Here is a 57,671-nt window from a genome sequence, read left to right as displayed (position 1 = left end):
CGTGGCGCATGGGAGCCTCTGGGAGGACGGGACGAGGTGCGGGACACGGACGAGACTCTAGTGCGCCAGCCTTGTGAGGAGGAGAGCGGCATCGAGTGACGATGACGGGCGCTACTTCACCGACACGTCATCCACCCGGAAGACGGTGATGAGGGAGCCGCTCTGGGTGGTGCTGAAGCGCAGCGTCACCGTCCGTCCCGCATACGAGGCCAGGCTGTAGGAGTACTGCACGTAGCCGCTTCCCTTGTGGAGGTTGGAGAAGCTCTTCAGCGTCGTAATCACCGCGCCCGAGCTGTCCACGAGCTGCACGTTGAGTCGGTCATTGTGGAGGACGGTCGTGGTCTCGATGCTGGTGATGTACAGCCAGAAGGACAGCGTGGCCGCGCTTCCGGCCGGGAGGAAGATGGACTGATCGGCGGAGCCATACAGCATGGCGACACGTCCCAGCTCCAGGTTGCCGGTGCCGCCGTGCGGCGTGGAGCCGCTGGTCATCCAGAAGGCCTGGCCGGTCAGCCTCCACGGGCTGGAGAAGCCCTCGAAGCCGCCGTTGACGATGAGGTCGGGAGGGGCATTGGCCACCGTCACGGTGATGCCCGCGGAGGTGGTGGCATTGCCCGAGGTATCGAAGGCCTTGCTCGTCAGCGTGTAGCTCCCGTTGGCGACGGTGGTGGTGTCCCACGTCACGCTGTACGGCGCGGTGTCGTCCGAGCCCAGCAGCGTGGTGCCCCGGTAGAGCTCCACTCTGGCCACCGCCACGTTGTCGGACGCGCTCGCGGACACGGTGACGCTGCCGCTCAGCGTGGCTCCCGCCGAGGGTGCGGTGATGCTGGTGGTGGGCGGCGTGACGTCGTTGTTCACCGAGACGTTGACGGCCGCGGAGGTGGTGGTGTTGCGGGCCGCGTCGTAGGCCTTCGCGGTGAGCGCGTACGCGCCATTGGCCACGGTGCGCGTGTCCCACGTCACGCTGTAAGGCGCGGAGACGTCCGTCGCGATGAGGGTGCTGCCCCGGTAGAGCTCCACGCGGGTGACGCCCACGTTGTCCGTGGCATCCGCCGTCAGGGTGATCGCCTGCTCGGCCTATACCTCCGCGGCCCGGCGAGCGACCTCGGCGGCCTGCTGCGCGGCGCCCTCCGCCGCCTCTCGCGCGCGGCGCTGGATTTCTGTGGCGGCGGTGGACGCGTTCGGATTGACGGAGGCATGGCGAGTCCTCGGGGGCGTGCAAAGCAATGACGTCGGGGGGGCTCCACGTATGAGGAGCCAGCGCCCATGTCGCCGTCCCAGAAATTTCCGCCCCCCCCAGCCACCTCCGCCACGCAACCGTCGGGCGGGGCCCTCCGGGAATCCTGGTACGCTTGCCACGGTATGACGGAGTGCCCGGCCGAGACGACGTTGAGCGACCTGCTGGCGGGGTTGCTGCCACCCGAGCAGCGGACTGGAGTCCTGTCGCACCTCGAGGGCTGCACCGACTGCCAGCGGGCGCTGGCGGCGGCGGGGGACGACCCCGTCTTCTCCAAGGCGGACCCGGACGTGTCCATGGCACCGCTGGAGCGTGGCGCCACGTTGTCGCGCTACGTGGTGCTGGAGCGCATCGGCGCCGGGGCCATGGGCGTGGTGTACGCGGCCTATGACCCGGAGCTGGACCGCCAGGTGGCCCTCAAGGTGCTGCGCCCCGAGGGGCGTCAGGTGGAGGAATTGCGGCTGCGGCTGGTGCTGGAGGCCCAGGCGCTGGCCCGCCTCTCCCACGCCAACGTCGTCTCCGTCTTCGACGTGGGCACCCATGGCGACTGCGTCTTCCTGGCCATGGAGCTGGTGGACGGCGTCACGCTGGCGGAGTGGCTGAAGCAGCCGCGCTCCTGGAAGGAGGTGCTGCGCACCTTCAGCGAGGCCGGACGCGGGCTGGCGGCGGCGCACGCGGCGGGCCTGGTGCACCGCGACTTCAAGCCCGCCAACGTCCTCGTCGGGCGGGACGGCCGGGTGCGGGTGACGGACTTCGGCATGGCGCGTCCCCTCAACCGGGGGCAGGGCGCCACACCCGGGTCGGAGCCCGGCCCGGCCGCGTCCACGGCCAGCCCGCTCACGCGGACGGGCGTGCTGCTGGGCACGCCCGCGTACATGGCCCCGGAGCTGCTCGGCGGGCGGCGGGCGGACGCGCTGTCGGACCAGTTCAGCTTCTGCGTGGCCTTGCATGAGGCCCTCTACGGCGTGCGCCCCTTCGAGGGCGGCAGCCTGGAAGAGGTGGCCCGCGCCGCGCTGGAGGGCCGCGTGCGCCCGGCGAGCCCTGGCACGAAGGTGCCCGCCTGGGTGCGGCGCGCGGTGCTGCGCGGACTGCTTCCGCGTCCCGAGGAGCGCCACCCGTCCATGGAGCCGCTGCTGGCGGCCCTCACGCCGCCGCCCCGGCGCGTGTGGGCCCGGGTGGCGGCGCTGGCCGGCGCGGCCTGCCTGCTGGGCGCTGGCGTGGCGTACTCGGTGGGGCACCGGACCGAGGCGCGCTGTGCGCAGGAAACGGAGAAGCTCGAGGGCGCGTGGGGGAGCGCGCGGCGGGAGCAGGTGCGCGCGGCCTTCCTCGCCACGGGCGCGCCGGTCGCGGCCGAAGTCTGGGAGAAGGTGGCCGGGTTGCTGGACGCGCACGCCTCGCAGTGGCGCACGCTGCGCACCGAGGCCTGCGTCATGTCGCATGAGCAGCCCACGAGCAACGCGTGGCAGACGGCTGCCTGTCTCGATGCCCGGCTGTGGCAGCTCGCCGCCGTCACGGCCGTGCTGGAGAAGGCGGACGCGCAGACGGTGCGCAACGCGGGGCAGCTCACCGCGTCGCTCGAGGGGCTGGGGGGGTGCCGGGATGCTCCGGAGCTGTCCACCCGCCCGCAGCCGCCGGACGCGCTCCGCCCTCGCGTGGACGCAATCCGGCGCAGGCTGGCGGACGTCGAGGCCTTGCGCGTCGCGGGGCGGTACGGCGAGGGGCTCGGGCTCACGTCCACCCTCCTCGGGGACATCCAGGGCCTGGACTACAAGCCGCTCGAAGCGGAGGTGCTGCTCGCCCATGGCGAACTTCAAGCGGCGGACGGCAAGCCGAAGGAGGCGGAGGGCACTCTCTACAAGGCCGTCTTTGCCGCCGAGGCCGGGCGCGACGACGAGACGGCGGCGCGCGCGTGGGACGTGCTCGTCTATGTGGTGGGCGTGGATCTCGCGCGCGCCGCGGACGTGGAGCGCGTCGTCCAGCACGCCCAGGCCGCCGTGGACCGACTGGGGCGCGAGCGCTTCCCGGGCAACGCCGCGAGCCTGCACCAGCGGCTGACGCTGGTGCTGGTGGCGCAGGGGAAGTACGTCGAGGCGGAGGCGGAAATCACGCGAGGGGTGGAGCTGGCGCGCAGGGCCTACGCCCCGGACAGCCTGCGGATGGCCGGGTTCCTCTCCGCGCTCGGCAAGGCCCGCCACCGCGTGGGGAAGTACCCGGAGGCGATGGAGCTGCAGCTTCAGGCGCTCGCGCTGTACGAGCACCACCTGGGGAAGGTCCACCCGGTGCTCACCTCCAGCCTCAACAGCCTCTCCAGCGCCTATGAGGCCATGGGCAAGGCGGACGAGTCCATCGCCACCCAGCGGCGTGCCATCGCCGTCCACGAGGCCTCCGGGGCGCCGGAGCACACACGCTCGCCCCTGCTCGCCAACCTGGCCCAGCGGCTGCGGCTCCTGGGCCAGATTGAAGAGGCGACGGCGCTCCAGCGGCAGGCGCTCGACCTCGTCAAGCAGAAGTATGGCCTCGACCACCCCCAGGCGGCCCTGGCGCTGGCGAACCTGGGGCGGCTCGTCAGCGACGCGGACCACATCGAGGAGGCCCTCGGGCTCTACCGCGAGTCCCTGGACCACTTCGAGCGCGCCCTGGGGCCGGACTCGCCGCGCATCGTGACGGTGCTGTTCCACCGCTCCAAGACCTACCTCCGGGTGGGGCGCTTCGAGGACGCGCGGCGCGACCTCCTCCGGTTACAGGCCCTCGTGGAGAAGACCCAGGGCGCCGACATCGACCTGGCGGGTTCGGTGATCTGGCAGCTCGGGACGGTGGACCTGCGCACGGGCGCGCCAAGGCAGGCGCTCGCGCGCTGCCAGCGCGCCCTGGAGATGCACGCGCGCGTCGAGGGCGTGGGCTCCATGGCCGCCGCCAGGGACGAGGGCTGCATGGCCGAGGCCTGGCTCCTCCTGGGCGAGCCCGAGAAGGCCCTGCCGCTCGTCGAGCGCGCCCGCGCGCGCCTGGGCACAAACTCCTTCGAGGGCATGGAAACGGCCTGGCACACCTTCGTCCTGGCCAGGACGCTGCGGGCGCTGAATCCTCCGGACCGCGCCCGCGTGGCCGCCCTGGCCGAGGAGGCCCGGAGCCGCTTCAAGGCCCTGGGCCTCATGGCCCGTCCGGAGCTGGAGAGGGTCGTGGCCTGGCAGCGACATGAGGGATTGCAATGAGTGACACCCCGGAACCCGACTCCCTCGCCGAGCTGCTGCGCGCGTATGTCCCGCTGGAGCGCCGCGAGCAGGTGGCGGCGGTGGACGGCCTGGACGCCCTGCTGGTCGAGCACCTCGCGGCGGCCCGGGCCGCGTGGCCCACGGTGACGCTCCCGGTGGAGTCCTTCCTGCGCCACGTGGCCCGGCACCTGCCGGCCGAGGCGACGGCGGACGTGCTGCGCCAGTTGCACGGCGCGGACCTGTACCTCGCGTGCGCCTGCGCGGAGGGCAACCCGCAGGCCCTGCGCGCCTTCGACCAGCACGTCCTCCAGAAGGTGCCGCCGAAGCTGGGCGGGCTGCCGCACGCCACCGTGGACGAGGTGCTCCAGGTCCTTCGTGCGCGGCTGCTGATGGGCCGGGGCGACGCGCCTCCGAAAGTCGCGGACTACTCCGGCCGGGGCCCGCTCGTGGCCTGGGTGCGCATCACCGGCGTGCGCATCGCCGGCGAGCTGTCGCACCGGGACGGGCGCCAGGAGCTCTTCGACGAGCCCCCTGAAGCCTTCGCGCGGATGCTGTCCACCGGGGACCCGGAGCACGAGCTGGTGCGCAAGGACTCGCGCGAGCTGCTCGTCGAGGTGCTGCGCAAGGTGCTCGCATCCCTCCCCGAGCGCGAGCGCGCGCTCCTGCGGCTGCACCACCTCCACGGCTTCACCATGGACCGGCTCTCCGCGCTGTACGGCGAGTCGCGCTCCGGCATGCAGCGCCAGGTGGCGCACGCCCGTGAGCGGCTCCTGAAGCTCACCCGCGCGGAGCTGGCCGCGCGGATGCGGATGGAGGGCTCGGAGCTGGAGAGCCTGCTGGGCCTCGTGCGCAGCCGGCTGGACTTGAGTCTCAACCGCCTGCTGGACTGACGGCCGGCCGCGCTACTTCCGGGGCCAGGCGTCCTTCATGGCCGGCCGCCCGAGTGATGCTCCCGTCCTGTGGACAGGCCGCTTGAGCCCCCTTGGGGTACACGCCTGCCCAGACCGCGCTCCCATCAGGTGCGTAGCAGGGGCCTGGGCCTCTTGAGCCTCAACACCCCGCGGCCTGGGGTGGCCCTCGTGCCGGGGCCAACCTCGCACATGCCGTGGGCAAGCCCCGGTGCTCCAGAATTGCCCGCACCCGGGGGCCCCCTTCACGTACGCGAAGACCCGCCGCCTCTACATTCAGAAGACCAGCAAGCTCACCGGGTTGCTGGGCTTTTTCTTTGCCCTCGGTGCCTCATGAGCGGGACGGAGCAAGCAGGGTTGGCTTGCCCCGACACCGTGGCTCTTCCGCGCTTCGCGAGCTACTTCATGCGCACCGTCACGGCGCCGGTGGTGGTGTTGAGGGTGATGAAGCCCTTCTGGAATTCGCTCTCACGGCCACCGGTGACGGCGTACTCATCCCGCACCGGGTACCCCAGCGCTCCCGTCTCCCAGCCCAGGGACTCCCACTTGGCCCGGATGGGGCCGCGCACCTCGTGCGCTCCCGTCGCCGCCGTCCAGTAGATGCTGCCATTCTGGAAGTGGTTGAAGCGGCCCACCCCATCCGGAGTCTTCGTCTCGTCCGTCAGCGGGTAGCCCAGCAGCCCCGCCTCACGGCCCAGCGCCACCCACCTGACATTGATCTCACCATTGACCTCGTGCGCTCCCGTCGCCGGCGTGAAGTAGATGCTGCCCCGCTGGAAGTGGCTGTAGCGGCCCACCCCGTCTGCCGCCCCCTGCTCATCCGTCAGCGGGTAGCCCAGGTTGCTCTTCTCCCACCCCAGCTCCGCCCACTTCCCATGGATGAGTCCGCGCACCTCGTGCGCTCCCGTCGCCGACGTCCAGTAGATGCTCCCGTTCTCGAAGTGGTTGAAGCGGCCCGTCTTGTCCGGCGTCTCCTGCTCCCCCGTCTTCGGGTAACCCAGCACGCTGCGCTCCCAGCCCAGCTGCTCCCACTTGTTACGAATCTCTCCGTGGACTTCCCAGGCCCCAAGCTCCGGCGTCCAGTAGATGCTTCCCCGCTCGAAGTGGTTGAAGCGGCCACGGCCGTCCGGCGCCGTCCACTCGTCGATGATGGGATAGCCCAGCGGGCCGCGCTCCCAGTTCAGCTGCTCCCACCGGCCACGGATGCTGCCCATCACCACGTGCGCGCCCAGCGTTGGCGTCCAGTAGATGCTGCCGCGCTCGAAGTGGTTGAAGCGGCCCACCCCATCCGGCGTGGCCAGCTCGCCGACCTGGCACTTGCCCAGCAGCGCCGGACCGTTCATCGCATCGTACTTCGCCTTGATGTCCCCCTTGATCACGCAACTGGAGCAGTTGTTGCTGGTGTGGCTCCTGGAGCCGTAGCTGCCGGGATAGGGCGCGAGCGACACGCCGTTGAGGACGATGTCCTGGCCCACGCCGTTGAGCAGCTGCTCGTAGTGGACGTGCGCTCCGCTGCTCGCGCCGGTGCTCCCCGTCAAGCCGATCTGCTGGCCCTGCGCCACCTGGGTGCCGTTCGGCACGGAGTAGGCGGACAGGTGAAAGTAGTACGTCACCCACCCACCGCCGTGGTCGATCTTGATGTAGTTGCCCGCGCCGCCGGCCTCGTAGTGGCGCGTGGCGTAACCCGCCGCCGAGGCGAGCTGGGGCTGGCCGTTGGTGCCACCACCATTATTCACGAAGTCGAGCGCGCGCCGCACCTCGGCGCTGTGATGGCTGTACGTCCAGGACTGCCCGCAGGGGAAGGGAGCCTGGAAGTTGGGCCGCGCCAACGCCGTGACGAGAGGCGCCTCCTGCGTGGGTGCCTCCTGCGTGCCTACAATCGGATCCTCAGAACCGCAGCCGGTGCCGCTCAGCAGCAGCGCCAGTGACAGGCCTGACAGCCACGTACGGGGATTCAGCCAGCCTTCGAATTTCATGGGGATTTTCATCCTGCGTTGGGGGGAGCTGTTCGGGGGGCGGCAGCCATTGCCCTTCCATGAGGGCCCGAGCGCTCCGTCATCCCAAAAAAAACATAAAATATGATTAGCCATGTTTTCCTGGATGCAGGAACCCTTCTGAATCCGCCGCGTTGGGCCGAGGTCTCCAGCCTGGCGCGAGCTGTGCGCCAGGCCGGTGGAGAGGCCGTGCAGCCGGAAGTCCCGCCCGAGGAGGAAGTCGTCCCCCTCGGTCGCTAGAGTGAGCGCCGGCTAGGGCAGGATCTCGACGTACCCTTCCGTTCCATGCACGCGGATGCGTTGCCCATCCTGGATCAGCCGGGTCGCATGCTCCACGCCGACGACGGCCGGCAAGCCGTACTCCCGGGCGATCACCGCGCCATGGGTCATCAGTCCCCCCACCTCGGTCACCAGGCCCTTGATGGACACGAACAGGGGCGTCCAGCTCGGGTCCGTGAAGGGGGTGACCAGGATGTCTCCCACTGCCAGATCGGCGTCGGCCATGTCCAAGAGGATGCGGGCTCGTCCCTCCACCACGCCCGAGGAGACCGGTAGACCGACGATGGCTCCGGCGGGGAGACCGGCTCGTTTGTACGCACCTGCGACGATTTCACCGTCGGACGTGATGACTCGCGGTGGCGTCAGCTTCCGGTGGCGTTCGTGCTCGTCCTTTCGCCGGCTGACGAGCTGGCCATCCAGCTGGTTCGTGCGCACGACTTCGCGAAGCTCCTGGAGGGTGAGGTAGTAGATGTCTTCCTTCTCATGGAGCACGTGGGCCTGCACGAGCTGCTCGGCTTCCTTCAGCAAGGCCTGCTTGCAGAGGAAGGAGTGATTGACGATGAAGTATTTCGGGTACTCACGGTAGCCGATGAAGTTCCGGAGCCGGCGGATCATCCGTTGCGTTTCTCCGGCTTTTTGCTCCCCATCCGGCAATTGCTTCAATCGCGCCAGGAGATCCTGTTCCTTCTTCGTGGCCTCCTGCCGCCCCTGCTCGAACTTCCGGCTGCCGGCCCCGGGCTCGAAGGTCTTGATGTTGCTGAGGATCAAGGGGACGAGAGTCGTGGGTCTTTCGCGCCAACGCGTCCTCGTCACATCGATTTCCCCGACACATCGCATGCCAAATTTTTCGAGATAAGCGGAGATGGCACCGTGGGCTGCCTGTCCACCCTCCAACCGGGTCAGGCCCTCCAAGAAGCCCTCATCCCTGGCATTTTGCAGGTATTCGACCACCTCCGGATGAGGCCGGATCGCGTCCGCGACGTCCAGCAGCGCCAGCCCCATTTCCGAGGTGATGTTGTTCGGCACGGATTGAGAGAGGGTGTCCGCGGCGCTCTTCTCGCCCAACCACGCCATCATCTTCTCGTTGATCCAAGACGCAGCGTTCATGCCGGCCATGATCACGCTGAAGCTCCGCGGTTCGAACAGGCTCTTCCTCAAGTGCTGAATGTCTTCCAGGATGAAATCCAGTAATTCCGTTCCGGACTTCGTTTGGATGTTCCGCTTCAGCGCTTCGAGCGACGTCTGGCTGCGCGCGATCATCTCGGCGACGATCGCCGGATCGTCGTCGACAGGCGGGTGGGAACCCGCGGGCGACATACTTGGCTTGCCTTGAGCGGGACCCGGTGCTGGTGGAGCCGCGGGCGACGGTTCGATGAAATCGCCCCGCTCGATGAGGGTCATGAGGGCATCCTTGATGAGCGGCTCGGATCCGCCCAGGCCATTCAACAGGACGCCCCGGCTGGCCGGTGAAGCCAGCTCCTTCGTGAGATCGACGAACAACCTCCCACCCGCCGCATACATGGGACGAGCGGCGGTCAACTGCCACAAGGACAGCCCCAAGGGCTTCATGGGGTCGGTCATCATCTGTTGATGGCCGACGGATACGAAGACGTGGTTGCCTCGATCACCCACATCCGGGATGGGGTACAGGGTCGTGATGGGCCGGCTCTGGACGATGTAGAACGCGTCGTCGACCAGGCACCATTCGATGTCCTGGGGATGACCGAAGTGCGCTTCGATCCGCCTGCCCAGTCGCTCGAGCCGCACGATCTGCTCATCCGTCAGCACGGGGCTGTTCTGCCGCTCGGGCTCGAGCGCCCGTTCCTGCGTACCGCCATCCGACAAGGCCCAGGTCGCCAGCTTCTTGGTGGCGACCGTCTTCTCGGTGACCTGGCCGTTCCGCACCTTGTAGCCGTCGGCGTTCACCAGGCCGGAGACCAAGGCCTCACCGAGGCCGAAGCCAGCCTCGATGGAGGACACCTTCCGGTTCGAGGTCACGGGCTCGGCCGTGAACAAGGTTCCGGCCGCCTGCGGGAAGACCATCTTCTGCACCACCACCGCCATGTGGACCTTGCGGTGGTCGAAGCCTTGCCGAAGGCGGTAGGTGACCGCCCGCTCGGTGAAGAGCGACGCCCAGCACCGGCTGACGTGCGCCAGGATCGCCGGCTTCCCGATGACGTTCAGATACGTGTCCTGCTGGCCCGCGAAGGAAGCCTCCGGCAAATCCTCCGCCGTCGCGCTGGACCGGACGGCATAGGCAGCGTGCTCGCCAAGCCTCGAAAGGAAGTGGGTGATCGCTTCCTGAACGTCTTCAGGGATGGCCATCCCTTCGATGAGCGTGCGGAGCTCCGCGCTGAGCTCCCGGATTCCATCCCGGTCTTCCGCCTTCAGACGCGACAACCGATCGAGCCATTCGCCCAGCGTCGGCGCTTCTCCCAGGATTCGCTTGAAGGCTTCGGTCGAAATGCAAAAGCCATCCGGCACGCGGATGCCTTCCAGCCTGGAAAGCTCCCCCAGGCTCGCGCCTTTCCCCCCGACAACCATGATTCGGGTTCGGTCGGCCTCGTGGAAACCGAGCACGTAAGCAGGCATTCCTTCACCTCCCTCATCGAAGGGCGCCACTATAGGCCTGAGGGGGCTCGCGCGCCGAGGCCAGCCTCGCACCTGCCGTGGGCAGGCCTGGGTCAGTCTCCCGGGCGTAGGTTGCTCCCGCGGGTGCGCTGCGACTAGACACCGGGTTGGATGGAACCGTCCATCCATTGCCTGCCCGGAGTGACCTCCATGCGCAACACGCTCCTCTCCGCCCTCGTGGCCTCGCTGTTCCTCTCGGTGCTCGCGCCTTCGCGCGCGGGGGCTGCCGACTACCCGGCTTCGTACTGCGAGGTGTTCGTGGACCGCGTGGGGGCCTACAACACCTCGCACGCGTACTCCTCGCTGTTCTTCTACATCAAGACGCTGAACTGGCGGCTGGACAGCGCCGTCGCCTCGGTGGGCTTCCACGGCCGCATGCAGCTGGCCAACGGGGGTACGTGCAGCAGCACGGACTACCAGTGCCTGAGCGAATTCAACATCTGGAAGGACTACCCGGCGACCGCGTTCATGGGCGCGTCGGACTACTGGGCGCTGAACCTGGTGCTCGGCAGTGACTTCACGGCCCGGCGCTACTACGAGGGCGCCTTCTTCGTGAGGACGGTCAATGGCAATCGCTACTGGGTGAACCCGTCGGGCGGTGGCAACTTCTATCTGGACAGCAACATGCACATCAACGTGCGCAACGCGTTCGGTGGCCAGGTCTATAGCCAGAGCATCGAGACCAGCATCAACACGGCGGACCGCTTCCCGTACCTCAATCCCGGCAACTGCCGCTGACCCTTGCCGCCTGAGGGGGGTAGAGAAGCGGGCCATCATGAAGCGCAAGGCGGCCATCGACGACGAGCGGTGCGGGCGACGCGCCTGTCGGTGGTGGCCATCGGCAAGGCCATGGCGTGGGAATGTCTCAGCTTGACATTCTCAGGCATGTGGAGGTCCAATAAGTCTGGATCTCGCGTAATTCAGGACTCCATGCAGGGGCAGTGCGAGGTTCGAATGTCTTTTCCATCCATGTAATAAACGAAAGGATGTATCGAAATGCACTCGTCCCGCAGATGCACGATGCGGGCGACCGTCTCTGTTCTCGTATCGTTTTTCGCAGTCACGTCGCCTGCTCGAGCTGACTACACATTTTATCGGACCGGGCCGCACGCCGGGGCCTGCTGGAACAAGGTGAACGCGTACGGAGGTGTCTACCAGATCACCAACAATCTACTGAATGGGACGGGATACACTCACACCGCCACAGTGCAAAACTTCCGCCCGGGGGTCGGATTGCAATCCAGCGAGAGCTACACCGCTGGACCTGGAGAGTGGAAGGTGGGTGGGATCGTCCACGTGGCAATCGTGCCTGGCGATGAGTTCAGTTACTATCTCAATGGAACGCTCGTGGCAGGCATCCCGGCGCATGGCATTCCTTATTACATGCAGAATTGCAAGGTGGCGACTTCACCTTCCGAAAAAGTCCGCCTGGCTCTTTCCTATGGCCTCGCGGCACTCGACTCCGTCTACACGGGCGCTTGTGGTGGACAGTACCGATTCGGCGCTGCTCCCAGCACTGGGATATGGCATTACGGTTCAAGCTGCGGCAGTGGTCAAGGCAACTACTATCAGCCTGCTGGCGTCAGGGGGGTCGACTGCTCGGGGCTGGTGTATAAGATGTTCCAGTATGCAGGCGTGCCTTTCGGCTGGACATCCTCCACTGCGATGAAGAATGGCATTCCGCAGATTTCAAAGGCCTATATCCAGGTTGGCGATCTTCTGGTGAAGCATGGGCATGTCGCTGTCTACCTGGGTGACGGTGACGGAGATGGTATTCCGTCGGTCCTGGAGGCGACACCGGAATGGACAAACCCCGATGGCAGCAAGACAGGCGTTATCATCTCCAATGCAACCGGGTACCTTCAGGATTCTGCGTATACTGCTCACCGAGTACCAGGAATCTGAGCAGGTCCGCACCCGCGGATGAACGTCTTCGCGAAGCCTGGGGGAGGAGTTCTACGGAGAGGACACGAGGCGGATGCCCCGCTCCGTCTCCAGGGCGGCCCGCGCGGCCGGGGACACAGCCGTCCGGCGCAGGTCCAGCTCCCGCAACAGCGGCAGCCGGTGCAGCGCCGGCAGGCCCGCGTCCGTGATTCTCGTCCGCGTCAGGTACAGCGTGCGCAGCGCGCGCGGCAGGAAGGCGAGAGCCTCGTCGCCGATGGGCACGCCCGCGAGGCTCAGCCAGCCGAGCCCGCGGAACTCCTGAAGCGCCTTCACGCCTGCCGCATCCAGCGACGTCGCCCCCAGGTCGAGCGTGGCGAGGCGCGGGAGCTGCTGGAGCCGGACCAGGCCCGAGCCGGTGATGAGGGTCCCCGACACGTGGAGGGCCTCCAGCTCTTGCAACATGGCGAGCTGGCCCAGCCCCACGTCCGTGAGGAGCGTGCGCTCGACGCGCAGCGACTGGAGCCGCGGAAAGTGCCCCAGGTGAGGCGCCCACTCATCGTTGAAGCCCGTGCGGCTCAGGTCCAGGTGCCGCAGGGCGGGGCGCGGGCCCAGGTGCTGCAGCCCCGCGAGGCCGATGGATGTGGAGGCCAGGTCGAGCCGGGACAGCCGCGTCAGGGGCGCCAGTGACGCGAGCGCCGCGTCCTCCAGCGTGAGGCCCGCGAGCCCGAGGACCTCGAGTGTGCCCAGGCCCGTCAGCTCCTGGAGACCGGCACCCGTGACAGCCGTGCGGGACAGCTCCAGCTCCCGCAGTCGGGTGAGGCCCCGCAGGTGACGCAGCGCCGCATCGCCGACGCGGGTGTCGTCCAGATGGAGGGCCTCCAGTTGCGTGAGGCCGGCGAGGTGATGGAGCCCGGGGCCCCGGACGTGGGCCTTGCTGAGCACCAGGGCCCGCAGCGCCGGCAGGCTCGCGAGGTGCACGAGCCCCGCGTCCGTCACCCGGGTGCTGCCCAGGTGGAGGGCCTCCAGTCCGCGCAGCCCTGCCACGTGCGCGAGGCCCACGTCGGAGACCTCCGTGCGCGCGAGGCCCAGCCACGTCAGCCCAGGCATCCCCCGGAGCGCGCCAAGTCCCGCGTTCGTCACCCGCGTGCCGCTCAGGATGAGCGTGCGCAGGCGGGCCCCCGGAACGGCCGCGAGCAGCGTGTCGTCCGTCGTCGTGTCCGAGACGTCCAGCCACTCCAGCTCCGACTGCGCCGCGAGCAGGCCGAGCCCCTTCGAGCTCACCGCCGTGCCCGCCAGCGACAGGCGGCGCAAGGTGGTGAGCCCCGCGAGCGAGGCCAGTCCCTGGTCGGACACGGACGTCTCATCCAGCCGCAGCGTGGCCAGCCTGTGCAGGCCCTGGAGGTGGACGAGGCCGGTGTCGCCCACTCGCGTGCCGTCCAGGTGCAGGGCCTCCAGCCAGGTCGCGCCTTGAAGCGCGGCGAGGTGCTCATTCCCGAAGCCGGTGCCCGAGAGCTGGAGTGACACGACGGCCGTGCCTTCGAGCAGCGGCATCAGCAGCTCCGGCGCGGGGAGGCCCACGTCCCCGAAGGAGAGCCCCGGGACGCGGTAGTCCCGCAGCACGGCGGCCAGCGCGCGGGCGCCCTCCACCGTCTTCACGGGCTCCAGCGGCTCGGCGTACCAGTCACCCGCGGGAGGCGGCTGGAAGCCGGAGTCACCCGCCGGCAGTGAGCCCCACTCCGAGGTCGTCCCATCCGGCAGGAGGCGGTACGCCTTGAGGAGGGGACGCGGCGGCTGCACGGCCACGGGCGCGGGAGGCGCGGCTGGCGGGGACACCGGGGAAGGGACGGTGGCGCAGCCCGCCACGAGGAGCAGCAATCCCGCGAATCGCAACGTCCGACCACCCACGCAAGCACCTCTCCAAGGCCAGGAGCCGGAAGCCAAGTGGGTTGCACGGTGGCAGGTCAACGCCAAAGCGCGGTGGTGCTCTTCACGAGGGCTCGGGGAGAGGGCCGCCACACCCAGGCGCGGTGGCCCACAGCCCCGGTTCTCAGGAGCCAGCCGCCGCGCCCGGGACTTCCGTTCGCGGTCCGCTGGCCCCTCGTGTCACCGCCTCACGGACCTCCAACTGGCGGCGCCGCGCACTTCTTGTCGGCCCCGCAGACCAGCCCGTGCTCGCAGTCCCTGTCCGCCGTGCAGCGGACGCCCTCCGGGCAGTCCTGTCCGGCGCCTCCGGACATGCTCTCCACCTGGAACCGGGAGTTCTGCACGAACTCGACGATGGCCTGGTTTCCGTGCGAGCCGTTCTTGTCGTTGACGAGCTCCACCGTCCTCGAACCCGCCGCCGCGGTGGCCGTGATGTCGAGGTTGGGCGCACCCTGGATCGCCGTCATGATGTTCTGAGCCATCTGGGCCTCACTGGTCCCGTTCAAGACGAAGATGCGGACGTTGGCCGGGTTGGAGGTGCCGTTCCGGTCGAACTCGAACACCGCGTAGGAGTTCATGCCGTCGGAGATGATGAAGATCTCCCCATCCCGGATGTCCGCGCTGCCCGCGGTGTGGATGCGGCCCCTGGCCGGGGCGATCTGGATGCGCGTACACGTGGCGTTGCAGGCACCACAGACGTCGGCGTTGCCGTCGTCGCACGTCTCTCCACCGTTCTCCACGCCGTCGCCGCAGTGCGGCCCCGTGAGGCTCAGGGTGTCCGAGCAGTCCGCCTTGCACAGGGTGCAGGTCTTCTGGCCGTAGGGGCACTCGGTCTCCTCGATGCCGTTGCCATCATCGCAGGCCTCGCTGGCGTCGTTCCGGGCGCCGTCACCGCAGTAGGGGCCGGAGAGGCTCAGCTCCGCCGTGCAGGTGGAGTTGCAGCCCACGCAGCTGCGCGTGCCGTAGCCGCACGTGGTCTCATTGGCGGTGTTGCCGTCGTCGCAGACCTCGGTGCTGCTCTTGAAGCCGTCGCCACAGATGGGGCCGGTCAGCTCCAGCTCCTTCATGCAGTCGGACCGGCACAGGGTGCACTCCGCCGTTCCGTACGGGCACGAATCCTCGGTCGTCGTGTTGCCGTCGTCGCAGACCTCGTTGCCGTTCTGGATCTGATCGCCACACACGGGCCCCGTGAGGCTCAGCACGCCGGTGCAGGTGGCGTTGCAGGCGATGCAGCTCTGGGTGCCGTAGTCACACGTGGTCTCGGTGGCGGTGTTGCCGTCGTCGCACGCCTCGTTCGGGTCCTTCCGGCCGTCGCCGCAGTAGGGGCCCGTGAGCGTCAGGGTGTCGGTGCAGGTGGAGTTGCACGTCGTGCACGTCTGGACGCCGTAGTCGCACCGCGTCTCGTTGTCGGTGTTGCCGTCGTCGCAGAGCTCGCGCGACTCCTCCAGGCGACCGTCGCCACAGTAGCGGCCGGAGAGGGTGAGGGTGGTCGCGCAGGTGGCATCACAGGCCGAGCAGTTGCGGGTGCCATAGCCGCACTCCGTCTCCGTCACCTTGTTGCCGTCGTCGCAGGCCTCGCGGTCATCGTTCCTGGCACCGTCGCCGCAGTAGCGGCCGGTGAGCGTCAGGGGCTCGGTGCAGGCGCTGTTGCACAGGGTGCAGGTCGCGGTGCCGTAGGCGCACTCGGACTCGGTAGCGGTGTTGCCGTCGTCGCAGACCTCGCTGTCGTCGTTCCGGGCGCCGTCGCCGCAGTAGCGGCCGGTGAGCCGGAGCGACGTCGCGCAAGTCGCATCGCAGGTCGTGCAGTTGCGGGTGCCGTAGGTGCACTCGGACTCGGTGGCGGTGTTGCCGTCGTCGCAGACCTCGCTGTCGTCGTTCCGGGTGCCGTCGCCGCAGTAGCGGCCATTGAGGCTCAGGGCCGCGGAGCACGCCGCGTTGCAGCGCGTGCAGGTGCGCGTGCCGTAGGGGCACTCCGTCTCGGAGAAGCGGTTGCCGTCGTCGCAGGCCTCGACGCCAGGCTCCTGGAGGTCGACGAAGTTGTCGCCACAGGTGTTGCGCACGCAGCCCGCGAGGCAGTCGTCCTCCTCGGTGGCGTTGCCGTCGTCGCACTCCTCGCGGGCGGCCGGGTTGGGGTGGCCGTCGCCGCAGAAGGCGGGCGTGCAGTCGGAGTCGCAGAAGGAGGACTCGCCGCCGGAGTCGCACGCCTCGTTGGCGCTCGTGTTGAGCAGGCCGTCACCACAGAGGGGGAGGGTGCAGTCGGCGTCGCACGCGTTGGAGTTGCCGCCGGTGTCGCACTGCTCGCCGCGCGCGGGGTTGCGGTAGCGGTCTCCGCAGAAGGCGATGGAGCAGTCGCTGTCGCAGTTGGCCGAGTCCTCCGCGCCCGGGTTGTCGCACTGCTCGCTGGCGCTGACGTTCACGAAGCCGTCGCCGCAGGCGTGCACCGTGCAGTTGGCATTGCACTCCGGTGACTCGCCGGACGTGTCGCACTGCTCCAGCCCGGGGGACTGCCGGTCCGTGACGCCGTCGCCGCAGCGGGGCAGCTTGCAGTTGCGGAGGCAATTGTCGGTGTCGACGGTGTTGCCGTCGTCGCACTCCTCGTCGAGGTCGCGCACACCGTTGCCGCAGCCCTCGCCCGAGCGGCAGTCGGAGGCGCAGCCGTCGCCGTCCGCGGTGTTGCCGTCGTCGCACAGCTCACCAGCGGCGATGTCGATGATGCCGTTGCCGCAGGACTCGTTGGAGCGGCAGTCGGAGCTGCACCCGTCGCCGCTGTCGTTGTTGCCGTCGTCGCACTTCTCGCCTACCGCGACGTCGACGATGCCGTTGCCGCAGCTCTCCTCGGAGCGGCAGTCACCGCTGCACCCGTCGCCGCTGTCGTTGTTGCCGTCGTCGCACTTCTCGCCACGGGTGACGTCCACGTAGCCGTTGCCGCAGAACTCGGTGGAGAGGCAGTCCGCGCTGCAACCATCGCCCGAGCGCGAGTTGCCGTCGTCGCACTTCTCGCCCACGGCGGTGTCCACCGTGGCGTTGGCGCACAGCTCGCTGGAGCGGCAGTTCGCGCTGCAGCCGTCCTCGTTCACGGTGTTGCCGTCGTCGCAGACCTCGCCGGTGACGACGTCCACGGTGCCGTTGCCGCAGGTCTCGTCGGAGCCGCAGTCCGTGCTGCACCCGTCGCCCTGGAGGATGTTGCCGTCGTCGCAGGACTCACCCTCCTGGACGATGCCGTCGCCGCAGGAGGTCCGGATGCACATGTCCTGTCGGGCCGCGCACTGCTGCCCGGAGGGACAGACGAGCCCGGACGGGCACGTCACGCTCTCGGGCTGCACGCAGGCGAGGAGCGGCAGGGCCAGCGCGAGGAGGACGAGCCACCCGCGAGGGAGGAAGGAGAAGGCGTTGCGGAGCATGGGCTGTCTCAGAAGCGGAACGTCGCGGAGGCGCCACCGCCGCCTGCGCCGAGGTAGGGGGTGACGCTCGTCGTGGCCTTCGAGGCCTCGGACGGGTCGACTTGATGGGGCTGGAGCCGGTTGAGGTAGACGAGCACCGCGCCCGTCACCAGCGCCGCGCCGCCGACGCCGTACGCGGCGAAGGCCCCCGTCTGGAGGGTGTCGCCGCGGGTGCGCTGGTTCGCGACGGCGGGCTCCGGCACGCAGCCGCCACAGCTCGCGATGGCCGTGTCGAAGCCGGTGTAATCACTGCGCGCTCCCGCGTGCAGCAGGGCGCCGCCAGCCGCGAGCGCCACGCCGGTGCCCACGACTGCCCAGGGCTTCCAGGCGGACCACTTCCTCCGGTACTGGATGAGGTCGTCGGAGGTGAAGAGCTTCAAGTCCAGCGTCACCTTCTCACCCGGTGACAGGGTGCGGCTCTGGTCCTGGGTGAGGTAGCCCTCGCCCGTCGCCACGAGCGTGTGCGGGCCAGCGCGGACCCAGCCCGCGGAGCGACCCGGGCCCACGAACAGGGGCCGGCCGTCCATCACCACCGAGGCGCCCGGCGTCTCGCAGGTGATTTCCACCCAGGCGAGCTGCTTCTCCACGAGCGACTTGTAGGCGCGGGCGTTCTCCAGCTTCTCCGCGTCGAGGGGCGCCTCGCCGTAGCGCATCGCCGCCTCCAGGTGCTCGCGGACTTCGATGGGCTGGTCCAGGTTCAGCAGCGCCAGCGCCAGGTTGTAGTGGATGGCGGGGTGGTCCCAGTGGGTGAGCGCCTGCCGGTACTGCTCCGCCGCCTTGAGGAAGATGGACTCCTTCAGCAGCGCGTTGGCCGCGCGGAAGAGGTCGATGGCGGTCTGCTGCTTCTGCTGGGACACGCCCCGGGCCCAGGGGCGCTCGTCACCGGACAGCACCACCGTGGAGGGCCGCTCGGAGGGAAGTGCGGCGGCGGCCTCCGCCGGGGCTTCCCGGGGCGCCGAGAACGGCTCGGGGGCCGTGCTCGTCCGGGCATCCTCGGCGGTCTCGGCGCCGGGTTCGGTGGGCTCGGAGACGGCGGTCGTGCCCTTCCGGAGCCGGCGCTTCGACAGTTTCGAGGTCGCCTGCGATGCCTCCGGAGAAGCCGGGTCGGCCCCTTCCACGGCCTTGGATGTGCGCCGCTTCGTCGACCTGGGGCTTGCCTGCGAGGCTTCCGCAGCAGCCGGGTCGGCCCCTTCCGCTGCCTTGGACGTGCGCCGCTTCTTCCCCTTGGAGAGCGCTTGCGGCGCGTCCGGGTCGGACGCCTTGACGGCCTTGTGCACGCGCTTCGTCCCGGCCGCCGACGGGGACCCCTTCGCGGCCTTGCGCGTGCGCTGCTTCGTGGTGGCCGTGGCCGGGGACTCGTCCTGCGCGGCGGCCGGTACCACCCGGGGCGCCAGCAGCGCGAGCGACAGGAACAGTCCGATTGTGGAGCGCTTCATCACCATTCTCGTGGGCTTCACTTCACTTCAACTCGTCGATGACGGGACTGCCGAGCTGCGACTGCAGGCGCTGGACGCGGTCCTGCTCGCGGCGCAGCAGGGACTGGAGCTGCTGCGCGGCGCGGATGGCCTCGTCCTGGGCCTGGCGCGCGGCCGTCGCGTTCTTCTCCGCGTACCGCTTCGCGAAGCGCGCGCGGAGCTGCGCCTTGTTCGCGTTCTCCAGCGCCTCCAGCAGCGCGTCGTTCTTGCGTTGCAGCTCATCATTGGCGACGGCGACCTGGGCGTTGGCGGCCTGGGCTTCCTCCTCGGCCTTCTGCCGCTCCAGCTCCTTGGCCTGCACCTCCGCCAGCCGACGCCGCGCCACCGTCTCCGACTCGCGCGCCTCGGACTCGGCGCCGCGGGCGATGACAGCCTGGCGCTCGGCTTCCTGCTGCGCGTTGCGGATGAACACCAGCGCAATCACCGCGGCGATGGCCAGCAGGCCCAGGAATGCCGTGGAGCCGATGACCAGCGCCCGGCGGCGGCGCGCCGACTTCTGTGCCTGCGCGAGGACGTGCTCCAGGAAGTCCCGCTGCAGCTTCGGCAGCTCGCCGCGGTAGCGCCGCTGGAAGCGCCGCGCCTCCTCCACCACCTCGCCGCGCCACAGCAGGCCGGCGTCGAAGCCCTTCGACTGCCACTGCCGGGCCGCGTTGCGCAGCTGCTCCAGGAAGGCCGAGTCCTCCTGGCCCTCGTCCAGCCACCGGCGCAGCGTGGGCCAGCTGTGCAGCAGCGACTCGTGGACCAGCTCCACCGTCGCGCCCGTGGCGCCGCCTCCCGTCTGCACCACCAGCAGGCGCGCCTGGACGAGGTGGTCGATGAGGCGCTGGATTTCTCCCGAGTCCTTCGCCAGCTCCCGCAGCTCGCCCATGGAGACGATGGCGCGCGTGCGGTCCGGCGTCACCAGGCGCAGGAACACGGCGCGCACCAGCGCCTGCTGCGTGCTGGACAGCTCCCCGAGGACGCTGTCGGCATGCGTGGCGAGCGCGCCAGCGATGCCGCCCATGGAGTTGTAGCTCTGCTCGGTGAGCACCTTGCTCGCCGTGTCGCGCTGCTCCCAGAGCAGCGTCGCCGCGAACTGGAGCAGCGGCAGCGCGCCCTGCGTCGCGTCCAGGTGCCCGAGCATGTGCTCGACCATCTGCGGCGTCTCGAAGCGGTACCCGGCCATCTCCGCCGGCTGCACCAGCGCGTCGCGCAGGCCCTCGCGGTTGGGCGGGGAGAGGAAGAAGAGGCCCTGGCTCAGCTCCGCCATGAAGCGCTCGTCCTCGGATACCCGGTCCAGGAAGTCCGAGCGGATGGACAGCACCACCCGCACCGGGGACGTCGCGTCGTCCGCGAGGCCGGCGAGACAGGCGGTGAAGGCCAGGCGCTCGTGCGCGTCGGGCACCAGCGTGTAGAGCTCCTCGAACTGGTCCACGAAGAGCAGCAGCTTGCGGCGCGAGCGGCGGGCGCGGCTGCGCAGCACGGTGCCCACGTAGCCGGGCTCCTGCGCGAGGCGCTCGACGAGCTGCCGCTGCTCCTGGATGTCGCCCTCCAGCGTGGTGGAGCTGCTCACCAGCGGCGCGACGATGCTGGCCAGCGCGGCCAGCGGCTGGCGGCCGGGGCGGATGACGAGCGACTCCCACGTCTCGCCGGAGCGCTTGAGCACGGGCACGAGGCCCGCGCGCACGAAGGACGACTTGCCCGTGCCGGAGGGACCGACGATGCCCAGCAGCGGCCGGTCCTGGATGCGGTTCACCAGCGCGGCGATTTCGCGCGAGCGTCCGAAGAAGCGGTCCGCGTCCGCCTCCTGGAAGGAGCTGAGGCCCGCGTACGGGCTCTCGTCGATGCGCAGCTCGCGGGTGTAGCGCCCGGGCAGGAAGGGCTCGAGCGCGCGCAGCAGCGAGGCCGCGTCCGGGAAGCGCAGGTCCTTGAGCTTGTAGAGGCAGCGGTCCACTACGGCCGCCAGGTCTGGCGGCACGTCCGGCGCCACGTCGCCCAGGCGCGGCATGGGCTCGTCGAGCTGCGCCGTCACCATCAGCTGCGGGCCGTACAGCGGATCCAACGGGTGCTTCCCGGCCAGCATCCGGAACAGCATGATGCCCACCGCCCAGATGTCCGTGCGGTGGTCGATGTCCACGCCGATGCCCCACTGCTCCGGGGACATGTACGGCATGGTTCCCATGATGGCGCCGTGGCGCGTGAGCTCGGCCTTCTCGCGGCCCCCATCGGTGCTCGTGGGCGTGGCGGGCTCCTCCACGGCCACGTCCACGTCGACGTCCACCGAGGACTCCGCGCCCTGGAGCACCTTGGCGATGCCGAAGTCCAACACCTTGATGTTGCCCGTGTCGGTGACGATGACGTTGTCGGGCTTGAGGTCGCGGTGGACGATCTTCTGCTCGTGGGCGCACACCAGGGCGCGGACGACGGGGACCATCAGCTCCACGGCGCGCGGGGGCGGCAGGCGCTGGGTGCCCTTCACGAGCTTGTTGAGCGGCTGGCCCTGGAGGAACTCCAACACCATGTACGGGCTGCCCTGGAACTCGCCGACCTCGTAGATGATGACGATGTTCTCGTGGCTGCACAGCGCGGTGGCTTGCGCCTCGCGGATGAAGCGCCGCGTGACGTCGGGGTCCGTGGTGTGCAGGAACTTGATGGCGACGCGGCGGCCCAGCCGCGTGTCACGCGCGAGGAAGACGGTGCCCATGCCGCCACTGCCCAGCTCGCGGATGAGCTCGTAGTGGTGGATGCGCGTGCCGGGCCGGGGCAGGTGCTCCTGGCCCTCCGGCACCGAGTCCCCATACGAGGGGTTGGACGGAACCTCTCCCGTGCCGGGGCCGGTGCTCGGCGTGAAGAGGGACTCCACGTCCGCGGCGATGGTGTGCTCGTCCACGTCGAATGACACAGCTTCCTCGTTTTCAGGAATGGCGGCATTTTCGTCGTGGGCCAATGCGCACCTCCAGATGCGGAGCGCTCGGGCGCGGAGCGACTTCGGGTGGGAGTCGGCAGGGGAGGGAGCGCCCGCCGCGGAGGGGCACTCCGGCCATGAAAAAGCCCGCGGCCGGAAGGGGCCGCGGGCTTCTCACTGCTTCACGCGGGACGGATTACCGGGCGGAGGCGTTCACTCGCGCCGTGCCCTGGATGCGCCCGAACCGGGAGTCGCTGATCTCCATCAGGGTGAAGGGGGTCTGGAAGTCGAACGGCCGCGCCGAGGGGTAGCCCTCCGCGTCCAGCACCATCGAGAAGTTCGGGGGCGTGTCCATGCTCAGTTCGAAGCCCGTCCCCGGCCGCGAATGAATCACGACGCTCGGCATGAGGATCGACCCCTGCTCCGTCGCCATCAGGCTGAACTGGAACGTCTGACCCCGCAGAGTCGTCGCGAGGCGATCGTGCAGCACCTCGGTGTAGGGGCCTCCGAACTGGACGGTGATGGGACCCGTCGTCACCCTGATCGACCTCCAACCGTCGTAGTCCCGGATCGCCGTCGCCGTGTCCCAGCTCATGACGAAGGGCACGCTCCTGCCCTCCAGCACCGAGAAGGTGTTGAACGGCGAGGGCCCCTCGGGGAGAAAACCGAACTCGAACGTACCGGCGAACCAGCCACCCGTGTCCACGCTGAAGCCCACGTCCGCGGTTCCGTTCGCAGGGACCTTGAACAGGAAGCGCACCGGGAGGGTCTCCCGCTCCACCAGGGAGAACGCCATCGGGTTGGGCGACATCAGGCTGGCCTGCACCGGCTGCCCGGGCGCTTCCACGCGCTCGAGGCTCCACTGCCCCTCGAGCCGGATGGAGTAGTTGCCCGCGGGCAGCGGCACGCTCACCGTGTCCGTCGACGTGTCCGTGATGATGACCGACTGCGGCCCGGTGATGGTGAAGGTCGCTCCCACCAGCCGGTAGCGCTGGCCGTCCGCGCTCGTCGTGACCAGCGGAATCTGGACCACGCCCTCGCCGGGCTGGGGCTCCACCGGCTCCTGCGGCTGCCCCGACGGAGAACCGCCGCACGCGGCAATGAACAACGCAATGACAACTGCACTGAAATTAAACTTCGGCATTGGAACTCCTTGAGGGCGCGGACCCTAGAATTCGGGCGTTTGTATTGTCAAATGAGAGACAGCGAGGGGCGTTTCTGACCCCTCATTCGCGGCCATGGAAGGCTGGTAGAACGCGCGGCCCATGGCTCGCGAGTGCTGCATGACGACCCGCAGGGGGCTCCGGCTGACACGCGGGGCGCTCGTGCTGATCAGCGTCCTCGGAGCGGCCCTGCCCGCGAGGGCCCGGGCTGCGGAGCCCGTCGACACGCCGTACTACGAGGACCGCCGGGCGCTCTCGCTGATCATCGGCCCGGGCGGCTCGTATACGGACTACATCGACGCGGATGACGACGATGCGGAGTCCGGGGGCGACGCGCACCTGGACCTCGCTGGCACCCGGACGGTGGGCTACGACGGGGACGAGCTCTTCGTGCTGATCCGCGGGAGCCTGCGCGGCCCGGACCTGTCGCTGGTGGGCGGCTACCGGAACTTCTTCGGCATGGATGCGTGGCAGAGCTTCTTCGACTTGAGCGTGATGATCAGGCCGTTTTCTGGGCCGTGGGTGGGGCCTCGCGTAGCGTTCGGCGCGCGACACACCTTCTCCGAGCGGCTCGCGGTGTTTGGCGGGCTCGGGCTCACGCTCGGCTTCGGATCAGGCCTGCGCGCGGATGCCGAAGTCTTCACCGGGGTGCAGTGGATCTTCCCGGTAGGCAAGACGCAGTGAAAAAATTGCGATCCGACAGGTCTGTGAGAGGTTGTGGGCATCTGTAGGAGGTCGCGCACATGGACATGAATCCCCGCCTCACCTCAGTGGTCTTCCGGCTCAACCGCGAGAAGCTCGACGCCCTCAAGGAGCTGTCGCGCTCCACGCGCATCCGTCAGAGCGAGTACCTGCGGGAGGCCATCTCGGACCTGCTGGCGAAGTACGAGGAGCGGCTGGTCGACTGAGCCGCTGTTGTCGGACTCCGCCGCGCGTCACCTACAGGAAGGGTGGCTCCAGCGGCAGTCCCGGAGGGTGGAGGCGCTCTCCGGCGGTGAAGGGGTCCACCCCAGGAGGGTAGCGCACCTCCCAGAGCACCAGGCCGTGCGCGGGCGCCTTGAAGCCCTCCATGGCCGCCCCCGTCTCCAGCGCCGCCTTCCACGCTTCTTCCGGAAGCAGTCCCGCCGCCGCCTTGAGCGCGCTCCCCACGAGGTAGCGCACCTGGTAGCGCGCGAAGCCGTCCCCGCTCAGCCTCGCCTCGTACAGCCCACCGCCCAGCGCATGCAGGGTGGCGGACTCCAGCGTGCGTGGCTTCTGGGGGCTGGACTTCTCATGGAAGGCGATGAAGTCCCGCGTCCCCACCGCCGCGCCGAGCAGCGCCTCCAGTCGCTCGGGCGTCACCGCCCTGGCGCCCTGGAGCAGCGGCTCGGAGGCCACGTCCAGCGCGTAGGGCGCCCAGGCCGCGTCCGGCGTCCCGCCCAGGCGCAGCCGGTAGCGGTAGCCCTTGCCGCTGGCGCTCCACTGCGCATGGAAGGAGCCGGGCCGGCGCACCGCGCACAGCCCCAGGTCGGGGGGCAGGCGGGCGGGCAGCCGCTTCTCCATCGCCTCTGCCGAGTCGCCTGGCTCCAGGCGCACGCTCACCACCTGCATCCGCGCGTGGACGCCCCGGTCCGTCCGCCCCGAAGGCATGATGGTGGCGGGCACGCCCACGGAGGCCAGCGCCTCCTCGAGCACCGCCTGCACGGTCGGCCCCTCCGGCTGACGCTGGAAGCCACGGAAGTTTCCGCCGCGGTACCAGATCCACAGTGCGACGGGAATCCGCTTGGTAGTCGAAGAGAGCACGGCGTTGCGAGTGTGTGGGGGAACACGGGATACTCGCGCGCGAAATGGCGGCCGGACAAGACTTTGCGGTGGATGTGGAAGGACTTTGGCTCTTCCGGGTGGGGGACATGGTCCTCGGCCCTGTGAGCGGCGGGCAGATCGTGGAGAAGCTCTCCACGGGGGAGCTGACGCCCGACAGCCCGGTGGCCATCGCGGGGGAGCGCGACTTCCACCCGATGCGGGACGTGGACGCCTTCCGGGTGCACGTGGCCCGCGCGGAGGCCCGCGCCCGGGTGGACGCCGCCGTCCAGGTGGAGCGCGAGAAGTCCCGCAAGCGGCTGAAGTACCTCGGTGGCGGCGCGGCCGTCATGGCGCTGGTGCTGGGAATCGGCGGCCTCCAGGTGGCGCGCAGCGCCGCGGTCCACGGCTGGCTCGGGGGTGAGGAGGAGTTCGACGGCATCGAGATGGAGCCGCCCACCATCCGCCTCGCCCAGGCCCGCGCCGACGACGAGGAGCTCTTCGAGTACCCCACCAACGGCACGCGCCGCCCGGACAAGCCCGCCACCGAGCCGGGCACGAAGCCGGCTTCCGGAACCACCGGTACCGGAAAGGTCGCGGTGGCCTCCACCACCCGCACCGAGCCGAAGCGTCCGCCGCGACCGGCGGGCACCGTGGCCACGGACGCGGATGGCATGGAGGTGGCGCAGCAGTTCGACCAGTCCGCCATCAACCGGGTGGTCTCCGGCAACAAGTCCACCCTCTTCAAGTGCTTCAAGGAGGAGGCCGAGCGCAGCCCTGGGCTGGCGGCCCGCATCCCCCTGGAGTTCGTCATCGGCAACGACGGGAAGGTGTCCAAGCTCTGGGTGGACAACCCCCAGTTCAAGACAGGCCCGCTCTACCAGTGTCTCCTGTCGGAGCTGCAGAAGTGGCCCTTCCGGGCCTACGAGGGCGAGCGGGCTACGGTGGGCCTGTCGTTCAACATCGGCAAGCGTGGGTAGGGTAGGGCCACTTTCTTGCCCACCCTCCGGGCATGGCCGATACCAGGGCCATGCACGCTGCTTCCGTTGCTGAGTCCGAAATCGCGAAGAAGGCGCTGAGCGTCCCCCCGGGGACCTTCCGGCATACCGTGCTGGTGGCCGCCAAGCGCTTCAAGTCCACCTGGGCCGAGCTGGGCCAGCTGCTCGTCCAGGTCCGGGACGGGGCGAAGTTCGAGGAGTGGGGCTATCCCACCTTCGAGGCCTATTGCCTCAAGGAGCTCCACATCAAGAAGCAGACGGCCTTGAAGCTCACCCGGTCGTTCAGCTTCCTCGCCAAGCATGAGCCCGAGGAAGAGCTCAAGGCGCAGGAGTTCCCCGAGAAGGCGCCTGCCTTCGAAGTCATTGAAGTCCTGGCCGACGCGGAGGAGCGGGGGCAACTTTCACCCACCGAGTACAAGTCCCTCCGCGACAGCATCTGGAGCCCCGAGAAGTCCCCGACAGAGCTGAAGAAGGAGTTCACCGAGCGCTTCCCCCGCCCGGCCCCCGAGCCCCCGCCGGAGAGCGCCCAGGTGCGCAAGCTGGCCCAGACGGCGCGCAAGCTCGCCAGTGAGCTGGCGGGGTGCCGTCGGATCCCGAACGCTGTCGCCGAGCGGGCGGCCGCCCTGGCGGAGGACATGGAGGATATCGCCGCGGGCGTGACGGACGCCTGAACCGCTGTTACTGAACGCTGACCCGCTGCCGGGCATGTACGCTCGGCAACGGGCCTGTACCGCCGGGCTTCCTGCCCGAAGGGGAGGGCCCTATAGTGGTTCAGGGCCCCATGTAGGTGGGCCTGACGGCTGTTCGAGACGTGGGCAGGCCGTGAGGGTAGGGGAGCGGTGGACGGCGTAGCAGGCTCCGGGGGACCCGGGGTCGGTGAACTCGGAGGCGGCAGTGAAGAAGGAGCACCACGTCAACCTGTCCTGTTCGTTCTGCGGTAAATCGCAGCGCGAGGTCCGCAAGCTGATTGCCGGGCCGACGGTCTACATCTGCGACGAGTGCATCAAGCTCTGTAACGACATCATCGCGGATGAGAACGAGCGAGAGGAAGGCAAGCCCCAGGTCTCCCTGCCGACACCGGCGGAGATCAAGGCGTTCCTCGACGACTACGTCATTGGCCAGGACCAGGCGAAGAAGGTCCTCGCGGTGGCGGTTTACAACCACTACAAGCGCATCTACCAGAAGAAGCCGGCCGCCCGGCCGCGCCCCGGGGTGAAGAGTCCCGGCGGCGAGGACGTGGAGCTGAGCAAGAGCAACATCCTGCTCATCGGCCCTACGGGCAGCGGCAAGACGCTGCTGGCCCAGTCCCTGGCGCGGTTCCTCAATGTTCCCTTCACCATCGCCGACGCGACCAGCCTCACCGAGGCCGGCTACGTGGGCGAGGACGTGGAGAACATCATCCAGAACCTCCTCCACAACGCCGACTACGACGTGGAGAAGGCGGCCCGCGGCATCGTCTACATCGACGAGATCGACAAGATTGCCCGCAAGGGTGACATGCCGAGCGCCACCCGCGACGTCGGCGGCGAGGGCGTGCAGCAGGCCCTGCTGAAGATCATCGAGGGCACCCGCGCCAACGTCACGCCGCGCGGCGGGAAGAAGTACAACCAGCAGGAGTACGTCCAGGTCGACACGACGAACATCCTCTTCATCTGCGGCGGTGCCTTCCACGGCATCGACGGCGTCATCAAGCGCCGCGTGGGTGAGAAGGGGCTGGGCTTCGGCGCGAAGATCACCCACCGCGAGGACCGCAGCGTGGGCGAGCTGCTGGCGCTGACGGAGCCGGAGGACCTGATGAAGTTCGGGATGATTCCCGAGTTCATCGGCCGCCTGCCCATGATCGCCACGCTCAATGACCTGAAGGAAGAGGACCTCGTCATCATCCTCTCGCAGCCGAAGAACGCGCTGGTGAAGCAGTACCAGAAGCTCTTCGAGATGGAGAAGGTGAAGCTCACCTTCACCAAGGAAGCGCTGCGCGCCATCGCCCGCGAGGCGATGCGTCGTCACTCCGGAGCGCGCGGCCTGCGCGCCATCCTGGAGGACGCGATGCTGGAGATCATGTACGACGTGCCGTTCCGCGAGGGCGTCAAGGAGTGCAAGATCACCGAGCAGGTCATCACCAAGCACGAGCCGCCACAGCTCGTCATGGAGAAGGAGAAGAAGACGGCCTAGCGCCGCGCTTCGTCTCCGGAGCTTCGAAGCAAGAAGGCCCTTCTTCCCACCCTGGGAAGAGGGGCCTTCGCTTTTGGGGGCCTCAGGCGGCGGCGCCTGAGGAGGACGCGGCGAGGGGGGCGGGCAGGGTGATGATGAACTCGGCGTACGCTCCGGGCTCGCTCTCCACGCGAATCTCGCCCTGGTGCTCCTGGACGATGTCGTGGCAGAGCGACAGGCCCAGGCCGGTGCCCACGCCCGCGGGCTTGGTGGTGAAGAAGGGGTGGAAGAGCTTCTCGCGGATGTGCTCGGGGATGCCGACGCCGTTGTCGCGCACGCGCAGCTCCACCTTGTCGCCCAGGCGGCGGGTGCGGACGTCGATGCGCGGGGTGAAGCCGGCGCCGGACTCCTGTTGCTTCTGCACGGCGGCGTAGAAGGCGTTCTCCAGGATGTTGATGAACAGGCGGCTGATGTCGCTGGCCACCAGCTCGACGATGCCCACGGCCCCGTCCAGGTCGGACTCCAGCTGCACGGCGGCGCCGCCCGGGCGGCTGCGCAGCCCCTGCGAGGCCAGGCTCAGGCTGTCGCGCACCAGGTTGTTGAGGTCCGCGCGGGAGCGCGTCCCCTCCGAGCGGCGCGAGTGCCGCAGCATCGTCTTGATGATGTCCGACGCGCGGCGGCCGTGCGTGTTGATGCGCTGCGAGTTCTGGCGCAGGTCTTCCAGCAGCTCCAGCACGTCCTCAATGGCCGGGCCGTCCAACCTGCTGGCCAGGGCGCGCAGGGCCTCCTCCAGCTCGCGGGCCAGCCGCATGGACAGGTCGGAGAAGTTGTTCACGAAGTTGAGCGGGTTCTGCAGCTCGTGGGCGATGCCGGCGGTGAGCGCGCCCAGGGACGCGAGCTTCTCCTGTGCCACCAGCTGGCGCTGCATCTCCTGGAGGCGGCTGAGCGTCTCGGCGAGCTCGGCATTCTTCCGCTGGATTTCGGTGGTGCGCTCCTCCACGCGGCGCTCCAGCGTGCGGCTGTAGTCCTCCAGGCTGGCGTACAGCCCGGCGTTCTCCAGGGAGATGGCCGCCTGGAATGACAGCAGGCGCAGCACCTCCAGTCGCTCGCGGGTGAAGGCCCCGGGGGTGGCGTCGTTCTCCAGGTACAGCACGCCGGTGAGCGAGCCCTGCTTCAACAGCGGGCTGCAGAGCACGGACTTGGGCCGGGCGCCTCGGATGTAGGGGTCCTCGGAGAAGGGCTCCTCGGCCGCCGCGTCGTGGAGGATGACCGTCTCTCCGGTGCGCACCACGTAGTGGATGAGGGAGGCCGGCAGCGCGGTGGAGGACTCCACCGGCACGGCCTGCTCCACCACCACGGTGGTGCCGTCCACCGAGCCCTCGGCTTCGATGAAGAGCCCTTCCGGCTTCTTCAGGATGAGGAAGCCGCGCCGGGCGCCGGCATTCTCGATGACCAGCGTCATCAGCTTGCGCAGCAGCTTGCCCAGGACGATTTCGCCGGACAGCGCGCGCGCCGTCTTGAGCACCGACTCCAGGTCCAAGGCGGCCAGCGGAGTCCCGGCGGCCTCCTCGGCGCGAGCGGGCTCGGGCACGGTGGGGGCGGAGGGCAGCAGGCGCGGGTGCTCGCGCTCCAGCCTCGCGGCGACGGCGCGAGCGCCCCAGCGCAGGAAGGCGTGGCGCGAGTCCTCCAGGTACGCGCGGGCCACGGACTCGCGGCCCTCCTTGAGGTGGAAGCGGGCGGCGGCCTCGCAGGCCACGCCCTCGTCGAGCGACAGCCCGTACTGCCGGGCCAGCCGGATGGCGCGGTCATACCCATCCGCCGCGGCGTCCTTCTCTCCGTCCAGGCGGGCCCGCTCGGCGTCGAGCAACTCCGCCCGGGCGCCGTAGTTCATGGGGGCCAGGCGGGCCCAGCCGCGCATGGACTTGCGGATGGCGTCGATGGCGCGCGAGGCGCGCAGCCGCTCCAGCGGGCCCCGGGTGGGGTGGAGGGCGATGAGCGCCAGCCCTTGGAAGAACTTGTACCAGGGCAGGTAGATCTGCCCGGCGATGAGCTCCACCCGGGCGTCGATGGCCTCCGCGCTCGCCAGCGTTCCGCGCGCGTCGCCCGACAACCAGCGGCGCAGGGTGCGCAGCACGTCGCAGGTGGCGATGCCATTCGCATAGTCGAGCTGTCGGTATGGGGCGACCAGCGCCTCCTCGCGCGCGTCCGCGTCTCCGGTGAAGGTGCCGGTGAGCGCGTCGAGCGTGTGGCGCATGTACTCGACGAAGGGCACGTTCTTGTGTCGGTGCGCGGCGAGCGCGTCGCGGTAGCGGTCGATGCGCGGCCCGCCCTCGGCCAGGCCGTCCCGGGCGATGACGGAGGTGGCGCAGGCGGCGCTCGCGGCGTAGCCGAAGTACTCGATGTCGCCCATCTCCTGGCCCTTCCGGGCGGCGACGTGGAAGTCCTCGATGCAGGCGGAGAGCGGCTCCTTCCAGTGGCGGATGAAGAGGTTGAAGACGAACGTCACCATGGACCGCAGGCTCTCCGCCTGGAAGCGGTCCAGCGTCTTCAGCGCGAGCCGGCCGTAGCGGAAGCCCTCCTCGGGGTTGCCCAGGTGCACGCTGAGCATCAGCCCGTAGCCCACGTACCCGAAGGCGGCCACGCCCGTGGCGCCATGGTGGATGGTGAGCTGGAGGATGCGCAGCACCACCAGCGGGAAGAGCAGGGGCCGGGCCATGAAGGCCACCGAGGACAGCTTCACCAGCAGCCGCAGCGTGGCCAGCAGCAGCGGGTCCGTGCCCTCGGGCAGGGCCTCCAGGTCCTCGGGCTTGCGCAGGCCCAGGCGCAGCTTCGTCTTCGCCACCGCGGCCAGCACGTGCGGGGGCTTGGGATTCGCGGGCAGCGGCTGGCCCAGCTTGCGCAGCACCTCCAGGCCCAGGTCCACGCCGCGCGCGTGCTCGCCCCGGTGCGAGTAGCACTGGAGCCGGACCTCCTGGACGCGGACCTCCTCCGCGCCATCTACCGCGTGGGCCAGGGCGGCGGCGGCCAGGCGCTCCATCAGGTCGAAGTCCGCGGCGAGGTAGGCCGCCTCGGCCGCGTCCACGTGCAAGTCGAAGGTGAGCCGGCGGTCCTTCTTCCAGCCGTCCTCGCCCACCAGCGACAGGCCGGTGGAGAGCAGCCGCAGCGCCCCGGACCATGCGCCGCGCGACTTGGCGCTCCGGCCAGCGCGCAGGTCCAGGGCCGCGACGCGGTGCCGCTCGTCCACGTCCTTCAGCACCGGGAGCGCGAGGTGGAAGTGACTGACGAGGTCGACGAGCCCCTCATCCAGCCGCTCGGGCGGCGTGTGGCGCAGGAGCAGGCGGCCGATGCGCGCGTGGAGCTCCGGGCGCTCGGCGGAGGGCGTCAGCTCCAGCGCGGCCTGCTGCACGCGGTCATGGGTGAACTGGTACGCGCCACCCGACTCGGCGTCGGGCTCGCCCATGGGGGCCACGAGCCCGGCCTGGAGCACCTCGCCCAGCCCTTCGGCGGCCTCGGCGGGCGTGCGCTCCAGGACGATGGCGAGGCTGCGCAGGTCGAAGGTGTGGCCCAGCGCGGCGGCCCAGGGGAGCACCGCCTGGGCGGCGGGGCTCAGCTCGCGGATGCGGGAGGTGAGCAGCGCCACCACGCCGTCGCTGAAGTCCTGGCCGCGCAGCGCACCGGCGTCCCAGCGGAAGCCGCCGCCCTCCGCGTCGAAGCGGACGAGGCCGCGCTCGTAGAAGGTCCGCAGCAGCTGCACGGCGAAGAACGGGTTGCCCTCCGTGAGCGAGAGCACCAGCGCGCCGAGCTGTGCGTCCGGCTGTCCGGCGGCGGGAGGGAATACGTCCGCCACCAGCCGGGCCAGGTGCTCGGGGGACAGCGGCTCCAGCGCGATTCGTCGCACCGGCGTGCCGTCCTCGTGCAGCGCACGGGCGAGCCCCTCCACCGGGTGGTCCGGCGTCAGCTCCTCGGAGCGGCACGCCGCCACCACCAGCAGGTGGCCGATGTCGCGGTCGGAGAGGAGCAGCCGCAGGAGCTGGAGGCTGGCGCTGTCGGTCCACTGCACGTCATCCAGCACGACGACGAGCGGGTGCTCGCGCGTGGCGAGCGCGGCGACGAGCTTGCGCAGCACCAGTTGGAAGCGCAGCTCCGACTCGGCGGGCCCCAGCTCGGGCACGGGGGGCTGCTCGCCCAGCACCAGCGCCATGCGCGGCACTGCGTCCACCACCAGCCGGCCCATGTCACCCACGGCGTCCAGCAGGCGGCGCCTCGACGCGGCCAGTGCCTCTTCCTCCTCGCTGAGGAGGCCTCGGGCCACGTCGCGGAAGGCCTCGAAGATGCCGCTGTAGGGCGTGTCGCGGAGGAACTGGTCGTACTTGCCGCGCACGAACAGGCCGTGGCGCTCGGAAACGGGGCGCTTGAGCGTGCCGGTGAGGGTCGACTTGCCCATGCCCGCCGCGCCGGTGAGGAGCACGAAGCCGGAGCGGCCGGAGACGGCGTGCTCGAAGGCGTCCCGCAGCGCGGCCTGCTGGGCCTCGCGCCCATAGAGCCGGTCGGGGGCGGTGAAGCGCTCGGGCACGTCCTTCGCGCCGAGCTCGAAGGGGGCCACCGTGCCGGTGCCCTCCAGTGCGTCCAGGCAGGCCTGGAGGTCCGCCACCAGGCCGTAGGCGCTCTGGTAGCGGTCCTCGGGCGACTTCGCGAGCAGCTTGAGCGCGATGTCCGAGAGCGGCCGGGGCAGGCCCGGCACCAGCGAGCCCGGGGGCGGGGGAGGCAGGGCCACGTGCGCGTGGATGAGGCCCAGCGCGTCGGTGTCGGCGAAGGGGCGACGCCCGGTGAGCAGCTCGTAGAGCACGACGCCCAGCGAGTAGAAGTCGCTGCGCGAGTCCACGCTGCGGTGGGTGCGGCCCGTGCCCTCGGGCGACAGGTATTCGAGGGTGCCTTCCAGGCGGTCCGGCGGCACCGGGGCCACCTCGGCGCGGGGGCGGCGCGTGGCCAGGGTGAAGCCGGTGAGCTTCACGGCCTCGCCGTCCGCACCCAGCAGCACGCAGCCGGGGTGGAGGTCGCGGTGGACGATGCCCGTCGCGTGGATGGCGCCCAGGGTGCGGGCCAGCGACAGGGCGATGCGGCACGCCTCGCGAGGCTCCAGGGGGCCCCGGGCGAGGCGCTGAGCGAGCGTCGTCTCACCGAAGCCTTCGAGCACGAGGACGGGGGTACCCGCGCGTAGCTCCGCCAGCTCCAGGGCCTGGAGGACGCCGTCGATGCGCAGGGCTTGCGTCAGCTCGAGCTCATGGCGGAGCCGTGCGGCGGGGGAGGTGGGGCGCGAGGTCTCGGGGACCTTGAGGGTGACGGAGGCGCCGTCCGCTTCACGCGTGGCCCGCAGCCATAGGAAGGCGCCGGAGGTGGCGAGCTCTCTGACGATCCGGAAGCCGGGGACCTCAATCATTGCGTACACCTGTGCGCGCCCAGGGGCGCGCCCCCCGTGAGAGAAGCGAGGCTAGCCCTGCCCCCCAGGGCTCGCAACAAAGGCCCGGATGGATTGGGGGGCGCATGCACGCCGTCCAGGGTTGGAGCGTCCGCCAGGGTATGCGATGCAGGTGACACGGTGATGAGACCTTCGGGCATGGTGGGAATGGCAGCGCGGAGCGGTGACAGGCGCGCGCTCGTCATTGGCAGTGGCTTCGGAGGGCTGGCGGCGGCGGTGCGACTGGCGGCGCGCGGCTGGCGCGTCACGGTGCTGGAGCGGCGGGACGGACCAGGCGGGCGGGCGAACGCCTTCCAGCAGGACGGCTTCACCTTCGACGCGGGCCCCACGGTCATCACCTGCCCGCACCTGCTGGAGGAGCTGTGGGCGCTGGCGGGGCAGCGGCTCGCGGACCATGTGGAATTGCGCCCGGTGGAGCCGCTGTATCGGATGCGGTTCCCGGACGGGGCCACGTTCGACTACCACACGGGCCGCGAGGCCATGCGCGCGGCCGTGCGACGAATGTCCCCTGGGGATGTGGCGGGCTTCGACGCACTGAGTGAGCGCGTGGAGCGGATGTACGAGGCGGGCATCGGCCCGCTGATGAGCGCACCCGTGCCGGGCCTGCTGAGCCTGGCGCCGTTCACCCCGGCGTTGCTGCGGGATGAGGCGTTCCGCACGATGTACGGGCTGGTGTCCAAGCACGTGAAGGACGAGCGGTTGCGGCAGGCGCTCAGCTTCCATCCGCTGCTGATTGGTGGGAGCCCCTTCACGCCCGCGAGCGCGGTGTATGCGTCCATCCAGTTCGTGGAGCGGCGGTGGGGCGCGTTCTTTCCGGTGGGCGGCACGGGGGCGCTGGTGAGAGGGCTGGTGGCGCTGCTGGAGGGGCTGGGCGGGGAGGTGCGGTACGACAGCGAGGTGACGGAGATCACGCTCGAAGGACGGCGGGCCACGGGCGTACGGCTGGGGGATGGGACGTGGCTGCCGGCGGATGCGGTGGTGTCGAACGCGGACGCGGCGTGGACGTACCGGTATCTGCTGCCGGGGCACGTGCGACGGCACTGGACGGACGAGCGCATCAACCGGGCGCGCTATTCGATGAGCGCGTTCCTCTGGTACTTCGGCACGCGGAGGCAGTACCCGGAGGTTGCGCACCACACGCTGCTGTTCGGAAGGGACTTCCGGGGCATGTTCTCCGGGCTGGCCGGACCGGGCGCGCCGTCCGCAGACCCGCTGCTGTATCTGCACCGGCCCACGGCGACGGATGCGGCGTTGGCGCCAGAGGGGCATGACACGTTCTACGTGCTGGCTCCGGTGCCGCATCTGGGAGACGGAACGGACTGGAGGACTCGGGCGGAGTCCTTCCGGCGCGCGCTTCAGGAGCGCCTGGAGCGCACCGTGTTGCCCGGGCTTGGCGAGGAACTGGCGACGTCGCGAGTCTTCACGCCGGAGCACTTCCGCGACGAATTGAGGTCATTCCGTGGCGCCGCGTTCAGCTTTGCTCCCACGCTGATGCAGACCACGTTCCTTCGTGCACAGGCGCAGAGTGAGGACGTGGAGCGGCTGTACATGGTCGGGGCAGGGACTCATCCTGGAGCGGGGCTGCCCGCGGTGCTGTGCTCGGCGAAGATCGTGGATACGGTGATTGCCCGCGCGTGATGGCGCGGAGCGTCTACACCTCCGTGAACTCCATTCCGCTGGCGCCAGTGCGCTCCATCGCGTCCTTGAAGTCCTCGGAGACGATGAGTTCCACGTTCCAGCCCCAGGTGCGGAAGATCTTCGCGCCGCCCACCCTCGCTTTGTCGATGCGGAGGTCGAGCACGCTTCGGTATCGGCCCGTCTTTTCTGGACGCCCGTCCTCTGGCTTCCAGTACTGGACCTCTGTGCACGCGGCGTCGTCAATGCACTTCACCACCCTCGTGACGTTGACGATGGAGTACGGCTCTGGCTGCCCTTCGACCGTCACTGAGAATAGCTGCACGTCACCGGGCGCCAGTTCCGCGAAGACAGATACAAGCTTCGGGTGGATGACGGGCACGGAGCCCGCGTCCGCCATGGAGAAGTCGAGCTGCTTGCCGCGCTTGAAGAGGTTCACTTTGAAGGCTCCCTCTACGGAGGCGGGCGCTCCCTGCATGAAGAGCCAGCTGCCCGACGCCTCCCCCTGGCCGTCAAGAGGCGTGTCCAGGTACCAGCGCCCCGGGATGTAGAGGTCTTCGAACAGTCGGAAGTACCGCATGCCGGGGCTCCTGAAGGTCGGTGAGCAGCTTACGCAGCTTGCTCCCTGCGCCCCGTTCCATGTGCCGCTGATGAACGTGCGTGTCGCGCGGAATTACGCCGATGCCTGGCCCACGGAGCTGAACAGCGAGCCTTGCCCCGCGGACCACAGAGGGCAGGGTGGGAAAGGGTGGGTCCGCGCCAACTCTCTAGAAGGTTTCTCGTTTTCTGAGTATTCGGGTTGGTCGGGCAGGGTGGAGCTTTCTACCCTGCCCGGCTTTTTGTCCCCCCACCTCACGGAATCGAGACCGAGATGAAGAAGCTCTTCGTATGTGCAGTCACGCTGTTGACGGCCGTGGCCTGTTCGAACGGGCCCGCGGGGCAGGCGGAGGAGGCGGAAGGTTTCGCGCTCCTCCAGCATGACGGGACGACGCTCGAGGCCACGTACCGGGCCGGCGGCGCGTCCGTGCGCGCGCTGATCGTGGAGACCGAGTCCAAGGTCGTCGAGGTGACCTACGACTTCGGTGAAACCGTCATCGGCTTCCACATCGACTACAACCAGGGCGTCGGCAGCTTCATGCCGAGCGGCGCCCCGCTCGACGCGGCGCAGGCCAAGTTGATTGACCCGCTGCTGGCGGAAATCACCAAGGCCGTGCCGGCCGAGCAGCGCACCGCCGTCGAGAACGCGGCCATGCGCCAGACGAGCTTCATGCAGATCGTCCCCGTGGGTGAGCCCCTCACCGCGTACGAGTTCGTCTCCGAGCGCGGCTGGACGCACCTCTCCTGCACCTGCGGCACCCAGAACATCGGTTCCGGCTACTACCGTCAGGCGGGCCGGGGCTGCGGCTGCAATGGCGGCAACACCGGCTGCAAGGGCCGCTGCGGCCAGGGCTGCGGCATCACCAGCACCCCGCCGTGCGTGGGCACCACCGCGTACACGCAGGACTGCGCCAAGCATGACTACGGCCTCGGCAGCTTCGCGGCGGCCTCCGACGACTACACGTTCGCCAGCAACAACTGCAGCTGCAGCGGCGTCGGCACCTGCTACTGAACGCGCTCAGGAGCCCCGGTCCGAGTGACTCGGGGCTTCCCGGAGTGGGCGCGCCACCGTGAACAGCGCCGCCGCCCCGTACTCCCTCCCGGGCAAATCCGATGCGCGGCCCCGGAACCCAAGGCCCGGGGCCGCGTGCGCGGACCTGGCGCCGCGCGGGACTTCAGCTGCAGAGACCGGCCAGGCTTCCCCGGTGCGCCGTCACCCGCGCCCCGTCATGGTGAACGATGCACACGAACTCGCAGAGGGGCGCGAGTTCCTGTCTCAGGAAGCGTGTTCTGGGATCGGAAATGTCGGACTTGCGAGTGGCCAGGAACAGCCCGCTCTGGTCGGCCCGGCTCAATACCGCCCCGAGCGGCTCGCCCACGGTGATGGTCCGGCAGAAGTCCTTGCCGTCATTGAACCGCCGCTGCATGAGGCCGACCGAGCCACAGCAGGGGACGGCGACCAGGAGGATGCACCCCCAGGGCCACCACGAGCGCTGACGGTTCCCTTCCGGCGCCATGTCGTACTCACCGCTCCCGCTTCGGGAAGTGCGGGTACACGTCCTCCTCGAACACCTTGCGCAGCTTCGGGAAGTTGAGGGCCCACTTCACGCCCAGCCGCCACGGCGCGAACAGCGCCTTGGGCACGCGGGGGAACAGATCCTGGGGCCACTCCAGGTACGTCTTCTCAATCTCGTCGACGTCGAAGTCCTGCTTCACGTCCACGCAGTAGGGCGCGCTGCTCGGCACGTGGCCGTCCAGCCGGTCCAGCAGCCCCGAGGGGAGGAACGTGGTGTGCAGTGTCATGCCGACGTCGAAGTTCCTGCTGCCCAGCCGGCAGATGGGGCCCTTCGCCAGGTCCTGCGAGTCGAAGATCCACACCTCGTCGCCCGTGGAGTCCGGGGGCAGGTCCGGCGTCGGGTCCGAGACCACCAGCGCCACCACGTAGCCCTTCCAGTGGGACACCGCGGGGAAGCGCGCGCTCGGCACGAACTGCGGCGCGAAGCCGAACCAGCCCGTGGGCAGCACGTAGCCCTCGAAGCGCCCGGAGTGGACGTAGAACTTGAAGAAGCTCGCCGCGCGCCCCTCTTGAATGGGCAGGCCGTCCTTGTCCCCCACAATCGGCTTGTAGAGCTGGTACAGCGCCTCGGGGACCATGTCCGCCGTGAAGCCGTCCGAGTTGAAGTAGAGCGCCAGCTCCTCGTGCGGAACCACCTCGTTCACCGGCGTCTGGTTCATCCGCAGGTGCGTCTCCAGCTCGCCGTTGATGAGGCCCGCGTTGGAGAAGACGGTGAGGCCCCAGGTGAAGTCGTCGTGCGAGTACAGGCTGGACTGGATGCGCAGCCGCTTCATGTCGATTTTGTGCACGCCCAGCGAGCTGCGCGTGACGGGCACCGCGGTGGGCATGCCCACCTGCCAGTCCTGGACCCGGTTGCCGTTGATGAGCAGCTCGCCCTTCTCCAGCGAGTGCGACAAATCCTCCGTGGGCGAGTGCCCCGCGACGAGGGTGATGACGTCATCCGGGTTCTCGTACAGCGCCGCGAAGTGCAGCCCGCCGCCGCCCGACTGGAAGCGGTACGCCGGAATCGAGGGCGGGTCGTCCGCCGACAGCGTGCCCGGCGAGGGGCGCAGGTCCGAGCGCTTCACCACCCAGAACACCGCCTGCGGATACGACGCCTGCGCCGTCAGCCACTCCACCACGCGCTTGACGCCGGGCAGCCACGGCGTCACGGCCTGGGAAGCAATCTGCCAGAAGTTGATGGGGAAGTTGGAGTCCAGCAGGACGACGTAGTCCCGCGTGGCGGCAATCTGGTGCAGCGACGCCGTCACCACCGGCTTGCCCGTCGCCGCGTCCATCAGCTTCCAGTGGTGCAGCCGGTTCTCCCACGTGTCCCAGCTCACCAGCTGCGTCCACCCATCCCCCAGCGGCCACTTCGGCGCGTGGTTGGTGAAGAAGAGGCGAGGGCGCTGCTGCGAGGGCTGGTCCGGCGCAATCGGCTGCGCGGGCTCGGGGTCGAAGGCCGGGTGCGCGGTGCTCTGCAACAGCGGGAAGGCCCAGGGCGCGGGAATCGCCGGGTTCCACTCGCGGCGGTAGCCCAGCGGCGTGTACGCCTTCAGCGTCTTCGGGTGGATGGCCCACGGCCGGCCCGCGTCCGTCGTCACCAGCAGCATCTTCTCGCCCTCGACGAGGAAGGGCGCCGTGTTGGGGCTCTCCTGGACTCCCAGGGTGAGCGAGACGTCCGCCAGCGTCGTCGCCCGGAAGTCGTTCAGGTAGCGCGTCAGCGGTCCGCGCGCCGTGGCGCCGGAGTCCACCGACTCGCGCGCGTAGTGCGACGGCGAGCGCATGAGGGCGTTGGTGAACCGGGCCCCCTCCGACCCGTCGAAGTCGAGCCGGAGCACGAGCCCATCCGAGGCCAGGGCGGGGGAGCCCGCGTGGACGCTGGGGCCCGCGACGAAGACGTGCCCTCGCAGATCCGCGGGGAGCGCGCCGGCGAGCACCTTCAGGGGCTCGTCCACGTACTCCGTATCGCTGGTGGTCATCGTGTTGTTGGGCATGCCCGGGCGCAGGCCCGGTGGGACGACCAGGCCGGGTTGGTCATGCCCGTCCGGCTGGCGGGCGTCGTGGGTAGGCTCGGCGCGGCGAGCCTCGGAGAGCGTGGGGGTGTGGGGCATGACGGCTCCTGGGTGGGGCGCGGGGACGCCGTGGCGGGGAAAAGCGGGCAGCAAGGTAGCACGCGAGTCACGGGAGGCTGACCCGGGACGCCCGCCCGTCCGGTCTGGAAGGAAGCGGTGATACATGCGTCATGCAGTACCCGGGCGTGAGCCGGTGTGCGAAGATTCGCGCGTTTCGCGGAAGCCCCCCACTTCCGTCGATGGGGCGGACCCCCCCAAGGCCAGAACCATGGATGAACACGGCATGTCCGAGCGCCAGACCATTGACGGCAGGTACGTCCTGGAGCGCAGGCTCGCCGGTGGTGGCATGGGCACCATCTGGGTGGCGTTGGACCCCAAGCTCCAGCGGCGGGTGGCGCTGAAGCTGATGGCGTCCCACTGCGCGCCGGCCCCGCTGTCCCGGCAGCAGTTCGAGTGGGAAGCCCAGGCCATCGCCCGGCTGCAGAACCCGCATGTCATCCAGGTCTACGACTGCGACCTTGCCGGCGATACGCCCTACATCGTCATGGAGCTGCTGGAAGGGGAGGACCTGGAGGCGCTCCTCAACCGTCGCGAGCGGCTGTCCCTGGCCATGGTGGAGCGGCTCCTCACCCAGGCGACGCGTGCGCTGACGGCGGCCCATGCGGCCGGTGTCATCCACCGAGACCTCAAGCCCGCCAACCTCTTCCTCGCGCGCACCGCGAGCGGCGAGCTGGTGAAGGTGCTCGACTTCGGGCTCGCGCTGCTGATGTCCGGCGGCGCGGCGAAGCCCCACCCGGACGAGGAGATGGCGGGCACGCCCCGCTACATGAGCCCGGAGCAGCTCCGGGGCCTGGACCCCCAGCTGGACCATCGCTGTGACTTGTGGGCGCTCTGCGTCGTCGCCTACCGCGCGCTCACCGGGCAGCACCCGTTCCCCCTGGAGTCCTTGCGGCAGATGCGCCTGGGCAACCCGCCCCCTCCGCCGCCCGCGCCCTCCAGCCTCGTCCCCGAGCTGGGCGCGGAGGTGGACGCCTTCTTCGCGCGCGCGTTGGACCCGGAGCCCTCGCGGCGCTACCAGTCCGCGCACGAGCTGGCCTCGGCCTTCACCGCGCGCGTGGAGGCGGGCCGCCCGTCGCGGCCGGCGAAGGTGCTGGTGGTGGACGACGAGCCGGACGTCGTGGTGCTGATGGAGCAGAGCTTCCGCAAGCAGATCCGCCGCTCCGTCTACCAGTTCCTCTTCGCCGCGGACGGGGAGGAGGCGCTGGAGCAGCTGCGCCAGCACCCCGACATCCAGGTCGTCCTCTGCGACATCAACATGCCGCGCATGGACGGGCTCACCTTCCTGTCGCGCATCGGCGAGGTCAGCTCGCTGACCCGGGTAATCATCGTCTCCGCGTATGGCGACATGAGCAACATCCGCACGGCGATGAACCGCGGCGCCTACGACTTCATCACCAAGCCCATCGACTTCCCGGATCTGGAGACCACGCTCGTCAAGACGCTGAAGCACGTGCGCGAGCTGCGCAGCACCATCCGCTCCACGGAGGAGAACGGCCTGCTGCGCATGTTCGTCCCCGGCGCGGTGCTGGAGCGGCTGCCTCCGCTGCTCCAGGGCTCGGACGCGCTGGCCGGTGAGCGGGTGGAGGGCACGGTGGTGTTCATCGACGTGGACGCCTTCACGCCGGTGCTGCACCAGGAGGCGCCCGACGAGTCGCTGCGCCGGCTCAACGCCAACTTCGAGGCCATCGTCCCGGAGCTGCTGTCCCGGGGCGGCACGGTGGACAAGTTCGTCGGCGACGCCGTCATGGCCGTCTTCCGGGGGCCGGGCCACGTGGACCGCGCGCAGGAGGCCTGCATCTCCATCCGCCGGCAGCTGGGCACGCTGGCCGACCGGGGGGGCGAGCGCGCCCCGTATGCCCATGGTGTCTGCATCGGCCTGGACTCGGGCGACCTCGTGTCCGGCAGCGTCGGCGCGAAGGCGTCCGGCCGGCTGGACTTCACGGTGCTGGGCGAGGTGGTGAACACCGCCTCGCGGCTGGCGGCGCTGGCGGTGCGCGGACAGGTGCTCGTCAGTGCGCGGGCCCGGGACCTGGCGCGGGCGCCCTTCGAGTACACGTCCCTGGGAGCGCAGACGCTGCCCGGCGAGGCCGCGCCGCTGCATGTCTTCGAGCTGGTGCGCCGCGAGGGCGACACCCGCGTCGCCCCGGACGAGGCCACGCCCTTCGTGCCGTCCGAGCGCCTCGAGGAGCCCGAGGCGGCGGGGCTGGTGGCCGGGCCCTCCCGGTAGCGCGGGGGAGGGCGGCCTTCGCGCGTCAGCTCTGCGTGACGCGCACCGTGGTCTTCATCTCCTTGCCCGTGGCCGGATCCCTCGCGCGCATGGTGAGGATGCCTTCCACATTCACGTCGAAGGTGATCTCCACCTGCACGCCGCCAGCGCGGGCCTGCTGGATGCCGGAGAAGGTGAACTCGCCCAGCAGGTCGTTGCGCGCCACCAGCTCGTGGTCACCCTGGTAGATGCGCATGGCCAGCTCGGTCTGGTTGTCCATGCTGGTGGTGGCCAGCAATTGCTTGGCGTTGGGGATGGGCGCGTTGCGCGGGAAGACGGTGTGGAACGCGCCGCCCGCCTTCTCCAGGCCGATGGCCATGGGAATCACGTCCAGCAGCTGGATGCGCAGGTTGGTGTCGTCCTGCAGCGAGTGCGCGTAGAGCGCCGCGCCGATGGCCACCGCCTCGTCCGGGTGCACGCCCTTGCTGGGCGGCTTGCCGAAGAACTTCGTCAGGCGGTCCTGGACGATGGGCATGCGCGTCTGCCCGCCGACCAGCATCACCTCGTCGATGTCCTTCGTGGACAGCCCGGAGTCCACCAGCACCCGCGCCACCATCTGCAGGGTGCGGTCCACGAGCTGGTTGGTGAGCTGCTCCAGCATCTTCCGGGTGAACTTCATCTCGATGTTCAGGGGCTGGCCCTGGGACGTCATCGTGATGAAGGGGATGTTGAAGGGCACCTCCTCGCGCGCCGACAGGTCAATCTTGGTGCGCTCGGCCAGGTCCTTGATGCGCTGCATGGCCACCGGGTCCGTGGCCAGGTCGATGCCCGTCTTGGCCGCGAAGTCCTTGAGGACGTGGTGGATGATGGCGTTGTCGAAGTCGATGCCGCCGAGGAAGACGTCGCCGCCGGTGGACTTCACCTCGAAGACCCTGTCGCGGATCTCGATGATGGACACGTCGAACGTGCCGCCGCCCAGGTCGTAGATGACGACCTTTTCCTTCAGCCCCTTGCCCACGCCGTAGGCGAGCGCCGCGGCGGTGGGCTCGTTGATGATGCGCACCACGTCCAGGTCGATGAGCTTCCCGGCGTCCTTCACCGACTGGCGCTGCCGGTCGTTGAAGTAGGCGGGCACCGTCACGACGGCCCGCTTGATGGGCATCTTCAGGTAGTTGGAGGCGACCTCGCGGATCTTCGCCAGGATCTTGGCGCTGATCTCCTGGAGGGTGAACTCCTTCTTCCCGACGTCCAGGGTGACGTCGTTCTTCTTGCCGGGGCGCATGTTGTACGCCACGACCTTCTTCATGGTGTCGACGACGTCGCTGCCGAACGTCCGCCCCACCAGGCGCTTCGAGCCGTACACGGTGTTGCGTGGGTTGAGCTGCCACTGGCGCTTGGCCTCGTAGCCGATCAGCTCGTTCCCCTTGTCGTCGATCGCGAAGATGGAGGGGATGGTGTACTCGCCCCCCTTGTAGGGGATGAGCTTGACGTTCCCGCTGTCCTCGACAATGGCCGCGCACGAGTTCGTCGTGCCGAGGTCGATGCCGATGATGGGCTCCTTGTGCATCGTGCTTGGACTCCGGGTGGGGGGCGCCGCAGAGAGAAAGGAGGGACGCTATCTCACCCCGGACGGGTGCGCGAGTATGCACACACCCAGCCTCCCTGCCTCCCCAGGTGGGGGCCGGGGGCCGGGGGCGTCCCCCGAGGGGTTGGACCGCGCGCCCCCGAACACACGCCCCTCCCGGGGCTGGACATCCGTGACGCTGGCGGAAAAGTTCCCCACCCTGCCGGGGCCGTGCGGCAACCGGGCGGCATGGATAGATCGAACTGACCCCCGTGCGAGGAGCGACACCCGTGGACGCGAAGGGCTATCTGCAGGAAGTGGGCGCGCAGGTGAACGCCGACTTCGTCAAGAACCGGTCGATCCTGTCCTTCGAGGAATACCTCTCCCTCTTCTTCAACGACCCCAAGGCCCAGGCGCGCAACGCCGCCCAGTACCTGCGGGACGTCATGGACCACTTCGGCACGGAGACGGTGACCCACCCCACGGGCACCATCCGGCGCTTCAAGGTGTTCGACGCCCCGGGCGGCGACAAGGGCGACCGGGTGGCCGGCCAGGAGGAGGTGCAGAACTCCATCTACCGGCTGCTCGGCAACTTCATCCGGGCGGGCCGCATCAACAAGCTCATCCTCCTGCACGGCCCCAACGGCAGCGCCAAGTCCACGCTGGTCAACGCCCTCAAGGAGGGCATGGAGGCGTACTCGCGGCAGCCGCAGGGGGCGCTCTACCGCATCGCCTGGGTCTTCCCGTCCGAGAAGCTCATCAAGGGCTCCATCGGCTTCGGCGAGAGAGCCCCCGGCCAGGAGGAGGTGACCACCTACGCGCACCTGGAGGCGGAGTCCATCGACCTGCGGATGCCGTGCGAGCTGAGGGACCACCCGCTCTTCGCCGTCCCTCCAGGCGAGCGCCGCAAGCTGCTGGAGTCCGCGCTCAAGAAGAAGGGGCTGGGCAACGGGGATGGGGAGACGGGCGACTTCATCCTCTCCGACTACGTGCGCGACGGCGAGCTGTGCTCCAAGTGCCGCAGCATCTACACCGCGCTGCTCAACTCGTACGGCGGGGACTGGCTGAAGGTGATGCGCCACGTCCAGGTGGAGCGCTTCTACGTGTCGCGCCGCTACCAGGTGGGCACGGTGACGGTGGAGCCGCAGATGAGCGTGGACGCCGTCGTCCAGCAGATCACCGCGGACCGCACCCAGCTCAACGTGCCCGCCCCCCTGCACAGCACCGTCCTCTACGAGCCGCACGGGCCCCTCATCCACGCCAACCGGGGCCTCATCGAGTACGCGGACCTGCTCAAGCGGCCGCTGGAGGCCTTCAAGTACCTGCTGGGCTTCAGCGAGACGAGCGAGGTGCCGCTGGAGCCCTTCGTCCTCCAGCTGGACGAGGTGCTCATCGCCTCCGCCAACGAGAAGCACCTGGGCGCCTTCAAGGAGCTGCCGGACTTCGCGTCCTTCAAGGGCCGCATCGAGCTGGTTCGCGTGCCCTACCTGCGCCGCTACCGGACGGAGCAGCAGATCTACGACGCGCAGATCACCAGCACCACGGTGGGCAAGCACGTGGCCCCGCATGCCACCGAGCTGGCCGCCATGTGGGCCGTGCTCACCCGCCTGAAGAAGCCCATTCCGGACCGCTACCCCAATGACGTGAAGGAGCTCATCGACCACGTCACCCCGGTGGAGAAGCTGCACCTCTACGAGGAGGGCGCCCCGCCGGACCGCCTCAGCCTGGCCAACACCAAGGAGCTGCGGAAGCTGCGCGAGGAGCTCTTCACCGAGTCCGACGCGTACCCCAACTACGAGGGACGCTCGGGCGCCAGCGCGCGCGAAATCAAGACGGCGCTGTTCAACGCGGCGCAGAACACGGACTACAAGTGCCTCAACGCCCTGGCCGTGCTGGAGGAGCTGGAGGCCATCTGCAAGGACAAGAGCGTCTACGAGTTCCTCCTCCAGGAGGTGGTGGACGGCTACCATGACCATGACGCCTTCGTGCGCATCGCCGAGGTCGAGTACCTGGACCGGGTGGACAGCGAGGTCCGCGAGTCCATGGGGCTCGTCTCCGAGGGCCAGTACCGTGAGCTGGTGGAGCGCTACATCCAGGGCGTCAGCCACTGGGTGCGCGGCGAGAAGATGCGCAATCGCGTCACCGGGGAGATGGAGAAGCCCGACGAGCACCGGATGACGGAGGTGGAGGCCATCGTCATGCCCAGGGGCGAGGACGCCGCCGAGTTCCGCCGCGGCCTCATCTCCTCCATCGGCGCGCACCGGCTGGACAACCCGGACCTGGAGATGGACTACCCGCGCATCTTCCCGGACATGTTCCGGCGCCTGAGAGATCACTACTTCGAGGAGCGCAAGCGGGTGCTGCGCAAGAACAAGGAGAACGTCCTCAAGTACCTCTCCGAGGACCGCAACCAGCTCACCCAGCGAGAGCAGACCCAGGTGCAGAGCACGCTGAAGACGATGACGGAGCGCTACGGCTACTGCGAGGCCTGCGCGAAGGACGCCATCCTGTTCCTGATGAAGAAGCGCTACGGCTGAGTCGCACACGCACATGAGCGGGCAGGCGGACGGGGCCATGCCGCACGCCTGCTTCCAATGCCGGTGGGGGCTCGGGATGATGGGAGCCGCAAACGAGTTGTCTCCTCGTTAGAGCTGCTGTTCACCCCTCGCCGGAGAGTCGATGAGCCGCTTCTTCCTGGGCGTCCCCGCCCTGCTCGCCCTCGTGTCGTGCGCCAGTGCTCCCTCTCAGCAGTCCGCCAGCGCTCCCGCGCCCCAGGCTGCGCCGGTGGTGGAGCAGGTGGTGGCCCAGCGCGAGGCCCCGCGTCCATCCCGCAAGGAGATGGTGCGGCGCATCCTCCCGCACAACGTGCGCCTGCAGGTCGCCGAGGGCGGCAAGGCACGGAGCACCGCGTCCGGCGTGGTGGTGGGCTCCGAGCGTGACGAGAAGGGTGGGGTGGTGGCCTGGGTCATCACCAACGCGCACGCGGTGGAGATGGGCCACCTGAAGGACCCCGTCCTGCGCGTGGTGGTCGACCGCCGGGGTGATGCGCTGGAGCACACCGGCGAGGTGGTGGCCGCTGGCGTGGTGCCGGACCTGGACCTGGCGCTGGTGCGTGTGCCGGGCCTGGAGCTGCCCGCGGTGGAGCTGGCGGACGATGCCGAGCTCGAGCTGGGCGAGGACGTCGTCGTCGCCGCGTCTCCCTTCGGCCGCGCGCTGTCGCTGTCCGGCGGCATGCTGTCCCAGGTGGAGTGGGACCGGGAGACGAAGCGCCCGAAGATGGTGAAGACGGACGCGCCCATCGGCTACGGCGCCTCGGGCGGCGGCATCTTCAGCCTGGAGACGGGCCGGCTGCTGGCCGTGGTGGAGGGCTACCGCACGGCGAAGGTGGACTTCGCCGTGGAGGAGCAGAGCTACAGCTTCGACGTGCCCATGCCCGGCGAGACGTTCGCCGCGCCCACCTCCAAGGTGCGCCAGTTCCTCCAGGCGAAGGGCTTCGGGCGGCTGCTGCGCCACAGCGCCCCCACCGAGGGTGGAGTGGCCCAGGCCGCCGGGCGCTAGACGCCGCACGTCTCGCGGGGCGTTGGACGCCGCACGTCCCGTGTGCGCCAGGCCGTCCGATTCTTCGACACGCGCCCTGGCCGGGATACATCCCGGCGCGGAGGTGGCGATGTCAGGACGTGTCTCGTGGGATCAGTACTTCATGGACATCGCGAAGCAGGTGGCCACGCGCGCCACCTGTGATCGCAAGCATGTGGGGGCCGTCGTCGTGCGGGAGAGGACGATTCTGTCCACCGGCTACAACGGCTCCATCCGCGGGCTGCCGCACTGCGACGACGTGGGCCACATGATGGAGAACGGCCACTGCGTGGCCACAGTCCACGCCGAGGCCAACGCCATCATCCAGGCGGCCACCAACGGCGTCAGCATCGACGGGGCGACCATCTACACCACCGCCAGCCCCTGCTGGCCCTGCTTCAAGCTGATCGCCAATGCGGGCCTGGTGCGCATCGTCTTCGGCGAGTTCTACCGGGACCCGCGCATCTTCGATTTCGCCACCCGGCTGAAGCTGGAGCTCGTCGGGCTGGGCGACGCCGCCCGCGATCCCACGACGACGTGAAGTGAACCTTCGTCCAGTGCTGGACACCGGGTGGCCCGCGCTGATCGCGGATCACCCCGAAGCGTCGTCTGACGGACACTCGGGAGCCCCTCCAAGTGGGCGTCCCGCCACGGGAATTTGCCGCTTCCGGCAAGAATTACCGACCGAGGGTTGACGTTCCCGAAAGGGCTCCCTAACTCTTGGCACCGGTGAGGGTGGCGGCGAGGGATGGCGGCAAAAACCCGAGGAGTTTCCGTTGGTTAGCTCGACGGCAGTGTCCAATACCGCACCCTCTCTCGAGGAGTCGGCGGACCCCATGGTGGGCGCGGTGCGCTACGGCGCCGTCCCCACGCTGATGGACAGCCTGATGCATGACGTGCGCAACCCGCTGAACGCGCTCGCCATCCACCTGGAGGTGCTCTCCGAGAAGCTGAAGGCGGAGACGGGCCAGGTGCCCGCGTCGCAGGAGAAGAACCTCAAGGCCATGCGCGATCAGATCCAGCGCGTGGACGGCATCCTGAAGATGTTCTCCGAGTTCGTGGTCCACCGAGGCGCGACGCCGGGTGACGCGGACCTGTCCGAGGCCGCCACGCGCGCGCTGGGCGTGCTGGGCCACGAGAGCCGCAAGCGCCGGGTGCAGGTGCAGTCGGCGGTGGAGGCCGGGGTGCGGGTGCGGCTGCCGGACAGCTCGGAGGTGGGCTTCTTCCTCGTGCAGTCGCTGCTGCGCGCCTTCCGCCGGGCGGAAGGGGGCGGCTCGGTCCGGGTGCTGGTGCGCGCGGACGGCGCGTCCGCGGTGCTGGAGGTGGAGGACACGGGTGGGGCCTCGGAGCCCCTGCCCGAGGTGGTGGCGGCCCTGGAGCTGCGCTGTGCGCAGCTCGGCGTGGAGCCGTACATCCGCGCGGGACACTGCCGGCTGGTGTTCCCCCGCGCCTGACGGCGCGCGACAGCTTCTTTCTGTTTCAGACAACCTTGCGTCACGACGCAGTACGGGAGGTCTTCACTTGGGCAGCGCACGAATCCTGGCCGTGGATGACGAACGCGACACGTGCGAGGCGCTGGCAGAGATGCTCAGCTCCTGGGGGCACAAGGTCGAGATCGCATTCGACGGGCATGACGCCCTCCGCAAGGCGGGCGAGTTCCGGCCGGACGTCGTCCTGTCGGACCTGGCCATGCCGGAGACGGATGGCCTGTGGCTGCTGCGCAACCTGAAGGAAGAGCTGCCGGATTGCCCGGTGGTCTTCCTCACGGGGCGCGGCACCATCGACGCCGCGGTGGAGGCCATCCGCGAAGGCGCCTACGACTTCATCGTCAAGCCGCTCGACACCGCGCGGCTGAAGGTCTGCATCGACCGGGCGCTGGAGAAGAAGGAGACGATGCGCGAGGTGCAGACGCTGCGTCGGCGGCTGAAGCAGCTCGGCTCGTCCGACCTCATCGCCCAGTCCGCGAACATGCGGAAGGTGATCGAGCTGGTGGAGAAGGTGGCCCCCTCCAAGGCCAGCGTCTCCATCAGCGGCGAGTCCGGCACGGGCAAGGAGGTGGTGTCGCGCGCGGTCCACAACCTGTCTCTGCGCCGCGACAAGCCCTTCATCGCCATCAACTGCGCGTCCATTCCGCACACGCTCATCGAGTCCGAGCTGTTCGGCCACGAGCGCGGCGCCTTCACCGGCGCGGATCAGCGGCGGCCCGGCGTGTTCGAGATGGCGCACGGCGGCACGCTGTTCCTGGACGAGCTGGGCGAGATTCCGCTCGAGCTCCAGGCCAAGCTGCTCCGCGTCCTGGAAGAGGGGAAGCTGCGGCGGCTGGGCGGCAAGGTGGAAATCGAGGTGGATGTGCGCGTGCTGTGCGCCACCAACCGCGACCTCAAGCAGGAGATCAAGGCCGGCCGGTTCCGCGAGGACCTCTACTTCCGCCTCAACGTGTTCCAGATCCACCTGCCGCCCCTGCGCGAGCGGCGCGAGGACGTGCCGATTCTCGTCCAGCACTTCGTGGACAAGTACCGCGGGGACTCGGCCAAGCGCGTCAACGGGGTGCACCCCGAGGCGATGGAAGTCCTGAAGAACTACGAGTGGCCGGGCAACATCCGTGAGCTGCGCAACGCGGTGGAGCGCGCGGTGATCCTCTGCGACGGGGAGCTGATCACCCGCGAGCACCTGCCGCCGGACATGGCCGGCAAGGCCCCGGAGCGCCACACCTTCCGGCTGCCCTTCGGGCTGAGCCTGGACGCGGTGGAGCGCGAGTACATCCTCGGCAGCCTCCAGCGGAACGGGAACAACAAGGCCCGGACGGCCGAGGTGCTCGGGGTCAGCGAGAAGACGCTCTACAACAAGCTCAACCGGTACGCCGCCGAGGCTCGGGCCCAGCAGGGCCTCGGCGGAGGTGGAGGACCGCTGGGCGGGCAGGGAAGCGACGGGCCGATGGGGGCCAACAGCCTGGTCGTCCGCTGACCTGACGGGTAGGAAATCCCCTCCGGATTCCGCATGCTTGGCGGGGCTCGGAGGGGGGGCTGTCAGAGACCCCTTCCAGCCTCGAAACCCCGCGTCAATTCTTGACTTTTGACCTCTGGACGGGGGATTCTGCGGTAATCTCCCACCCACAGGGATGGCCCGGCCGCAGAGGTCACGCACCGGGCAACTCCGACGCCTTCTTTCTTGGCCGTCCAGGAGTGTGCATCAGGTGCCGCCGGGGGGGCACAAGGAAGGCCACAACCCAATGAGCGACGCGCGAGTTCTTCACTTCTTCGGCGGCAAGGGCGGGGCAGGCAAGACCACGCTCGCGGCAGCGTACGCGTTGCGGTTGTCGGAGGACGCGCCGAAGGAACGGGTGCTGCTCGTCTCCCTGGACCCGGTGCGCTCGCTGTCGGACCTGGTGAAGAAGAAGCTCACCGCGAAGCCGACGAAGCTGGTGGCGGGCAAGGGCGAGGGTGGGGTGTACGCCCTGGAGCTCGAGCCGGCCGCGCTGATGAAGCCCTTCCTGGCGGACTACCTGCCCGCGCTGGCGAAGGCCGCGGGGAAGGGCACGCACATCTCCGACGAGGACATGGGCAAGCTGTACCAGCAGGCGGTGCCGGGCCTGGAGGAGCTGGTGGGGCTCTTCCACGTCGTGGATCTGCTGGAGGGCAAGGACAAGGAATTCGACCGGATCATCGTGGACGCGTCGCCCACGAGCCACACGCTGCGCCTGTTCGACCTGCCGGTGGGGCTGCGCAAGTTCCTGGGCTTCGTGAAGGCGGGCGGTGAGAAGCCGGCGTCGTCGGGCAAGGGCAAGAAGGCCGCCGAGGCCGCGGCGCCGGGCTTCCTGGAGCAGCTGGGCCAGAAGGCGGAGAAGCTGCTGGCGCTGCTGAAGGACCCCGCGCGCACGGCCTTCCACCTCGTGGCGCTGGCCGAGCCGGTGCCCGAGGCGCAGACGCGCATGCTCTTCACGCAGCTGCGTGAGCGCGGGCTGCCGGTGACGGAGATCATCGTCAACCAGGTGGAAGACCGCGACGGCTGTCCGGCGTGCCAGGGCCGCCGGGGCCTGCAGGCGCCCCACGTGCGCAAGTACCAGGCGCTGGACAAGGCCGTCCCCGTCAACCTGCTGGGCCGCCGCGAGCTGGCGCCGCGCGGGCTGGACGGGCTGGGACTGCTGGCCAAGGCGTGGGCGGGTGGCAAGGAGACGAAGGCGCTGGAGTTCGCCGCCGCGGAGGGGCCTCCGGCCCTGGTGCGCGCGCCGTCCATGCCGCCCATCGCCGCGCCGCCGCTGCCTCCCACGCGGCTGATCTTCTTCGTGGGCCAGGGTGGCGTGGGCAAGAGCTCGTGCGCCGCCGCCGCCGCGGTGACGCTGACGGAGAAGGAGGGGCCGGTGCTCCTCATCTCCACGGACCCCGCGCACTCGCTGTCGGACGTGCTGCAGAGCCGGCTGACGGACACCGAGACGCAGGTGAAGGGCACCAAGGGCCTGTACGCGCGCGAGCTGGACATGGCGGGCTGGTTCAACGCCCTGCGCAAGCGCGTGAAGGAGAAGGCGGAGAAGGCCTTCGAGGGCGCGCCCAAGGCGGGCAACGACGTGCCGGCGGACCTGCTCTACCTGCGCAACCTGCTGGAGTGCGCGCCCCCGGGCATCGACGAGCTGGCGGCCATGTCCTGCCTCACGGACGCGCTGGTGCAGGAGCGCTTCAAGCGCATCGTCGTGGACTCCTCGCCTTTCGTGACGTCGGTGCGGGTGGTGGAGCTGGCGGAGACGGCCAAGACGTGGCTGGGTGCGCTGCACACCGTGCTGAGCAAGCACCGCGCGAAGGGCCTGGGCGACCTGGCGGACGACATCGCCGGCATGCTCAAGCACGTGAAGCGCTTCGAGGACGCGCTGGCCTCTCCCACCGAGGCGCGCTTCGTCGTCGTCACGCGCGGCGAGGAGCTGGCCGCGGCCCGCACCGAGCGGCTGGTGGAGTACCTCAAGGAGAAGAAGCTCCCGGTGGAGCGCGTGCTCGTCAACCGCGTGGGCCCCAAGTCCACCTGCGACAAGTGCGAGAACCGCCGCAAGCTGGAGCTCAACGCGGCCAAGGCGATTGAGAAGAAGATCGGCCTGCCCGTCACCATGGCGCCGGCGCTCGGCCGGCACCCGGCGGGCCTGCGCGAGCTGAAGGCGTTCCGCACCGCGTGGTACGCGCTGTCGCCGCCGGCCGCGAAGATCAAGGCGGCCTGAGCCGCTGAAGTCGCGTGGCGCACCCCGGCCGTTCCCTTCCAGGCGAAGGGGACGGCTTTTTCATGCCCGCGTGAGTGAAAGAGGGGGCCCGCCGCCACGACTCCACCTGCCCCTGAACCACCCCGGAAGACTGCCGCCCCGCCCCCGCCGCGCACGATGACCACTTGCGTCGTAAGCGCCAAGGGCTGGCTGCTCGCCCGGCGTGTAAGCGTGTGGGGCCCGTCACCCCGAGTGGTGGGCCTTCGTCACTGGCGCCGGGGATGTCTCAGGCCTCGCACTCGGAGGGTGAGTCGGTGAACGTGCCCAGCTCGGGAATGGTGAGGGCGCCGGTGTCGGTCAGCGTACCCACCAGCGGCGCCCGGCCCTTCAGCCGCAGCTCGACCTGGCGGCCGCGCACGCTGTAGGTGCCCTTCACCTCCCGAAGCCGTGGCACCCCGTCATCGCCCACTTCCTTCAGCCAGAGCACGGCCCGGCCGTTGCGCTGGAAGCGCAGGCCCTGGAGGGTGCCGTAGACGCCCACGCCCGGGCCAAACCAGGACACGGCGGGCAGGAGCAGCCGCACGTCGGACTCGCGCTCCGGGGAGCGGCCCAGCAGGCGCTGCCAGCCCAGGGTGTCGCGGATGGGGTCCAGGTCGCTGTCCACCTTCGCCCGGGCCAGCCGGCGCGCGTCCAGCTTCACCGACTGGGTGAGGTGCTCGACGATGACGTCCCGGTGGGCGCTGTACTCGCAGACCTTGCCTTGCTTGCGCAGCAGGCCCAGGGTGGCGGCGACGTTGTAGCGGGCGAGCGCATAGTCCGGGGCCTGCCGGGTGGCCTCCTGGAACTTCTCCAGGGCCTCCGGGTAGCGGCCGGCCTGGTACAGGCGGAAGCCCTCCGTGTTGAGCGCCTTCGCGGCAGGGGCGGGCACGGCGGCCGTCAGGGCCAGGACGAGGAGCAGCGGGGCGGAGAGCATGTACCTCCGACGGAGGAAAGGGCCGGTCGATTCTACTTCTACGCGGTGCGTAACCTCTTGCGCGTTGAAAGCGGCCATACCGTGGTGCTAGTCCCGCGCCATGGCAACCAGTACCAGCTATGCGCTCGACTTCGAGCGTCCCCTCATTGAGCTGGAGAAGAAGATCGAAGAGCTCAAGGTCCTGTCCACGAGCGGCTCGGTGGACTTCTCGTCGGAGATCTCCAAGCTCGAGAAGAAGGCCAAGAAGCTCCAGACGGAGATCTTCAGCGACCTGACGCGGTGGCAGGTGGTGCAGATGTCCCGGCACCCGAACCGCCCGTACTTCCTGGACTACGTCCACTACCTGTTCACCGACTTCGTGGAGCTGTGCGGCGACCGGTGCTTCGGCGAGGACCCGTCGATTGTCGGCGGCTTCGCCCGCTTCGACGGCAGGCCCGTGATGGTGATGGGCCACCAGAAGGGCCGCAACACGAAGGAGAACATGGCGCGCAACTTCGGCATGCCGCGCCCGGAGGGCTACCGCAAGGCCCGCCGCCTGATGGAGCTGGCCGAGCGCTTCGAGAAGCCCATCCTCACCTTCGTGGACACGCCGGGCGCGTACCCGGGCATCGGCGCGGAGGAGCGCGGGCAGGCGGAGGCCATCGCCGTCAACCTGGAGGTGATGAGCGGCCTCAAGGTGCCCATCATCTCCACCGTGGTGGGCGAGGGCGGCTCGGGCGGCGCGCTGGCCATCGGCGTGGGCAACCGTGTGCTGATGCTGCAGAACAGCGTCTACTCGGTCATCTCCCCGGAGGGCTGCGCCTCCATCCTCTTCCGCGACGCCACCAAGGCGGACAAGGCGGCGGACGCGATGAAGCTCACGGCGAAGGATTTGCTGGAGATGAAGATCATCGACGAGGTGGTGCCCGAGCCCGCGGGCGGCGCGCACAGGGATCCGGCGAAGGCGGCGGACGCCCTGGGGAAGACCCTCCGCAAGCTCCTGGGCCAGCTCGCCGAGCTGTCACCCGATGAACTGGTGAAGGACCGATACGAGAAGTTCCGCGCCCTGGGCGTGTTCTCCGGGCGCTGAAGTCACTACTCCTGGGCCCGCATGCGACCTCTCGTTCCACCCCACGTCGAGACCCTCAAGCCCTACGTCCCGGGCAAGCCGATTGAAGAGACCGAGCGCGAGTTCGGGCTCAAGGGGGTCATCAAGCTCGCCTCGAACGAGAACCCGCTGGGCCCCTCGCCCCGCGCCGTGGAGGCCATGCGCACGGCCGCCGGTGCCACGCACCTGTACCCCGACGCGACGTCCTTCCACCTGGTGCGTCGGCTGGCCACGCACCTGGACGTGAAGCCCGAAGAGGTGGTGCTGGGCAGCGGCTCCAACGAGCTCATCGAGCTGCTCATCCGCACCTTCACCACGCCGGAGGACGAGATCCTCCTGTGCAAGGGCTCCTTCTCCGCCTACCGCATCTCCGCGCAGGCCCACGGGCGGCCCTTCGTGGAGGTGCCCATGCGCGAGGGCTACCAGTACGACCTGGAGGCCATGGCCCGGGCCGTCACCCCGCGCACGCGGATGGTGTTCCTGGCCAACCCGGACAACCCCACGGGCACCGCCTTCAGCCGGCGGGCGCTGGAGGCCTTCCTGGCCGCGGTGCCCCCCGAGGTGATGGTGGTGCACGACGAGGCCTACTTCGAGTTCGTGGAGTGGCCCGAGTACGCCAGCGCGGTGGCGCTGTTCCGCCAGCACCCCAACCTGGTGGCGCTGCGCACCTTCAGCAAGATTCACGGGCTGGCCGGCGTGCGCCTGGGCTACGGCGTCATGGATGCGAAGCTCGCGGGCTACGTGCACCGCACGCGCATGCCCTTCAACCTGACGGTGGTGGCGCAGGCGGCGGGGCTGGCCGCGCTGGAGGACACCGAGCACGTCCAGCGCACGCGCGACGTCAACCGCCAGGGCCTGAGCTACTACGCCGAGGAGCTGCCGAAGCTGGGGGCGACGCTCACGAAGAGCCACGCCAACTTCGTCTTCGCCGACTTCCCGCGGCCGGCGGTGGAGCTGTACGAGCAGCTGCTGCGCAAGGGCGTCATCGTCCGGCCCTTCGCGGGGCAGGGCTTCCCCAACAGCCTGCGCATCTCCGTGGGGACCCCCGCGGAGAACGCGCGCTGCGTGCAGGCCCTGAAGGAGATTCTCTCGTGAGCACGCGTCCCTTCATCGTCGCCATCGACGGCCCGGCCGGCGCGGGCAAGTCCTCCGTGTCCAAGCTGCTGGCGCGGAGGATGGGCTTCGCGCTGGTGGACACCGGCGCCATCTACCGCTGCGTGGCGCTGATGGCCACGCGCGAGGGCATTCCCTTCGACGACGACACACGCCTGGGCGAGCTGATGGGCCGCGTGCACATCCACTTCCAGGTGGTGGGCGAGGAGAACCGCGTCTTCCTGGGCGGACAGGACGTGTCCGGGGACATCCGCACGCCGGAGATCTCCATGGCCGCGTCGCAGGTGTCCGGCCGTCCGGTGGTGCGCGCGGGGCTGCTGCAGCTCCAGCGGCGGCTGGCGCTGGAGTCGGGGAAGGGCGCCATCCTCGAGGGGCGCGACATCGGCACGGTGGTGTTCCCCGACGCGGACGCCAAGTTCTTCCTGGAGGCCAACCCCGAGGTGCGCGCGCGGCGCCGCTTCGAGGAGCTGTTCCAGAAGGGCGTGGAGAGCAGCCTGGAGGACGTGCTCGCGGACCAGATGAAGCGGGACCGCGACGACTCCGCGCGCGCGGTGGCCCCACTGAAGGCGGCGGACGACGCGCTGCGCGTGGACTCCAGCAGCAGCCCGCTGTCCGAGGTGGTGCACTCGCTGGAGGCGGAAATCCTCCGCCGCATGTCAGCGCGGAAGTAGGGCTACGAGCGCGTCAGAAGCTGACGCCCTCTACCGCGGGCTCCGGCACCTTCAGCGACAGCCGGAGTCCCTTGCCGCTCGCATCGTAGAAGGAGTGGTAGAGGAACAGGTCCGCCACCACCTGCTTCACGTAGCCGCGCGTCTCCTTGAAGGGAATCGTCTCCACGAAGAGGTCCAGTGGCAGCGTGCCGCGCTCCTGGGCCCACTTCACCGTGGGGCCCGGGCCCGCGTTGTAGGCCGCGGCCGCCAGCACCGGGTGGCCGAAGCGCTCCATCAGCCGTGACAGGTACCAGGCGCCGTAGCGGATGTTGCGCTCGGGGGAGAAGAGGTCCGCGGGCGCGGGCGCGGGCTCCGCGAGACGCTCGGCGATGGCCGTCGCGGTGGGCGGGATGATCTGCATCAGCCCGCGTGCGTCCGCCGCGCTCATGACCTCCGGGCGGAAGGCGCTCTCTCGCCGCATGATGGCCCACACCAGGAAGGGGTCCACCTTTGCCTGCGCCGCCGCCTGTTCCACGGCGCTCGTGAAGGCGCGCGGGTAGAAGGCCGCCAGCGCATCCGGCTCGCGCGAGCCGAAGGCCCGGCCCCACAGGTGCCGCGCGGCCACCGCGTGCGCGTGGCCGTACTCGCCCAGCTTCAGCAGGGCGTGCGCGAAGGGCAGCGCCTGCTCCGCCGAGCGCAGCCGCGCCGCGTGTGCCTCCACCTCGTCCGCCGCGTCGCGGAACAGCCCCGCGCGCGTCAGCTCCACCGCCAGCTCCAGCTCGGGCGGGCGCGGCAGCTCCAGCTGCTTCGGCGGCAGCGGGAAGTGGACGGGCGGCGCGCGCCCCAGCTCCTTCAGCCGCTCGGCCGCCATCAGCGCGTAGAAGGACGCCGGCGCGGAGGTGATGAGGGCCTCGTACGCCGGGCCCACCACGTCCGCCTTCGCGCCCTCCAGCTCGCGGCTGCGCGCCACCCAGTAGCGCGCCTGCGGCACCATGCTGCTGCGCGGGAAGGCATCCACCAGCGCCTCCAGGGCCTCGCGCGCCTTCGCGTACTCCTCCAGCCGCAGGTGCGCGAGCGAGCGGAACCACAGCCCCTCGTCCCGGCGGCGCGAGCGCGGGTAGCGCGTGTTGAAGGCCGTGAAGGACTTCACCGCGTCCGCGAAGCGGCCACCCTGCAAATCCAACCAGCCCGCGAAGAAGGCCCCCTCGTCGCCCGCGGCCTGCGAGGGGTACTTCACGTCCAGCGCCGCCATCAGCGCCCGGGCCTTCACGTTGTCGTCGGAGCGCAGCGCGCGGCGCGCCACCACCAGCGCCGCCTCCGAGGCCACGTCCGGCGGGCCCTTCTCCGCCACCGCGAGCGCCTTCTCCGCGGCCTCCAGGTTCTTCAGCGCGAAGTACGCCTGCGCGCGCAGCAGCGCCACCTTGGCCTGCTGGGGCTTCGCCAGCTTCGCGCCCTTCTCCAGCGCCTCCAGCTCGTCCAGGGCCCGCTGCGGCGCGCCCGCGTCCAGGAAGCCGTCCGCGCGGCGCGTGCGCTCGGCGAAGCCCAGCTTCGCGGCGGGCTTCTTCCCCTCGGTCAGCCACTTCACGGCGTCATCCGCGTACGGGTGCGAGGGGTAGCGCACCGCCACCGCCAGGAGGTCCGCCACCTGGCCCGCGCGGTTGCCCGAGGCCCCGCGCGCCAGGCCGCGCTGGTACAGCAGCTCCGGTGTAGGCGTGGCCTTCGCCGCGTCCTCTAGCACCGCCGACGCGTCCTTCGCCTTTCCGGCCTTCAGCAGCGACTCGCCCAGCCGCGCGCGGGCCCGGGCGGCCAGCTTCGCGGGGGGCTTCAGCTCCAGCACCCGGGCGAAGTCGGCGGCGGCGCCCACGGCGTCACCGGCGTAGAAGCGCGCCTGCCCCAGGTAGAAGGCGTGGAAGGGCGCCAGGGCCTCGGGAGCAGGGTGAGCGGACAGGAGGTCTCTCGCCTCGGCTGCCTGC

Annotated in this window: 38 protein-coding genes (2 of these 38 only partly in view); 21 read left to right on the top strand and 17 right to left on the bottom strand. The window is 69.5% G+C overall.

Annotation, left to right across the window (positions count from 1 at the left end; genetic code table 11):
- Together G4D85_RS19510 and G4D85_RS19505 are read right to left on the bottom strand one after the other, a co-directional pair.
- Window positions 1–10: the 5' end (the start) of a hypothetical protein gene (locus G4D85_RS19510; protein WP_164014105.1), read on the bottom strand. The gene continues 713 nt to the left of window position 1, outside the view; 10 of the gene's 723 nt are visible here — the first part of the coding sequence; the start codon lies at window positions 8–10; its stop codon lies beyond the left edge, outside the window.
- Window positions 11–111: 101 nt separating this feature from the next.
- Window positions 112–1,059: an Ig-like domain-containing protein gene (locus G4D85_RS19505; RefSeq protein ID WP_275900304.1), complete on the bottom strand. Its 948-nt coding sequence runs from the start codon at window positions 1,057–1,059 to the stop codon at window positions 112–114.
- A gap of 303 nt (window positions 1,060–1,362) precedes the next feature.
- Here G4D85_RS19505 and G4D85_RS19500 point away from each other — a divergent pair, with 303 nt between their 5' ends.
- Together G4D85_RS19500 and G4D85_RS19495 are read left to right on the top strand one after the other, a co-directional pair.
- Window positions 1,363–4,446 (top strand): serine/threonine-protein kinase, encoded by a 3,084-nt coding sequence (locus tag G4D85_RS19500; protein WP_164014101.1) that lies wholly within the window; start codon window positions 1,363–1,365, stop codon window positions 4,444–4,446.
- Complete coding sequence (locus G4D85_RS19495) at window positions 4,443–5,336, top strand: sigma factor-like helix-turn-helix DNA-binding protein (protein ID WP_164014099.1); 894 nt, start codon at window positions 4,443–4,445, stop codon at window positions 5,334–5,336. Before G4D85_RS19500 ends, G4D85_RS19495 begins: the two co-directional genes overlap by 4 nt.
- Window positions 5,337–5,752: 416 nt before the next feature.
- On the opposite strand, the gene G4D85_RS19490 is transcribed toward G4D85_RS19495, so the two are convergent.
- Both G4D85_RS19490 and rph read right to left on the bottom strand, forming a co-directional pair.
- Entirely contained in the window at window positions 5,753–7,330 is a 1,578-nt protein-coding gene (locus tag G4D85_RS19490; protein WP_164014097.1) for a peptidoglycan DD-metalloendopeptidase family protein, read from the bottom strand.
- A 270-nt stretch (window positions 7,331–7,600) separates the two neighbouring features.
- Complete coding sequence (gene rph, locus G4D85_RS19485) at window positions 7,601–10,219, bottom strand: rifamycin-inactivating phosphotransferase (protein WP_164014095.1); 2,619 nt, start codon at window positions 10,217–10,219, stop codon at window positions 7,601–7,603.
- Window positions 10,220–10,408: 189 nt separating this feature from the next.
- On the opposite strand from rph, the gene G4D85_RS19480 reads away from it, so the two are divergent.
- Both G4D85_RS19480 and G4D85_RS19475 read left to right on the top strand, forming a co-directional pair.
- Window positions 10,409–10,996, top strand: coding sequence for a hypothetical protein (locus tag G4D85_RS19480; protein WP_164014093.1), 588 nt, complete (start codon window positions 10,409–10,411; stop codon window positions 10,994–10,996).
- A gap of 540 nt (window positions 10,997–11,536) precedes the next feature.
- Window positions 11,537–12,163 carry an NlpC/P60 family protein gene (locus G4D85_RS19475; RefSeq protein ID WP_164014091.1) on the top strand — a complete coding sequence of 209 codons (627 nt, stop codon included), beginning with the start codon at window positions 11,537–11,539 and terminating at the stop codon, window positions 12,161–12,163.
- A gap of 51 nt (window positions 12,164–12,214) precedes the next feature.
- On the opposite strand, the gene G4D85_RS19470 is transcribed toward G4D85_RS19475, so the two are convergent.
- The 5 genes from G4D85_RS19470 to G4D85_RS19450 form a co-directional block, all read right to left on the bottom strand.
- Window positions 12,215–14,032, bottom strand: a complete 1,818-nt coding sequence (locus G4D85_RS19470) for a leucine-rich repeat domain-containing protein (RefSeq protein WP_240359377.1) — start codon at window positions 14,030–14,032, stop codon at window positions 12,215–12,217.
- Between the two features lie 221 nt (window positions 14,033–14,253).
- Entirely contained in the window at window positions 14,254–17,466 is a 3,213-nt protein-coding gene (locus G4D85_RS19465) for a DUF4215 domain-containing protein (protein WP_164014087.1), read from the bottom strand.
- 8 nt (window positions 17,467–17,474) lie between these two features.
- Window positions 17,475–18,941: a peptidase associated/transthyretin-like domain-containing protein gene (locus G4D85_RS19460; RefSeq protein ID WP_164014085.1), complete on the bottom strand. Its 1,467-nt coding sequence runs from the start codon at window positions 18,939–18,941 to the stop codon at window positions 17,475–17,477.
- A gap of 22 nt (window positions 18,942–18,963) precedes the next feature.
- Window positions 18,964–21,906 carry a serine/threonine protein kinase gene (locus tag G4D85_RS19455; protein ID WP_164014083.1) on the bottom strand — a complete coding sequence of 981 codons (2,943 nt, stop codon included), beginning with the start codon at window positions 21,904–21,906 and terminating at the stop codon, window positions 18,964–18,966.
- Between the two features lie 154 nt (window positions 21,907–22,060).
- Complete coding sequence (locus tag G4D85_RS19450) at window positions 22,061–23,008, bottom strand: hypothetical protein (protein WP_164014072.1); 948 nt, start codon at window positions 23,006–23,008, stop codon at window positions 22,061–22,063.
- 139 nt (window positions 23,009–23,147) lie between these two features.
- Here G4D85_RS19450 and G4D85_RS19445 point away from each other — a divergent pair, with 139 nt between their 5' ends.
- Together G4D85_RS19445 and G4D85_RS19440 are read left to right on the top strand one after the other, a co-directional pair.
- The gene (locus G4D85_RS19445; protein ID WP_240359376.1) at window positions 23,148–23,711 is read left to right on the top strand and encodes a hypothetical protein; all 564 of its coding nucleotides are present in this window, start codon (window positions 23,148–23,150) and stop codon (window positions 23,709–23,711) included.
- Between the two features lie 59 nt (window positions 23,712–23,770).
- Window positions 23,771–23,935: a ribbon-helix-helix domain-containing protein gene (locus G4D85_RS19440; protein WP_015349436.1), complete on the top strand. Its 165-nt coding sequence runs from the start codon at window positions 23,771–23,773 to the stop codon at window positions 23,933–23,935.
- A gap of 31 nt (window positions 23,936–23,966) precedes the next feature.
- Here G4D85_RS19440 and G4D85_RS19435 read toward each other — a convergent pair whose 3' ends face one another.
- Window positions 23,967–24,809, bottom strand: a complete 843-nt coding sequence (locus G4D85_RS19435) for a tRNA pseudouridine synthase A (RefSeq protein WP_164014067.1) — start codon at window positions 24,807–24,809, stop codon at window positions 23,967–23,969.
- A gap of 44 nt (window positions 24,810–24,853) precedes the next feature.
- Between G4D85_RS19435 and G4D85_RS19430 the strand changes: the two genes are divergently transcribed.
- From G4D85_RS19430 to clpX, 3 genes are all read left to right on the top strand, one after another.
- A complete protein-coding gene (locus tag G4D85_RS19430) occupies window positions 24,854–25,786 on the top strand; it encodes an AgmX/PglI C-terminal domain-containing protein (protein ID WP_164014064.1) in 933 nt (310 codons plus the stop codon).
- A 32-nt stretch (window positions 25,787–25,818) separates the two neighbouring features.
- Window positions 25,819–26,475, top strand: a complete 657-nt coding sequence (locus G4D85_RS19425; RefSeq protein WP_164014062.1) for a hypothetical protein — start codon at window positions 25,819–25,821, stop codon at window positions 26,473–26,475.
- 223 nt (window positions 26,476–26,698) lie between these two features.
- A complete protein-coding gene (clpX, locus tag G4D85_RS19420; protein ID WP_164014060.1) occupies window positions 26,699–27,976 on the top strand; it encodes an ATP-dependent Clp protease ATP-binding subunit ClpX in 1,278 nt (425 codons plus the stop codon).
- An 82-nt stretch (window positions 27,977–28,058) separates the two neighbouring features.
- On the opposite strand, the gene G4D85_RS19415 is transcribed toward clpX, so the two are convergent.
- Window positions 28,059–33,392 (bottom strand): trifunctional serine/threonine-protein kinase/ATP-binding protein/sensor histidine kinase, encoded by a 5,334-nt coding sequence (locus G4D85_RS19415; RefSeq protein ID WP_164014058.1) that lies wholly within the window; start codon window positions 33,390–33,392, stop codon window positions 28,059–28,061.
- Window positions 33,393–33,569: 177 nt separating this feature from the next.
- Here G4D85_RS19415 and crtI point away from each other — a divergent pair, with 177 nt between their 5' ends.
- Window positions 33,570–35,069, top strand: a complete 1,500-nt coding sequence (crtI, locus tag G4D85_RS19410; protein WP_164014056.1) for a phytoene desaturase family protein — start codon at window positions 33,570–33,572, stop codon at window positions 35,067–35,069.
- A 13-nt stretch (window positions 35,070–35,082) separates the two neighbouring features.
- On the opposite strand, the gene G4D85_RS19405 is transcribed toward crtI, so the two are convergent.
- A complete protein-coding gene (locus G4D85_RS19405) occupies window positions 35,083–35,646 on the bottom strand; it encodes an imm11 family protein (protein WP_164014054.1) in 564 nt (187 codons plus the stop codon).
- Between the two features lie 291 nt (window positions 35,647–35,937).
- Here G4D85_RS19405 and G4D85_RS19400 point away from each other — a divergent pair, with 291 nt between their 5' ends.
- Window positions 35,938–36,675 (top strand): hypothetical protein, encoded by a 738-nt coding sequence (locus tag G4D85_RS19400; protein ID WP_164014052.1) that lies wholly within the window; start codon window positions 35,938–35,940, stop codon window positions 36,673–36,675.
- Window positions 36,676–36,838: 163 nt separating this feature from the next.
- Here the strand turns inward: G4D85_RS19400 and G4D85_RS19395 are convergent, their stop codons facing one another.
- On the bottom strand, window positions 36,839–37,180 hold the full coding sequence (locus G4D85_RS19395; protein ID WP_164014050.1) for a hypothetical protein: 342 nt from the start codon (window positions 37,178–37,180) through the stop codon (window positions 36,839–36,841).
- Between the two features lie 7 nt (window positions 37,181–37,187).
- Window positions 37,188–39,332, bottom strand: a complete 2,145-nt coding sequence (locus G4D85_RS19390; protein WP_164014048.1) for a carotenoid oxygenase family protein — start codon at window positions 39,330–39,332, stop codon at window positions 37,188–37,190.
- A gap of 244 nt (window positions 39,333–39,576) precedes the next feature.
- On the opposite strand from G4D85_RS19390, the gene G4D85_RS19385 reads away from it, so the two are divergent.
- Window positions 39,577–41,580 carry a protein kinase domain-containing protein gene (locus G4D85_RS19385; RefSeq protein ID WP_240359374.1) on the top strand — a complete coding sequence of 668 codons (2,004 nt, stop codon included), beginning with the start codon at window positions 39,577–39,579 and terminating at the stop codon, window positions 41,578–41,580.
- A gap of 25 nt (window positions 41,581–41,605) precedes the next feature.
- Here G4D85_RS19385 and G4D85_RS19380 read toward each other — a convergent pair whose 3' ends face one another.
- Window positions 41,606–43,126, bottom strand: a complete 1,521-nt coding sequence (locus G4D85_RS19380) for an Hsp70 family protein (protein ID WP_164014044.1) — start codon at window positions 43,124–43,126, stop codon at window positions 41,606–41,608.
- 287 nt (window positions 43,127–43,413) lie between these two features.
- On the opposite strand from G4D85_RS19380, the gene G4D85_RS19375 reads away from it, so the two are divergent.
- The 6 genes from G4D85_RS19375 (at window position 43,414) to G4D85_RS19350 (ending at window position 51,896) form a co-directional block, all read left to right on the top strand.
- On the top strand, window positions 43,414–45,660 hold the full coding sequence (locus tag G4D85_RS19375; RefSeq protein ID WP_164014043.1) for a PrkA family serine protein kinase: 2,247 nt from the start codon (window positions 43,414–43,416) through the stop codon (window positions 45,658–45,660).
- A gap of 142 nt (window positions 45,661–45,802) precedes the next feature.
- Complete coding sequence (locus G4D85_RS19370; protein ID WP_164014040.1) at window positions 45,803–46,681, top strand: S1 family peptidase; 879 nt, start codon at window positions 45,803–45,805, stop codon at window positions 46,679–46,681.
- A gap of 109 nt (window positions 46,682–46,790) precedes the next feature.
- The gene (locus tag G4D85_RS19365; RefSeq protein WP_164014038.1) at window positions 46,791–47,240 is read left to right on the top strand and encodes a deoxycytidylate deaminase; all 450 of its coding nucleotides are present in this window, start codon (window positions 46,791–46,793) and stop codon (window positions 47,238–47,240) included.
- 295 nt (window positions 47,241–47,535) lie between these two features.
- The gene (locus tag G4D85_RS19360) at window positions 47,536–48,153 is read left to right on the top strand and encodes a HAMP domain-containing histidine kinase (protein WP_164014471.1); all 618 of its coding nucleotides are present in this window, start codon (window positions 47,536–47,538) and stop codon (window positions 48,151–48,153) included.
- Between the two features lie 67 nt (window positions 48,154–48,220).
- The gene (gene nla6 / locus G4D85_RS19355) at window positions 48,221–49,663 is read left to right on the top strand and encodes an enhancer binding protein Nla6 (protein WP_164014036.1); all 1,443 of its coding nucleotides are present in this window, start codon (window positions 48,221–48,223) and stop codon (window positions 49,661–49,663) included.
- Between the two features lie 265 nt (window positions 49,664–49,928).
- Entirely contained in the window at window positions 49,929–51,896 is a 1,968-nt protein-coding gene (locus tag G4D85_RS19350) for an ArsA family ATPase (RefSeq protein ID WP_164014034.1), read from the top strand.
- 265 nt (window positions 51,897–52,161) lie between these two features.
- Here G4D85_RS19350 and G4D85_RS19345 read toward each other — a convergent pair whose 3' ends face one another.
- The gene (locus G4D85_RS19345) at window positions 52,162–52,848 is read right to left on the bottom strand and encodes a tetratricopeptide repeat protein (RefSeq protein ID WP_205525610.1); all 687 of its coding nucleotides are present in this window, start codon (window positions 52,846–52,848) and stop codon (window positions 52,162–52,164) included.
- 100 nt (window positions 52,849–52,948) lie between these two features.
- On the opposite strand from G4D85_RS19345, the gene G4D85_RS19340 reads away from it, so the two are divergent.
- The 3 genes from G4D85_RS19340 to cmk are packed head-to-tail and all read left to right on the top strand — an operon-like array spanning window position 52,949 to window position 55,719.
- Window positions 52,949–53,917, top strand: coding sequence for an acetyl-CoA carboxylase carboxyltransferase subunit alpha (locus G4D85_RS19340; RefSeq protein WP_164014032.1), 969 nt, complete (start codon window positions 52,949–52,951; stop codon window positions 53,915–53,917).
- Between the two features lie 21 nt (window positions 53,918–53,938).
- Complete coding sequence (hisC, locus tag G4D85_RS19335; RefSeq protein WP_164014030.1) at window positions 53,939–55,030, top strand: histidinol-phosphate transaminase; 1,092 nt, start codon at window positions 53,939–53,941, stop codon at window positions 55,028–55,030.
- A complete protein-coding gene (cmk, locus tag G4D85_RS19330) occupies window positions 55,027–55,719 on the top strand; it encodes a (d)CMP kinase (protein ID WP_164014028.1) in 693 nt (230 codons plus the stop codon). The genes hisC and cmk overlap by 4 nt, the downstream gene beginning before the upstream one ends.
- A 13-nt stretch (window positions 55,720–55,732) precedes the next feature.
- Here the strand turns inward: cmk and G4D85_RS19325 are convergent, their stop codons facing one another.
- Window positions 55,733–57,671: the 3' portion of a lytic transglycosylase domain-containing protein gene (locus G4D85_RS19325; RefSeq protein ID WP_164014026.1), read on the bottom strand. It continues 200 nt past the right edge of the window; only the last 1,939 of its 2,139 coding nucleotides appear in the window; its start codon lies off the right edge, out of view; the stop codon is at window positions 55,733–55,735.

Origin of the sequence: Pyxidicoccus trucidator (assembly GCF_010894435.1) — a bacterium.
GTDB lineage: Bacteria > Myxococcota > Myxococcia > Myxococcales > Myxococcaceae > Myxococcus > Myxococcus trucidator.
This window is presented reverse-complemented; position numbering and strand designations above follow the sequence as displayed.

Bases quoted from the DNA above. Each gene is read 5' to 3' on its own strand.
- G4D85_RS19500 (WP_164014101.1), top strand. From the start codon at position 1,363: ATGACGGAGTGCCCGGCCGAGACGACGTTGAGCGACCTGCTGGCGGGG.
- G4D85_RS19495 (WP_164014099.1), top strand. From the start codon at position 4,443: ATGAGTGACACCCCGGAACCCGACTCCCTCGCCGAGCTGCTGCGCGCG.
- G4D85_RS19490 (WP_164014097.1), bottom strand. From the start codon at position 7,330: ATGAAATTCGAAGGCTGGCTGAATCCCCGTACGTGGCTGTCAGGCCTG.
- rph (WP_164014095.1), bottom strand. From the start codon at position 10,219: ATGCCTGCTTACGTGCTCGGTTTCCACGAGGCCGACCGAACCCGAATC.
- G4D85_RS19480 (WP_164014093.1), top strand. From the start codon at position 10,409: ATGCGCAACACGCTCCTCTCCGCCCTCGTGGCCTCGCTGTTCCTCTCG.
- G4D85_RS19465 (WP_164014087.1), bottom strand. From the start codon at position 17,466: ATGCTCCGCAACGCCTTCTCCTTCCTCCCTCGCGGGTGGCTCGTCCTC.
- G4D85_RS19460 (WP_164014085.1), bottom strand. From the start codon at position 18,941: ATGAAGCGCTCCACAATCGGACTGTTCCTGTCGCTCGCGCTGCTGGCG.
- G4D85_RS19450 (WP_164014072.1), bottom strand. From the start codon at position 23,008: ATGCCGAAGTTTAATTTCAGTGCAGTTGTCATTGCGTTGTTCATTGCC.
- G4D85_RS19445 (WP_240359376.1), top strand. From the start codon at position 23,148: ATGACGACCCGCAGGGGGCTCCGGCTGACACGCGGGGCGCTCGTGCTG.
- G4D85_RS19440 (WP_015349436.1), top strand. From the start codon at position 23,771: ATGGACATGAATCCCCGCCTCACCTCAGTGGTCTTCCGGCTCAACCGC.
- G4D85_RS19430 (WP_164014064.1), top strand. From the start codon at position 24,854: ATGGCGGCCGGACAAGACTTTGCGGTGGATGTGGAAGGACTTTGGCTC.
- G4D85_RS19425 (WP_164014062.1), top strand. From the start codon at position 25,819: ATGGCCGATACCAGGGCCATGCACGCTGCTTCCGTTGCTGAGTCCGAA.
- G4D85_RS19415 (WP_164014058.1), bottom strand. From the start codon at position 33,392: ATGATTGAGGTCCCCGGCTTCCGGATCGTCAGAGAGCTCGCCACCTCC.
- crtI (WP_164014056.1), top strand. From the start codon at position 33,570: ATGGTGGGAATGGCAGCGCGGAGCGGTGACAGGCGCGCGCTCGTCATT.
- G4D85_RS19405 (WP_164014054.1), bottom strand. From the start codon at position 35,646: ATGCGGTACTTCCGACTGTTCGAAGACCTCTACATCCCGGGGCGCTGG.
- G4D85_RS19400 (WP_164014052.1), top strand. From the start codon at position 35,938: ATGAAGAAGCTCTTCGTATGTGCAGTCACGCTGTTGACGGCCGTGGCC.
- G4D85_RS19395 (WP_164014050.1), bottom strand. From the start codon at position 37,180: ATGGCGCCGGAAGGGAACCGTCAGCGCTCGTGGTGGCCCTGGGGGTGC.
- G4D85_RS19390 (WP_164014048.1), bottom strand. From the start codon at position 39,332: ATGCCCCACACCCCCACGCTCTCCGAGGCTCGCCGCGCCGAGCCTACC.
- G4D85_RS19385 (WP_240359374.1), top strand. From the start codon at position 39,577: ATGTCCGAGCGCCAGACCATTGACGGCAGGTACGTCCTGGAGCGCAGG.
- G4D85_RS19380 (WP_164014044.1), bottom strand. From the start codon at position 43,126: ATGCACAAGGAGCCCATCATCGGCATCGACCTCGGCACGACGAACTCG.
- G4D85_RS19370 (WP_164014040.1), top strand. From the start codon at position 45,803: ATGAGCCGCTTCTTCCTGGGCGTCCCCGCCCTGCTCGCCCTCGTGTCG.
- G4D85_RS19365 (WP_164014038.1), top strand. From the start codon at position 46,791: ATGTCAGGACGTGTCTCGTGGGATCAGTACTTCATGGACATCGCGAAG.
- G4D85_RS19360 (WP_164014471.1), top strand. From the start codon at position 47,536: ATGGTGGGCGCGGTGCGCTACGGCGCCGTCCCCACGCTGATGGACAGC.
- G4D85_RS19350 (WP_164014034.1), top strand. From the start codon at position 49,929: ATGAGCGACGCGCGAGTTCTTCACTTCTTCGGCGGCAAGGGCGGGGCA.
- G4D85_RS19345 (WP_205525610.1), bottom strand. From the start codon at position 52,848: ATGCTCTCCGCCCCGCTGCTCCTCGTCCTGGCCCTGACGGCCGCCGTG.
- G4D85_RS19340 (WP_164014032.1), top strand. From the start codon at position 52,949: ATGGCAACCAGTACCAGCTATGCGCTCGACTTCGAGCGTCCCCTCATT.
- hisC (WP_164014030.1), top strand. From the start codon at position 53,939: ATGCGACCTCTCGTTCCACCCCACGTCGAGACCCTCAAGCCCTACGTC.